Annotated in this window: 50 protein-coding genes (1 of these 50 running past the window's edge); 37 read left to right on the top strand and 13 right to left on the bottom strand. The window is 40.7% G+C overall.

Annotated features, from left to right (window positions below; genetic code table 11):
• Positions 1-135 carry the start of a tetratricopeptide repeat protein gene (locus tag NZ848_RS16880; RefSeq protein ID WP_259016491.1) on the bottom strand. 189 nt of this gene lie to the left of the window's left edge, so 135 of the gene's 324 nt are visible here — the first part of the coding sequence; the start codon lies at positions 133-135; the stop codon falls past the left edge of the window.
• A gap of 187 nt (positions 136-322) precedes the next feature.
• Between NZ848_RS16880 and NZ848_RS16875 the strand changes: the two genes are divergently transcribed.
• The 11 genes from NZ848_RS16875 (at position 323) to NZ848_RS16825 (ending at position 8,879) form a co-directional block, all read left to right on the top strand.
• Positions 323-1,057 (top strand): electron transfer flavoprotein subunit beta/FixA family protein, encoded by a 735-nt coding sequence (locus NZ848_RS16875; RefSeq protein ID WP_259016490.1) that lies wholly within the window; start codon positions 323-325, stop codon positions 1,055-1,057.
• A 32-nt stretch (positions 1,058-1,089) separates the two neighbouring features.
• The gene (locus NZ848_RS16870; protein WP_259016489.1) at positions 1,090-2,055 is read left to right on the top strand and encodes an electron transfer flavoprotein subunit alpha/FixB family protein; all 966 of its coding nucleotides are present in this window, start codon (positions 1,090-1,092) and stop codon (positions 2,053-2,055) included.
• A 193-nt stretch (positions 2,056-2,248) separates the two neighbouring features.
• Positions 2,249-2,842 carry a bifunctional nuclease family protein gene (locus NZ848_RS16865; RefSeq protein ID WP_253535182.1) on the top strand — a complete coding sequence of 198 codons (594 nt, stop codon included), beginning with the start codon at positions 2,249-2,251 and terminating at the stop codon, positions 2,840-2,842.
• A 227-nt stretch (positions 2,843-3,069) separates the two neighbouring features.
• Entirely contained in the window at positions 3,070-3,894 is an 825-nt protein-coding gene (locus NZ848_RS16860) for an FkbM family methyltransferase (RefSeq protein WP_259016488.1), read from the top strand.
• Between the two features lie 88 nt (positions 3,895-3,982).
• Positions 3,983-4,843 carry a lysophospholipid acyltransferase family protein gene (locus NZ848_RS16855; RefSeq protein WP_253535174.1) on the top strand — a complete coding sequence of 287 codons (861 nt, stop codon included), beginning with the start codon at positions 3,983-3,985 and terminating at the stop codon, positions 4,841-4,843.
• Positions 4,844-4,923: 80 nt separating this feature from the next.
• Positions 4,924-5,799: a cell division protein FtsX gene (locus NZ848_RS16850; protein WP_259016487.1), complete on the top strand. Its 876-nt coding sequence runs from the start codon at positions 4,924-4,926 to the stop codon at positions 5,797-5,799.
• A gap of 82 nt (positions 5,800-5,881) precedes the next feature.
• Positions 5,882-6,133, top strand: coding sequence for a DUF3098 domain-containing protein (locus tag NZ848_RS16845; RefSeq protein WP_253535172.1), 252 nt, complete (start codon positions 5,882-5,884; stop codon positions 6,131-6,133).
• 57 nt (positions 6,134-6,190) lie between these two features.
• Complete coding sequence (locus NZ848_RS16840) at positions 6,191-6,982, top strand: undecaprenyl-diphosphate phosphatase (protein WP_259016486.1); 792 nt, start codon at positions 6,191-6,193, stop codon at positions 6,980-6,982.
• A 3-nt stretch (positions 6,983-6,985) separates the two neighbouring features.
• On the top strand, positions 6,986-7,672 hold the full coding sequence (truB, locus tag NZ848_RS16835; protein WP_253535170.1) for a tRNA pseudouridine(55) synthase TruB: 687 nt from the start codon (positions 6,986-6,988) through the stop codon (positions 7,670-7,672).
• Between the two features lie 50 nt (positions 7,673-7,722).
• Positions 7,723-8,652: a bifunctional riboflavin kinase/FAD synthetase gene (locus NZ848_RS16830; protein WP_259016485.1), complete on the top strand. Its 930-nt coding sequence runs from the start codon at positions 7,723-7,725 to the stop codon at positions 8,650-8,652.
• On the top strand, positions 8,643-8,879 hold the full coding sequence (locus NZ848_RS16825; protein ID WP_101727118.1) for a CBU_0592 family membrane protein: 237 nt from the start codon (positions 8,643-8,645) through the stop codon (positions 8,877-8,879). The genes NZ848_RS16830 and NZ848_RS16825 overlap by 10 nt, the downstream gene beginning before the upstream one ends.
• 2 nt (positions 8,880-8,881) lie before the next feature.
• On the opposite strand, the gene pheA is transcribed toward NZ848_RS16825, so the two are convergent.
• Together pheA and NZ848_RS16815 are read right to left on the bottom strand one after the other, a co-directional pair.
• Entirely contained in the window at positions 8,882-9,955 is a 1,074-nt protein-coding gene (pheA, locus tag NZ848_RS16820) for a prephenate dehydratase (RefSeq protein WP_101727119.1), read from the bottom strand.
• A gap of 61 nt (positions 9,956-10,016) precedes the next feature.
• A complete protein-coding gene (locus tag NZ848_RS16815) occupies positions 10,017-11,936 on the bottom strand; it encodes a DNA topoisomerase IV subunit B (RefSeq protein ID WP_253535166.1) in 1,920 nt (639 codons plus the stop codon).
• 178 nt (positions 11,937-12,114) lie between these two features.
• On the opposite strand from NZ848_RS16815, the gene NZ848_RS16810 reads away from it, so the two are divergent.
• The 14 genes from NZ848_RS16810 (at position 12,115) to NZ848_RS16745 (ending at position 27,565) form a co-directional block, all read left to right on the top strand.
• Positions 12,115-14,616 (top strand): SLBB domain-containing protein, encoded by a 2,502-nt coding sequence (locus NZ848_RS16810; RefSeq protein WP_253535165.1) that lies wholly within the window; start codon positions 12,115-12,117, stop codon positions 14,614-14,616.
• Positions 14,617-14,651: 35 nt separating this feature from the next.
• Positions 14,652-15,749, top strand: a complete 1,098-nt coding sequence (locus tag NZ848_RS16805) for a hypothetical protein (protein WP_259016484.1) — start codon at positions 14,652-14,654, stop codon at positions 15,747-15,749.
• Positions 15,750-15,786: 37 nt separating this feature from the next.
• Entirely contained in the window at positions 15,787-16,623 is an 837-nt protein-coding gene (locus NZ848_RS16800) for an ABC transporter permease (RefSeq protein WP_253535163.1), read from the top strand.
• Positions 16,624-16,650: 27 nt separating this feature from the next.
• Positions 16,651-17,898 carry an ABC transporter ATP-binding protein gene (locus NZ848_RS16795; protein ID WP_253535162.1) on the top strand — a complete coding sequence of 416 codons (1,248 nt, stop codon included), beginning with the start codon at positions 16,651-16,653 and terminating at the stop codon, positions 17,896-17,898.
• A 199-nt stretch (positions 17,899-18,097) separates the two neighbouring features.
• A complete protein-coding gene (locus tag NZ848_RS16790; protein WP_259016483.1) occupies positions 18,098-19,174 on the top strand; it encodes a DegT/DnrJ/EryC1/StrS family aminotransferase in 1,077 nt (358 codons plus the stop codon).
• 29 nt (positions 19,175-19,203) lie between these two features.
• Positions 19,204-20,184: a glycosyltransferase family 2 protein gene (locus tag NZ848_RS16785; protein ID WP_259016482.1), complete on the top strand. Its 981-nt coding sequence runs from the start codon at positions 19,204-19,206 to the stop codon at positions 20,182-20,184.
• A complete protein-coding gene (locus NZ848_RS16780) occupies positions 20,181-21,293 on the top strand; it encodes a glycosyltransferase family 4 protein (protein ID WP_259016481.1) in 1,113 nt (370 codons plus the stop codon). The genes NZ848_RS16785 and NZ848_RS16780 overlap by 4 nt, the downstream gene beginning before the upstream one ends.
• Before the next feature lie 5 nt (positions 21,294-21,298).
• The gene (gene lpcA / locus NZ848_RS16775; RefSeq protein ID WP_259016480.1) at positions 21,299-21,889 is read left to right on the top strand and encodes a D-sedoheptulose 7-phosphate isomerase; all 591 of its coding nucleotides are present in this window, start codon (positions 21,299-21,301) and stop codon (positions 21,887-21,889) included.
• Between the two features lie 109 nt (positions 21,890-21,998).
• Positions 21,999-23,165: a glycosyltransferase family 4 protein gene (locus NZ848_RS16770; protein WP_259016479.1), complete on the top strand. Its 1,167-nt coding sequence runs from the start codon at positions 21,999-22,001 to the stop codon at positions 23,163-23,165.
• A 15-nt stretch (positions 23,166-23,180) separates the two neighbouring features.
• Positions 23,181-24,161: a glycosyltransferase gene (locus tag NZ848_RS16765; protein WP_259016478.1), complete on the top strand. Its 981-nt coding sequence runs from the start codon at positions 23,181-23,183 to the stop codon at positions 24,159-24,161.
• A gap of 5 nt (positions 24,162-24,166) precedes the next feature.
• Positions 24,167-25,195, top strand: coding sequence for a glycosyltransferase family 9 protein (locus NZ848_RS16760; RefSeq protein WP_259016477.1), 1,029 nt, complete (start codon positions 24,167-24,169; stop codon positions 25,193-25,195).
• Positions 25,196-25,224: 29 nt separating this feature from the next.
• Positions 25,225-26,100: a hypothetical protein gene (locus NZ848_RS16755; protein WP_259016476.1), complete on the top strand. Its 876-nt coding sequence runs from the start codon at positions 25,225-25,227 to the stop codon at positions 26,098-26,100.
• A gap of 57 nt (positions 26,101-26,157) precedes the next feature.
• A complete protein-coding gene (locus NZ848_RS16750) occupies positions 26,158-26,580 on the top strand; it encodes an STAS domain-containing protein (RefSeq protein WP_253535147.1) in 423 nt (140 codons plus the stop codon).
• Between the two features lie 70 nt (positions 26,581-26,650).
• Positions 26,651-27,565: a ribonuclease Z gene (locus NZ848_RS16745; protein WP_259016475.1), complete on the top strand. Its 915-nt coding sequence runs from the start codon at positions 26,651-26,653 to the stop codon at positions 27,563-27,565.
• On the opposite strand, the gene NZ848_RS16740 is transcribed toward NZ848_RS16745, so the two are convergent.
• Entirely contained in the window at positions 27,560-28,090 is a 531-nt protein-coding gene (locus NZ848_RS16740; protein ID WP_259016474.1) for an acyl-CoA thioesterase, read from the bottom strand. The genes NZ848_RS16745 and NZ848_RS16740 overlap by 6 nt on opposite strands.
• Positions 28,091-28,534: 444 nt before the next feature.
• On the opposite strand from NZ848_RS16740, the gene NZ848_RS16735 reads away from it, so the two are divergent.
• From NZ848_RS16735 to NZ848_RS16700, 8 genes are all read left to right on the top strand, one after another.
• Positions 28,535-30,625 (top strand): HEPN domain-containing protein, encoded by a 2,091-nt coding sequence (locus tag NZ848_RS16735; RefSeq protein ID WP_259016472.1) that lies wholly within the window; start codon positions 28,535-28,537, stop codon positions 30,623-30,625.
• Positions 30,622-31,440, top strand: coding sequence for a uroporphyrinogen-III C-methyltransferase (cobA, locus tag NZ848_RS16730; protein ID WP_259016471.1), 819 nt, complete (start codon positions 30,622-30,624; stop codon positions 31,438-31,440). Before NZ848_RS16735 ends, cobA begins: the two co-directional genes overlap by 4 nt.
• Positions 31,441-31,445: 5 nt before the next feature.
• A complete protein-coding gene (locus NZ848_RS16725) occupies positions 31,446-32,327 on the top strand; it encodes a sulfite exporter TauE/SafE family protein (protein ID WP_253535137.1) in 882 nt (293 codons plus the stop codon).
• A 12-nt stretch (positions 32,328-32,339) separates the two neighbouring features.
• Positions 32,340-33,041, top strand: coding sequence for a phosphoadenylyl-sulfate reductase (locus tag NZ848_RS16720; protein ID WP_259016470.1), 702 nt, complete (start codon positions 32,340-32,342; stop codon positions 33,039-33,041).
• A gap of 31 nt (positions 33,042-33,072) precedes the next feature.
• Positions 33,073-34,017, top strand: a complete 945-nt coding sequence (cysD, locus tag NZ848_RS16715; RefSeq protein ID WP_259016469.1) for a sulfate adenylyltransferase subunit CysD — start codon at positions 33,073-33,075, stop codon at positions 34,015-34,017.
• Positions 34,018-34,112: 95 nt separating this feature from the next.
• On the top strand, positions 34,113-35,372 hold the full coding sequence (locus tag NZ848_RS16710; RefSeq protein WP_101727141.1) for a sulfate adenylyltransferase subunit 1: 1,260 nt from the start codon (positions 34,113-34,115) through the stop codon (positions 35,370-35,372).
• A 671-nt stretch (positions 35,373-36,043) separates the two neighbouring features.
• Positions 36,044-37,909, top strand: a complete 1,866-nt coding sequence (locus tag NZ848_RS16705; RefSeq protein WP_259016468.1) for a sensor histidine kinase — start codon at positions 36,044-36,046, stop codon at positions 37,907-37,909.
• Positions 37,910-37,969: 60 nt separating this feature from the next.
• Entirely contained in the window at positions 37,970-38,365 is a 396-nt protein-coding gene (locus NZ848_RS16700) for a response regulator (protein ID WP_259016467.1), read from the top strand.
• 145 nt (positions 38,366-38,510) lie between these two features.
• On the opposite strand, the gene NZ848_RS16695 is transcribed toward NZ848_RS16700, so the two are convergent.
• A complete protein-coding gene (locus NZ848_RS16695; protein ID WP_259016466.1) occupies positions 38,511-39,125 on the bottom strand; it encodes a glycosyl hydrolase 108 family protein in 615 nt (204 codons plus the stop codon).
• A gap of 774 nt (positions 39,126-39,899) precedes the next feature.
• On the opposite strand from NZ848_RS16695, the gene gltB reads away from it, so the two are divergent.
• Positions 39,900-44,444 carry a glutamate synthase large subunit gene (gltB, locus tag NZ848_RS16690; RefSeq protein WP_390890894.1) on the top strand — a complete coding sequence of 1,515 codons (4,545 nt, stop codon included), beginning with the start codon at positions 39,900-39,902 and terminating at the stop codon, positions 44,442-44,444.
• 99 nt (positions 44,445-44,543) lie between these two features.
• Complete coding sequence (locus NZ848_RS16685) at positions 44,544-46,049, top strand: glutamate synthase subunit beta (protein ID WP_259016464.1); 1,506 nt, start codon at positions 44,544-44,546, stop codon at positions 46,047-46,049.
• A 76-nt stretch (positions 46,050-46,125) separates the two neighbouring features.
• Here NZ848_RS16685 and NZ848_RS16680 read toward each other — a convergent pair whose 3' ends face one another.
• The 5 genes from NZ848_RS16680 to NZ848_RS16660 all read right to left on the bottom strand — a co-directional run bounded on the left by NZ848_RS16680 (position 46,126) and on the right by NZ848_RS16660 (position 51,176).
• Entirely contained in the window at positions 46,126-47,073 is a 948-nt protein-coding gene (locus tag NZ848_RS16680; RefSeq protein WP_390890893.1) for a phosphoribosylaminoimidazolesuccinocarboxamide synthase, read from the bottom strand.
• A 34-nt stretch (positions 47,074-47,107) separates the two neighbouring features.
• The gene (locus tag NZ848_RS16675; protein WP_259016463.1) at positions 47,108-47,767 is read right to left on the bottom strand and encodes a hypothetical protein; all 660 of its coding nucleotides are present in this window, start codon (positions 47,765-47,767) and stop codon (positions 47,108-47,110) included.
• 21 nt (positions 47,768-47,788) lie between these two features.
• On the bottom strand, positions 47,789-48,751 hold the full coding sequence (locus NZ848_RS16670) for a vWA domain-containing protein (RefSeq protein ID WP_259016462.1): 963 nt from the start codon (positions 48,749-48,751) through the stop codon (positions 47,789-47,791).
• Positions 48,752-48,988: 237 nt separating this feature from the next.
• Positions 48,989-50,041 carry an acyltransferase family protein gene (locus tag NZ848_RS16665; protein WP_259016461.1) on the bottom strand — a complete coding sequence of 351 codons (1,053 nt, stop codon included), beginning with the start codon at positions 50,039-50,041 and terminating at the stop codon, positions 48,989-48,991.
• The gene (locus NZ848_RS16660; protein WP_259016460.1) at positions 50,028-51,176 is read right to left on the bottom strand and encodes a glycosyltransferase family 4 protein; all 1,149 of its coding nucleotides are present in this window, start codon (positions 51,174-51,176) and stop codon (positions 50,028-50,030) included. Before NZ848_RS16660 ends, NZ848_RS16665 begins: the two co-directional genes overlap by 14 nt.
• A gap of 127 nt (positions 51,177-51,303) precedes the next feature.
• Between NZ848_RS16660 and NZ848_RS16655 the strand changes: the two genes are divergently transcribed.
• Together NZ848_RS16655 and NZ848_RS16650 are read left to right on the top strand one after the other, a co-directional pair.
• Positions 51,304-52,662 carry a hypothetical protein gene (locus NZ848_RS16655; RefSeq protein ID WP_259016459.1) on the top strand — a complete coding sequence of 453 codons (1,359 nt, stop codon included), beginning with the start codon at positions 51,304-51,306 and terminating at the stop codon, positions 52,660-52,662.
• Positions 52,663-52,710: 48 nt separating this feature from the next.
• Positions 52,711-53,649: a formylglycine-generating enzyme family protein gene (locus NZ848_RS16650; RefSeq protein WP_259016458.1), complete on the top strand. Its 939-nt coding sequence runs from the start codon at positions 52,711-52,713 to the stop codon at positions 53,647-53,649.
• A gap of 467 nt (positions 53,650-54,116) precedes the next feature.
• Here the strand turns inward: NZ848_RS16650 and pgi are convergent, their stop codons facing one another.
• The 3 genes from pgi to NZ848_RS16635 form a co-directional block, all read right to left on the bottom strand.
• On the bottom strand, positions 54,117-55,760 hold the full coding sequence (gene pgi / locus NZ848_RS16645; RefSeq protein WP_259016457.1) for a glucose-6-phosphate isomerase: 1,644 nt from the start codon (positions 55,758-55,760) through the stop codon (positions 54,117-54,119).
• 76 nt (positions 55,761-55,836) lie between these two features.
• Positions 55,837-56,643 (bottom strand): glycoside hydrolase family 25 protein, encoded by an 807-nt coding sequence (locus NZ848_RS16640; protein WP_259016455.1) that lies wholly within the window; start codon positions 56,641-56,643, stop codon positions 55,837-55,839.
• Between the two features lie 125 nt (positions 56,644-56,768).
• Positions 56,769-57,404, bottom strand: coding sequence for a peroxiredoxin (locus NZ848_RS16635; RefSeq protein WP_253535102.1), 636 nt, complete (start codon positions 57,402-57,404; stop codon positions 56,769-56,771).
• Between the last annotated feature and the right edge of the window lie 267 nt (positions 57,405-57,671).

The raw sequence follows: 57,671 nt of genomic DNA, 5'->3' as shown, positions 1-57,671 counted from the left end.
TAATTTCTCAAGATACCCCAGCGCTTTGCCCGGGTTGGTATTCATGTACTCCATAGCCACGCTGTAAATATTAAAGGGCTCATTGGGCTCTTCTTCCAGATACTGCAACAAAATTTTTAATCGTTCCTCTTGCATACTATTGTTCTTTAATTTAGCTTTGTAATGTTATGCGTGCATAACAATTTATTGTCGGTACACCTTCTCTAAAGGCAAAAATAGGCAATAAATATTGTTCAATATTATAAATACAATGCTTTTTAGAAAACCCCTGAAAGCATCTATTCTATAATTATCTCCCTTTAGGGGTAAGGGGCAAAAAACTATGAAAATACTAGTCTGCATTTCGAATGTGCCTGATACAACTTCAAAAATCAGTTTTACTGATGGCGACACCAAGTTGAACAAGGCAGGAGTACAATACATCATCGGACCCTACGATGATTACGCACTGGCGAGAGCCGTAGAATTAAAAGAAAAATCGGGCGCAAGTATAACCGTACTGAATGTTGGTGAAGCAGATGCCGAGCCACAAATACGCAAAGCGTTAGCCATTGGCGCTGATGATGCCATCAGGGTTGATGCCGACCCTACCGACTCTTATTTTGTAGCTGAGCAAATAGCGGCTGTAGCTAAAGAAGGCAATTATGACCTGATACTGATGGGCCGCGAAACCAGTGACTATAACTCGGGTGTGGTACACGGTATTGTAGGCGAAATACTGGGCATCCCGTCGTTCTCGCCGGTTATGCAATTAGATATAGAAGCCGGCACCGCAAAAATGACCCGTGAGATAGAGGGCGGAAAAGAAAAACTGGAAGCCCCCCTACCACTAGTTTTGGGTTGCCAGGAACCCATAGCCGAATGGAAAATACCTAACATGAGAGGTATTATGACAGCCCGTACCAAGCCATTGAAAGTAATTCCGGCATCGGGCGAGGCGCTTACCTCTACAGATAAATACAGCTTGCCACCGGCCAAAGGAGCATGCAAGATGATACCTGCCGATGAAGCAGAAAAATTAATTGAGCTGCTTCATAAAGAAGCCAAAGTGCTTTAATACATTATTCAATTCAGAAAAGACTTTATAATATGGCTATATTAGTTTTTGCAGAGATTGCCGATGGAGCAATCAAAAAATCATCGCTTGAGGCTATTTATTATGGCGCTCAGGTGGCCGAAAAATCAGGCACAGCCGTTACAGCTTTGGTTATTGGCAAGGCAGATGCCAGCGCGCTGGCCATTGCAGGCCATTATGGCGCTGCCAAAGTTTTGCATGCCAACGACCCAAAACTGGAAACCGCCAACAGCATGGCCTATGCCAAAGTATTGGTAGAAGCCGTGCGGTCAATAGGCGCTAAGGTAATAATTACGGCGAAGTCTTCTCTTGCCGACGCCGTAACAGCACGCGCTGCAGGTACGTTAAAAGCCGCAGTAGTAGGAAACGTAGTAGAACTGCCAGATTTATCAGGTGGTTTTAAAGTAAAACGCAGCATTTTTACGGGTAAGGCATTTGCCGATGTAAACTTAACCAGCGATATTAAGGTTTTGGCAATCAAGAAAAACGTGGTAAATCCGGTAGAAGGTACAACAGCCGCAACGGTTGAAACCTTCTCCCCTGCCTTAGCTGATAATCTTTTTACTGCCAAAGTAACAGAAACCATCAAGGCGTCAGGCACGGTGTCATTACCGGAGGCAGACCTAGTGGTATCAGGTGGCAGAGGCATGAAAGGCCCTGAACACTGGCAACCATTGCTAGACCTGGCCGAAGCGCTGGGTGCAGCAACGGCCTGCTCAAAGCCTGTTTCTGACCTTGACTGGAGACCACACCACGAACACGTTGGACAAACAGGTGTGAAAGTTTCGCCGAATTTGTATATTGCCTGCGGTATTTCAGGGGCTATTCAGCACCTGGCCGGGGTTAATTCATCGAAAGTAATAGTGGTTATTAATAAAGACCCCGAGGCTCCGTTCTTCAAAGCAGCCGACTACGGTATTGTAGGCGATGTGTTTGATGTATTGCCTAAACTTACCAAAGCGGTTAAAGATTTGAACTAAAAAACTGATTATATTTAGCAAAGCCTCTGAAAGTCGATTTCAGAGGCTTTTTGTTTTTGCGCATACCCTGGATATAGCAAATTATGGAAACCAAAACGACAGAATGAAAGTTTACCAGATATAAGGATACACTGCTTCTTAATTTTTATGGTTGAAGTGAATGGGCAATTTAAGAAATCCTTATATTTGCAACGTGGAAAAAATAAAACTAGAAATACTTGGCCTTTCTCCAAGCCAATCACAAACCGGCTCATTTGCGCTGGTGTTGGCAGAGGAATTTGGTAATCGCCGATTACCGATTATTATCGGAATGTTTGAAGCCCAAGCCATTGCGATTGAAATGGAGCGTATAACGCCTAATCGACCAATGACGCACGACCTCTTCAAGTCATTTGCCCGTGCATTTGACTTTACAGTTGAAGAAATTCTTATTTCTGATTTAAAGGAGGGTATATTCTATGCCAAAATTATTTGTACTGATGGCATACGCCAGAAATCAATAGACGCCCGGCCGTCAGATGCGGTCGCTATTGGTTTGCGTTTTCAGGTACCTATTTATACAACCGACCAGATTCTTTCAGATGCAGGTATAACGGCACAAGATGCCACAACCGCCGACGAACCACAGGAACTGGTATCTTCTTCTTCCCGCCCGCAGAGAGTTAAGAAAGATTCTCTTAAAGACCTTAATCTGGAAGAACTGCACAACCTGCTTAATCAGGCGCTTGCAAATGAAGAATACGAAAAAGCCGCTAAAATAAGAGACGAAATCAGCAAACGCAATTAAGCTGTTTTCAGAATTTATATGCAATAAGCTATTTGATATCAGTCAGATAGCTTATTTTTTTTACCCAGGGGTTCAATTCTCACATCAATTTTCATAAAAAATTAATTTATATTAAAAAAGGCATTAAAACATTACATAGTTTTTCTAGATTTGGGTTTAATGATACGTGTCTGGCGTATTGTCTTGCTGTAGTCTGATTCTTTATTCATTTAAACCTATTATTTATTATGTTCTCCTACCTGAAAAGAAAATTTGAAAAACACAAAATAAAAACAACTTTTAAGGAATACGGCCATAAAGTTGACGAATATGATTTACCTCAGTTTGGTAAAGTAAACTTTGCCAAATGGGAAAACCCACTTGAAGCCGAAAAGCATATTACACAAAGCCAGGTAGATTTTTACAATGCTTTTCTAAAAAAGGGAGACTTTGTGATTGATATCGGTGCCCACATCGGCGATTCTACATTACCAATGGCATTGGCGGTTGGCAAAGAAGGCACTGTACTGGGTTTTGACCCCAACCCGTATATTTACAAGATACTTAAAAAAAACGCCTCTCTCAATAAAGAACTTACCAACATTATTCCGCTGCAACTAGCTATTGCAACACATGAAGGCGAATTTTTTTACAGTTCGTCAGAGGCAACCCATAATAATGGCGGCATAGCCGAAACACAGCAGAACAGGCACGGAAAATACGGATTGAATGAAAAAGTAAAAGGGGTGAATCTGGAGCATTTCCTGAACGAAAACTATCCGGAAGAACTAAAGAACCTGTCACTCATTAAAATTGATACCGAAGGCTATGATATAGAAATCATCAGGTCTATCGCCTCTTTATTGAAAAAACATAAACCTAATCTTATTTTTGAGTGTTTCCCGAAGTTATCAAAGGCAGAAAGGCAAAGTCTTTATGACTTGGTGGCCGATATGGGCTACCATTTAACCTATGTTGAAGCATTTGATGCCAAAGCTAAAAAAAAGGCGATAAAACGCGAAAATATGAGCGATTGGAAACATTTTGACATTTGGGCTGTTCCTGTAAAATAAGCCCTGGTGCAGTCAGGGTTGTGGAATTGTAAGTTTTTATTTTTAACTTACGCATTCAAAAACCCTGACTAAACAATATAAACCGATAATGATTCGAATACTGCGTAACTTTTTACCAATCCCCAACAAAGACCCTAATCTGTTTTTTAGGCTTGTTTCTTACATTGATATTCTGGGTATTTTTGAGCGTGATCCTTTCGGCAATTGGCTTATTTTAAAACGTATTATCATTCTTGTGGCTGGTTTCCCCACTTACTGGCGTATAGCAGTGGCTAATCAGTTAAAAGTAGAAGGCGCCGAAAAAATAGCCCGCCTGCCCAACCAGAATGTATTTTTTATATCCAATCATCAAACCTATTTTGCAGATGTAATCACCTTTTATCATGTGTTCTGTTCGGTTAAATGGGGCTTTGGTAACAGGGTAATACCGGTATCATTATTTGCACCCAGAGCGCGTACATTTTATGTAGCCGCCAGCGAAACAATGAAAGAAGGTCTTATACCGCGTATGTTCAGCCTGGCAGGCGCCATTCTGGTAGAACGTTCATGGAGAGCGAAAGGAGAAAACGTAAGAAGAGATCTGGACTCGTCGGCAGGTAATAACGTCTCGAAAGGATTACAATTTGGATGGGTAGTGAGTTTCCCGCAGGGTACAACCAGCCCCTATGCCCCTATCAGAAAAGGTACTGCACATATAATTAAAGAAAATAACCCTATTGTTGTGCCAGTGGTAATAGACGGCTTCCGCAGGGCATTTAATAAAACAGGCCTTGCCTACAAAAAACGCAATACCGAACTAAGGGTAAAATTCAAAGACCCTATTCACTTTTCACCAGATGCAACCGTAGATGAAATAACCGAGGTTGTAAAGAATATCATAGAACAAAACATGCCCGAACGCATTGCCCGCTGGCGTGGAGACACCGAAGGTTCTGTTAAAAATCATTAATTTAGTACGAATTTCTGCTACATTTCCTATCTTTGCCCAAAGTTACAAACAGGCAAAGTATTGTATTAAAGATATTCAAGATGTCGAAAAGAAAAATAGGCAGTTTTCCGAGTCTTTTAATTATTATCAGCTTAACCACTGCTTTATTTCTGATTGCCTTTGTTGGTTGGATAGCCATTACATCAAAACAACTGGTTGGTTATGTGCGCCAGAATGTTGAAGTGCAGGTATATCTCGACAAATCAACAACCCCGGCTCAGCAAGACTCTATCCATAACCTTATCATCAAGAAAAACTATGTGGCTTACCTTGAAAACACGCCGCAGATAAAGTTTATATCAAAAGAAAGCACTGCACAGAAAGTCCTGAAAGAACTGAAAGAAGATTACAAACCGGTTTTAGGTGAAAACCCATACCGCGATGCCTTCAACATTAAAATTCAGGAAGATTACCAGAGTGAAGCCAATCTGGTAACTATCAAAAAAGATTTGGAGCAAATAGCCGGGGTTTTTGAGGTTAATTATGCCAAAGATTTTATAGACAGCGTCAATAAAAATGCCTACAACGCTTTTCTGATTATCGCCTCTATTATTGTTATATTGCTTATTGCCATTATCTTGTTAATCAACAATACCATTCGTCTGGCGCTTTATTCGCAAAGGCTCATTATCAGAAGTATGCAGCTGGTTGGCGCTACCAACTGGTTTATTCAAAGGCCGTTTATTGGCCGTGGTTTACTTCATGGTTTGTTTTCTGGTTTAATTGCTATCGGTTTGTTTATGGGCGTTCAGCAGATTGCTATTAATAAAATACCAAGCCTGATTATTTTACAAGACTACCTTAAAATTGGTATTCTTTGCGGTGGGGTTATTGTTCTGGGCATTTTAATCAGTGTGCTCAGCACCTTTCAGTCGATGTACAGATACCTGAGAATGAACCTCGACGACTTATATTAAAATCATTTTTTCATGCGAAACATATCCCTGTTGCATGGCAAACCAATAAAATATTTATACGGGATACAGAACCTTTGTACTTATGAAAAATACAAATGCAAAAGCATCGGAAGTAACCGAAACAACAGGCGCTGAAACCAAAAGTGCGCTTCCGTTTACCAGAAAAAACTATATATTAATGCTGGCAGGCATAGCACTTATTCTTGTGGGCTTTTTTATTATGACCCAGGATAAAGAAGAATTCGGCTTTGGTTTTCTGGGCATAACTTTAGGGCCGGCTATTGTTTTTATTGGCTTCATATTTGAATTTTACGCCATTTTCAAAAAAAAATAAGCCTATTAAGGCTCGTACTAACTCACATATCCTAAACTTTTACAATTAATTTTATCAATGGATTTTTTTCAGGCCATTATACTTGCCATTATTGAAGGTATAACAGAATACCTGCCTATCAGTTCAACAGGGCACATGATTATCGGTTCTTCATTAATGGGAATCAGCGAGCTTGAGTTCACCAAGATTTTTGAAGTAAACATTCAGTTTGGCGCCATTTTATCTGTTCTGGTACTTTATTGGAAACGCTTCTTCCAGTCGGTTCAGTTTTATACAAAACTGCTTACAGCTTTTATACCGGCCATGATTATCGGCTTTTTACTGAATGATTTTATTGATTCATTATTAGAGAGCGTGCTGGTTGTGGCTATTTCAATGGTTTTGGGTGGGGTGATATTGATATTCATTGATAAATACTTTGAAAACAAAGCCACAAAAGAAAACATCAGTTACCCTGATGCCCTTAAAATTGGCTTGTTTCAGTGTATAGCCATGATCCCCGGCGTTTCGCGTTCTGCTGCCAGTATCATTGGTGGTATGTTTCAGGGTTTATCAAGAAAAGATTCTGCCGAGTTTTCTTTCTTTCTGGCAGTACCTACCATGTTTGCGGCATCTGCTTACAAGTTGTTAAAGAGCTACAAAGCAGGCTCGCTTACGTTCTCAACCGAAGAGCTGCAATTATTATTAGTGGGTAATGTGGTGGCTTTTATTGTGGCCATGCTGGCTATAAAGTTCTTTATTGGTTTTCTTCAAAAATACGGTTTCAAGGTTTTTGGTTATTATAGAATTATTGTCGGCCTGATTATTATTGGCCTGGTGGCAGCAGGATTTGACCTAAAGATTGTTTAATTGATGCAAACAGTAGCAGACGAGCGCAATGATGTACTGCTGATAGATAAACCTTTGAAATGGACATCGTTTGATGTTGTAAACAAGGTTAGGTACGCAGCTAAATATAAGAAGGTAGGCCACGCCGGTACGTTAGACCCTCTGGCCACCGGCTTGCTGATATTGTGTACCAATAAAAAAACCAAAGAGATTGAGACCTACCAGGCTCAGGAAAAAGAATATACCGGAACCCTGGTGCTTGGCAAAACTACGCCATCGGTTGACCTGGAAACTGATTTTGATGCCGAATATCCTACCGGCCATATTACACCTGATGCCATTCAGCAGGCAGTTACACAACTAACTGGGTTAATTGACCAGATACCCCCGGCACACTCTGCTATAAAAGTAGATGGCAAAAGGGCGTACGAGTCAGCAAGAAAAGGACAGGAAGTGGTCATTAAATCGCGTCAGGTTGAAATAAAAGCCTTTGAGGTTGATGCAGGCAACTTCCCGGAGCTATCGTTCAGAATAGTTTGCTCTAAAGGTACGTATATCAGAAGCCTGGTCAGAGATTTAGGCAAATTACTGCATTCGGGCGCTTACATGAGTTCTTTGCGACGCACACGTATTGGTGAATTCCGCATTGAAAATGCACTCAGCCTCGACCAGTATTTAGAGAATATTCGTAATTTCGCACCCAATAATTGAGTGGTGATACACAAATACTGCGCCCGGGTGCCTTTTAAAACGTCTTAACATTGAAAGTATATTATAATCTATCTGACTTTTCCCCTCTTGCTAATGCTGTGGTAACTAGCGGCACTTTCGACGGGGTTCATTTAGGACATCAGAAAATTCTACAGATTTTACGCGAAAGCACAGCGGCCTCAGGTGGCGAATCGGTTGTTCTTACTTTCTGGCCTCACCCTCGTATGGTGGTTTCGCAAGACAGCCAGGGATTAAAGTTGCTTTCTACCATTGATGAAAAAATTGAGTTGCTTGAGCAACAAGGTGTAAATCATCTATTGATTGTGCCTTTTACCAGAGAGTTCTCAGAGCTGTCTTCAGAAGAATATGTACAGAATATATTGCTTGATACCATTGGCACCAAAAAACTGGTAATAGGCTACGACCACCGCTTTGGCAGAAACCGTGAAGGTGGTTTTGAGTATCTGGAAGCCCATGCGAACCGTTTCGGATTAGAACTGGAAGAAATTCCGCGGCAGGAAATAGACAACCTGGTTATCAGCTCTACACAAATACGGGAGTCGTTACAGAATGGCCAGATTAAAGCGGCCAACGAATTGCTTGGCAGGCCATATACTTTTTCGGGCATAGTTGTTAAAGGCCGTCAGTTGGGCCGAACCATTGGCTTCCCTACCGCTAATGTTCAGGTAGCTGAGTCTTACAAATTAATACCAGCCAATGGCGTATATGCCGTTAAGGCACTTGTACGTGGGCAGTGGCTCAATGGCATTATGAATATAGGTAACCGCCCTACTGTTGACGGCATAGGCCGAACACAGGAAGTGTACATACTAGATTTCAGCGATGATATTTACGGTGAGAACATTACCGTTGAGTTGGTTGATTACATACGGCCTGAACGGAAATTCAACGGACTGGATGAGCTGAAAGGCCAGATAACAAAAGATAAAGAAACGGGTATTCAGATTTTATGCAACTAAACCTGGTAGAAATAATAGGCTGGATTGGGGCGGTATTGGTTACAGGCTCTTATTTCCTGAATATTCAAGGCAAAATGGATGCCAAAGATGCGCGTTACATCTGGGCCAATGCCATTGGTGGAATATGTTTTGTAATCAATACATATTTCCACCAGGCATATCCGTCAATGTTTGTTAATATCGTATGGGTACTTATTGCAGCCGCTGCTGTTTTCAGAAAAAAATAGCATCAGGCATTTTTTACATAACTACCCAGCCATTTTATGGCGTTTCTGTGTTTCTTAAACACTTTCTCCAGATTTTCATCTTTAAAGAAACCCTCTAACTCAATAAAAAACCAGAAATTGAAATCTTCACTGCCTTTGTATGGCCGGCTTTCAATTTTTGTAAGGTTCACACCCGCCTTTTTGAAATCCTGAAGAAAATTGGCCAGAATACCCGGCTTATCGGTATCGGGTAAACGAGCAATAATCGTGGTTTTGTCATTACCGCTTTTCTCATTTACAAAATCTTTGGCCAATATATAAAAGCGGGTACGGTTTTGTCCGTTATCTTCAATGTTGTTGAAAAGCACAGGAAGGCTAAAAAGTTTTGCGGCAATTTCAGAGCAGATGGCTGCACTTTCAGGGTCTTCTGCGGCCAGTTTTGCCGCCTTTGAGGTCGACTCCACCTGAATTTCTTCCGGTTGTGTCTGTTCAAAATACTTGTTCAGAAACCCGCGGCATTGCCTGAAGGCAATGTCTTTAGAATATATCCTTTTGATTTTCGATGGATTCTCAGCTTCTGTAGCCAGCGCAAAATGAACCGGAATCTTTAATTCAGCCGCTACATTTACACTCATCTCATTCAGCAGGTCTACAGTTTCATAAACTATCCCCTCTTGATTATTCTCGATAGGAATCACTCCATATTTAGCTCTGCCGGTATCAACTGCCTCAAAAACCGACTTAATGGTGGGCAGTGTCATGTACTCGCTCATAGCGCCAAACCGGCTTTCTGCCGCCTGATGCGTAAAGCTCCCTTCCGGCCCCAGAAAAGCGATTCTTTCGGGCAATTCAATGTTCCGGGCAGCGGCAAATATTTCCAGAAAAATGGCATCAATGGCATCTTCTGTCAAAGGCCCCTGGCTTTGCGCCTTCATCCTGTCAAGGATGTGCTTTTCGCGCTCGGGTCTGTAAATAATAGCTTTGGTAGAACGTTTTATTTCACCTACCCGCTGCACCAATTGCATGCGTTTATTGAGCAATACTAATAGCTGGTCGTCAATTGAATCAATATCTTTTCTTACTTCGTCTAGTGTCACTGTTAAGATAGGTGTTTAAATGTCTATAATATATTAGGGTAAAACCATTTCAGGCTCATAATCAGGCAACTTCTTTCAAATCGGGGGTTCCTTCTTTCAGGTCAAGAATTTCTTCAAGTTTTTCATCAATTTCATCTTTCTCAACTCTCAGGTTTTCAATAATGAATCGCTGGCGTTCAGGTGTATTTTTGCCCATGTAATAACTCAGAATTTTGGTAATTGATGATTCCTTCTCAAGAATTACGGGGTCCAGTTTAATATCTTCACCTATAAAACCTTCAAACTCATCGGGCGAAATCTCCCCAAGACCTTTAAAACGGGTAATTTCAGGTTTTGGCGAAAGCTTTTTAATTGCCGCCTCTTTTTCTTCATCTGAGTAGCAATATATAGTTTCTTTTTTATTGCGCACCCTGAATAGCGGCGTGTCCAGAATATACAAATGTCCTTCACGCACCAGGTCCGGGAAAAACTGCAGAAAGAATGTAAGCAATAGCAGCCGGATATGCATGCCGTCTACGTCGGCATCGGTAGCTACAATGATCTTCTGGTATCTGAGGCCTTCCAGACCATCTTCAATGTTCAGCGCATGTTGCAGCAGGTTAAATTCTTCGTTTTCGTAAACAATTTTCTTAGTGAGACCAAAACTGTTTAAAGGCTTACCTCTTAAACTGAATACGGCCTGTAATTCGGGGTTTCGCGCTTTGGTTATTGAGCCGCTGGCAGAGTCTCCTTCAGTAATAAACATCACAGTTTCATGACGTTTCTCGTTCTTTTCATCATCCAGATGAAAACGGCAGTCTCTAAGTTTACGGTTATGCAGGTTTGCTTTTTTGGCTCTTTCGTTGGCCAGTTTTTTAATACCAGCCAATTCTTTCCTTTCTCTTTCAGACTGTTCAATGCGCTTTTTAAGGGCATCTTTAACCGCCTGATTCATGTGCAGGTAATTGTCTAGCTGCTCTTTCAGAAAATCGCTTATAAATGTTCTTACCGTTGGTGAATGTGGCTCGGGCGACATATTCTGAGACCCCAGCTTGGTTTTGGTCTGTGACTCAAAAACCGGCTCCTGTACCCGAATAGATATAGCGCCAATGATTGACTGACGGATATCTTCCGGAGCATAGTCTTTACCAAAATGCTCTCTGACAGTTCTTACAATTGCTTCTCTGAAACCCGAAAGGTGCGTACCACCCTGCGTAGTATTTTGTCCGTTTACAAATGAATAATACTCTTCTCCGTACTGGTTACCGTGCGACAACGCCACCTCTATGTCTTCGCCTTTCAGGTGAATAATAGGGTACCTCAACAGGTCTTCATCTGTTTTGCGTCGCAGCAGGTCAAGTAATCCATTCTGAGAAATGTACTTCTGTTTATTAAAGAATATAGCAAGCCCTGCGTTCAGGTAGCAGTAATTCCAGATCATTGACTCCACAAATTGCGGTATATAATGATAGTGCTTAAACACTGTGTCGTCAGGTGTAAAAGTAACCCAGGTACCATTCTTCTGGTCTGTATCTATAATTTCCGATTCGCTCACCAATTCACCTTTAGAAAACTCAGCCCATTTGGTTTTACCATCTCGGTAAGCCTGTACTTTAAACCTTGACGAAAGCGCATTTACAGCCTTTGTACCTACCCCGTTAAGCCCCACTGCTTTCTGAAAAGCCTTGCTATCATATTTGGCGCCCGTGTTTATTTTAGATACCACATCAACTACTTTACCCAGGGGTATTCCGCGTCCGTAATCTCTTACCTCCAAACTACCTTCGTCCAGTTTTATCTCAATAGACCTGCCATAACCCATGGCATATTCATCAATACAATTATCCAGTACCTCTTTTAATAAAACATAGATTCCATCATCAGCAGCCGATCCGTCTCCTAATTTTCCGATATACATACCCGGCCGTAATCTTATGTGTTCCTTCCAGTCAAGCGAACGAATACTGTCTTCGTTATAAGTTACTTCCTTGTTTTCAGCCATTTTTGAAAAATATTTTGTTTTATTTGATTTTATAACTTACTTTGCAATTCAAAGTTCTTTTTATCACATACTTAATACCAAAGCGCAAAAAAATAAAAAAACTTCACTTACTTTGCATTGTATTAAGTTGTGGCACACATAAATTCCTAATTGTAATTTGGCAAATAACGTTATAGATATGAAATTTAACAAAAATAATTTCTTACAAAGTTTTCTCAAAATTACGGTTTTTACGCTAATAATTAGCAATACTTTTGCACAAAATGCCCCCACAGGTAACGGAGGCGGCCCAGCCACCGGGCCAATATCACCTGCAAACACAACCGGAGCCCCCATTGGTACGAAGGGCAATCCGGGAAATACACCGCAAACTTCAAATACCCAGCAAAACGGCACTCAACAAACAGGTAGTAATAACAGAAATGTAAGTAATGACCCCAATTCATCCAGAAATCTGCAATTAAGTGCAGCAGACCTTGCTTCAATGGCACGAGAAGACTCGTTGAAGTCAGTTCGTGAGTCTGAATTGGAAAAAGACGCTTCAAGAGCAGCCCTACGAAAAAGAATTTTTGGCTACAATTTATTCAATACCACCAGGTTTGACCCAACGCCGGCACTAAATATTGCTACACCCAGCAATTATGTACTAGGCCCAAACGACCAGTTGGTTATTGATATTTATGGATACTCACAGGCTAACTATAAGACGGTTATATCGCCAGACGGCTATATAACATTAGACCGTGTCGGGCTTATTTATCTGGCTGGTTCGTCTATGGAGCAGGCAAGAGAGAAAATTATGGCCCGAATGGCCAAAGTTTATACAGGTTTAAAGTCTTATGAAGGTTTTCCGCCTAACACGCATCTGATTGTTTCTCTGGGCAATATCAGAAGCATAAAAGTAACGGTTACAGGCGAAGTGGTAGCACCTGGCACGTACACACTTTCTTCGCTGTCATCCATACTTAATGCCTTGTATGCCTGCGGTGGCCCTAACGAGTTGGGTACGTTCAGAAAGATTAATTTGATACGGAATAACCGAATTGTTGCTTCGCTTGATTTGTACGAAGTACTCATTAAAGGTTTTGCCAAAGATAACATTATTCTACAAGATCAGGACATCATCCAGATTTCGCCATTTATTTCAAGGATAGCAGTTAGCGGTAATACCAAAAGAAATGGATTATTTGAACTAACCGAAAATGAAAAACTATCAGATTTAATTAGCTATGCCGGAGGTTTTAACCCTTATGCCTACCGTCACCGCATAAAAGTGCATAGAAACACCAGCCGTGAACGTAAAATACTGGATGTACTGGAAGCAGATTTTAATACCTTCAGTATAATGTCTGGCGACTCTGTAATCACTGAAAGACTCCTTGAAAGATACGAAAACATGGTCAAAATTCAGGGTTCGGTTTTCCGCCCGGGTGAGTATTCACTAGACAGCAACCCTACCCTTATGCAATTGGTTAAGTCGGCAGAAGGATTACGCGGCGAAGCCCTGACGGGAAGAATTGCCATATCCAGAACCAGAGAAGATATGATTATTGAAAACATATCGCTCAATCTGGATGATATAATAAAAGGTAAATCGGCGGATGTGGTTCTTAAGAGAGAAGATGTAGTAACTATTCCATCGGTATTTGACCTAACAGAACCAGCTTATATACGTATTCAGGGCGCTATTAATAACCCGGACGGGCAAGGTGGCATTGAAATTCCGTATGTAAGAAACCTTACAATTGAAGACGTACTGGTAAAAGTAGGCGGTTTGTCAGAATCTGCCTCTTTATCAAGAGTAGAAGTAGTAAGACGCAAGCGCAATGTAGACCCAACATCAACCAGTGCGCAGATATCAGATACTTTTCAGTTCAATATCCGCCCTGACCTGAGTGTGGAAACGGCCGGTACTAGCTTTATTCTTTATCCGTTCGACGAAATTTTCATCAGAAAATCACCCAACTACGTAAGCCAGTCTTTTGTAAGTGTTGAGGGCGAAGTTTTGTTTCCGGCCAGATATGGAATTAAAAACAAAGACGAGAAAATATCTGACGCCATTGCACGTGCAGGCGGGCTTACGCCGCAATCTTACATTGAAGGGGCAACGCTTATCAGAACCATTCAGTTGAGCGATGTAGAGCTGGAACAAAGAAGAAAAACGATCAGCGAAATTGCCAATAGCGCCGGCAATAACCAGAGAATTGAAATTGAAGCAGATAGTAGCACCAAAAAATCATCAATAGGTATTGACCTCAAGAAAATCATAGAAAACCCGGGTTCAAATGCGGATATGATTCTTCAGGATGGTGACATCATCCGTATTCCTAAACGCCTGGAAACTGTCCGTATTCAGGGCGAGGTACTCTATCCAACTACGATTAAGTACATTAACCGAGAAACCTTCATGAATTACGTTTCAAAGGCTGGTGGTTTTACAAAAAAATCGCTTAAAAGTAAATCATATATTTTATATGCTAACGGCTCGGTTGACCGGACCAGACGCTTTTTCTTCGTAAATATTTATCCAAAGGTTGAACCTGGTTCAGAGATTATTATTCCTCAAAGAAACCTTACTGCCCAACAGCAGCTATCGCAGCTTCAGGGATTCTTAACTGCCATTGGCGCAACCATGACCACAGTAGTTACCATTCTCGGAATCATTTCGCTTTCAAAATAATTAGTGGTAAAAAAAACACTATTTTTAATAAAACAATGGCTGAAACACAAATCATACAAGAAGAGCAGATCAGTACAAAAGAGTTATTTCAGAAGATTGTTAAGTTTTTTAAACTGATAGGTAGTGAGTGGAGATTGCTTTTGATAAGTATTGCTATAGGTACATTAGGCAGTATTATCTTTGACATCAAGAACTTCAAGGAGTCGCAGTATTACGGAGAGCTTCATTTCAATCTGGAGTCTGGTTCGTCTAACCAGAATGCCATGGGTAGTTTTGCCGGCATTGCCAGTGCCTTTGGAGTTGGTAATATGGGTGGCTCACAGTCGAATGATTTATTCAGTGGTGGCAACTTTACGTCAGTAATTTCATCAAAGGCATTGTACGAAAGAGCCCTCATGAAAGAGGTAGTAGTTAATAACCGGAAGGTATTGTTTATTAATTATTATAAAGACAGTAGCGATATAAGCCGTAAAGAATGGGCTGGCGACTGGTTTAAGGCCGCCAATACGGCAGCAATTAAATTCAGATTTAAACCCAAAAGCCCTGACCAGTTCAGTAAACCTGAAAACGAAATTGTTACAGCCATTTATGAAAAACTGGTAAAACAGACCACCATGGCTCCTTTAGACAAGAATGGTTCAATAATGGTGCTGTCGGCCAATACAAATAGCGAAATGCTTACAAAAATTTGGCTTGAAACCCTGTTAAAAACCCTGGAAGAGTTTTACATTGAAGTGCGCACCAAAAAAACAAAAGAAATATACGATATTCAGGTAGGCCGTCTGAGAGAATTGGAAGGCAAGTTAAGCTCTGCAGACAGACAACTGGCTATTACCACCTACCAGAACCTGAACGCTGTTGACCCCACAGCGCCTATGCGCCAGCAACAGCAAAACCGTAACAACAATTTTATATCAAATCAGTATTATACGCAAATGGCGTCTGTAGAAAACCTCAGAATGCTTTTGATTCATCAGACTCCCCTCTTTACTATGCTTCAGCCGGTGCGCCTGCCATTAATCAGAAAAGATTACATTATTGGTGGCAGCTCAAAATTGGGGGCATTTTTAGGCTTTTTTATTTGCGTAGTGTTTATCATTTTCAGAAGAACCTATCAGGAGCTGGTTAGCTAAATGTAAGTTTTTATTATTGATTGAATTTGAATTGTGCATGAAAAAATCGGATAACGAAATAGTAATAAAAGCGGGTAAATCGGCACTTCATTATTGGAAAGACATCTGGCTGCAGAGAGAACTATTCTGGATACTGGGTAAGCGAGATATCATGGTGCGCTACAAACAAACAGTGTTAGGTATTGCCTGGGCGGTTTTCAGGCCATTACTAACGGCAGTTGTAATGACCTTTGCCTTTGGTAAAATTGCCAGAATGGAGACTGACTCAACTTTGCCCTATATGATTATTGTTATACCGGGCGTAATTATATGGCTTTTCTTTTCGCAGTGTCTTTCACAAATCAGTAATAGTATTGTAGGCAATGGCAATCTGGTGTCGAAGGTGTATTTTCCACGGATAATCATCCCATTCAGTTCGTTGCTGGTAGGGCTTCTGGATGCCCTCATAGCTTTTGCCATGTTTTTTGTCTTTTGCCTCTATTACCAGTTTATGCCCAACTGGCAGATACTCATGGCACCGCTTTTTATGTTGCTGGCTTATCTCAATGCTTTTGGGCTGGGTCTTATTGCCGCCGTTTTAAATGTTAAATACCGCGATATTGCCCAGATTATTCCATTCATTGTTCAGTTTGGTTTCTTTATTTCTCCGGTCGGTTACACAAGCGAACAACAAAAAACTGCTTGGTGGTATACTTATTATAATCTAAACCCGATTGTTGGAACCATAGACGGTATGCGCTGGTCTTTATTGGCCGACCACTCTCCACTAAACTGGCAGAGCCTGTTGCCAAGCATTATATTTGCTATAATATCGGTGATTTTTTCCATTTGGTTTTTCCGTAAAAACGAAAATTCTTTTGTGGATTACATTTAATTTTTGGACTACTGAAAGGCACTTTGCATGAAAGCAATATCAATAAAAAATATTTCAAAGAAGTACATACTTAGCCATAAGAAAAAGAAATATCTGAATCTGAAAGAAACCCTTTCGGGCTTTGTGCAAGAGATGTTTGCCAATAAAGAAGAGCAGGAAACCAAAGAGGTTTTCTGGGCTTTAAGGGGTGTGAGCTTTGATATTGAACAGGGAGACAGAGTAGGAATTGTGGGTTCTAATGGTGCAGGTAAGTCAACCCTTTTAAAAATACTAAGCCGTATAACCGAGCCTACACATGGCGAAGTACGTGTAAAAGGCAGAATGGCCAGCCTGCTTGAGGTGGGTACGGGGTTTCATCCTGAATTAACCGGAAGAGAGAATATTTTTCTGAATGGTGCGATTCTGGGAATGCGGCAGGACGAAATAAGAAAACAATTTGATGAAATTGTTGATTTTGCCGGTATAGAAAAATTTCTTGATACACCTGTAAAACGTTATTCATCAGGCATGTATGTGCGTCTGGGATTTGCCATTGCCGCGCATCTTGAACCTGAAATATTGATTGTAGACGAAGTGCTTGCCGTAGGCGACTCTGAGTTTCAGAAAAAGTGTCTGGGCAAAATGAAAGATGTGTCCAGCCATGGCCGTACGGTATTGTTTGTAAGCCACAATGCCACCGCTATTCAGGGGCTTTGTAATAAGGCTGCGTTCTTGCAAAAGGGAGGCCTTGTTAAATATGGTGAAGTGGGTGAAGTGCTACACGATTACATGACAAGCATTTCAAAATTTAAACTGACACAAAGCTGGGATACCCCAGACGACGCACCGGGTAATGACATGGTACGTATTAAGCACGTTGAGTTATCGCCCGACTTTGTTAACGGCAGCAAAAATATAGATGTGCGCACGCCGCTTAAAGTGATATTTGAGTTCTGGAATATGGTTGAAAACGCAGAGCTTAACCTGAGTGTTTTTTTATATAGCATGACAGGCGAATGCGTTTTTAACGTAGGCAGTACAGCCAGGAATTTTACCAAAGGGTTGGTAAAAGGTGTGTTGGAGATACCGGGTAATTTCCTTAACGATGGTTCATATTATATATCGGTTATGATTGTAAAAGACACCTCAGACCCGGTATTTTTTATAGAAGATGCCATCAGTTTTGATGTGGCCGACTACCGCGAAGGCACCAGCTGGTATGGCAAATGGCCAGGTGCCGTGCGCCCGATACATATTCCGGTGAAAACGTGGAAAGTTGACGGGCTTATTTCATAACCCGCCGAAACCCCATAGTGTAATACCTTTGAAAGGATTCTGAAATTCATCTTCCTTATATTCAAATATTAATTACATTTGCAAACTGCATTTTGAATAGGCTCAGAAACCTGTGTATCACGCGACTATAACGTTACAGCCATAAAATCTGAGTAGATTCTGAATCTTCATCAGTTTTCAAACCTAGTAATAGCACATTGTGATAAACGTAACAAAATCATTTTTACCCCCTTTTGAAGAATACCAGGATAAAATAAAGGGTATCTGGGAAAGTACATGGCTTACTAATAATGGCCCACTGGTGCAGGAATTAGAAGCCCGCCTTAAAGAATACCTGGGCGTTAAAAACCTTTTGTTTGTAACCAATGGTACAATTGCCCTGCAATTAGCCATTAAGGCGCTGCATCTGCAAGGCGAAATTATAACTACTCCTTTTTCTTACTGTGCCACTACTACATCAATTCTTTGGGAAAACGTAAAGCCTGTTTTTGTAGATATTGAGGCAGATACCTATAATATTGATGCTGATTTAATTGAGCAGGCCATTACCGACAAAACCACTGCCATAATGGCTACGCATGTGTATGGCAGGCCATGCAATGTTGAAAAAATTGAGCAGATTGCCCGTAAATATAACCTGAAAGTAATTTATGATGGCGCCCATAGTTTTGGCGCAACTTATAAAGGCAATTCGGTTCTTTCTTATGGCGATGTGGCCACCTGTAGTTTTCATGCTACAAAGGTTTTTCATACAGTAGAGGGAGGGTGTGTGATATGTAAAGACGACGAACTATTAAAAGTATTGGCGCATTACAGAAGTTTCGGGCATAAAAACGATGACTATTACATGATGGGTATCAATGCCAAAAACTCAGAGTTCCATGCAGCTATGGGTCTGGTTAACCTGCCACATGTAGCCGATATCATAGAAAAAAGAAAAATTGTTTCTGAAAAATATAATGAGCTGCTTAACTGGGATAAACTGAAACAACCCCGGCAAAATATAGAAGGCTTTGTTTATAACTATGCCTACTACCCTATTATGTTACCCTCTGAACAAAAACTGCTTGAGGTAACCGCAGCCCTAAAGAAAGAAGACATTGTTCCCCGGCGGTATTTTTATCCGTCTCTCAATCAGCTGCCTTATTTAGATTTCTACACACCATGCCCGGTTTCTGAGCGGTTGTCAGTAGCGGCATTATCATTACCTTTGTATTATGATTTGGCGCTTGAAGATGCAGAACGAATTGCCAAGATAGTAAATAGTACACTTTAATCTATTGTTTAAGAAAACGAATTGCTTCTGTGGTTGATGTATCCATAATTATTGTCAATTATCGTACACCTGAGTTAATTGTTGAGTGTCTGAAAACAGTGCAGCAGTTTACACAGAAGGTTAGTTATGAGGTAATTGTGGTAGACAACCAGTCGAAAGGCGATGATGAAGGCTATGTAAAGGCGGTTTTTCCGGAGGTAAACTGGCTACCTACAGGTTATAATGCAGGCTTTGGCAGAGCCAATAATCTGGGTATGAAGCAGGCTAAAGGCAGATATTTTTTATTACTGAACTCAGATACCAAGTTGTTTGAAGATGTAATAGACCGCTGTGTCAGTAACCTTGATAATCGCCCGGATGCCATTGCCGGTGGTGCATATCAGGTATATCCGGATCTGACACCCCGTGCGTTTTATCATACATTTACGTTCAGACGCGATTTCTGGATTACCCCACCCCCACTCAGAAAATACCTCGATACGCTTATACCCTACACAAAATATGACGACCCTGAGCAGGTAGACTACATTGCCGCTGCATTTCTTATGGTGCGGCGCGAAGGCTTTGAAAAAACCGGGGGCTTCGATGAAGAGTTTTTTCTGTATGGTGAAGATACCGAATGGGGAAACAGACTTGGAAAAATTGGCAGGCAACTGGTTTTTAAAAACTGTCGTATCATTCATGAAGAATGGGGCAGTAAACCAGAACGCTACGAAGATGCCCGTAACTATACTTATTTTAACCGGTTTGATGAACAGATTCAGCTTTCTAATCTGGTTTGGATTCGGAAACAGTATGGAGCATTGCATTATTTTTTACTCATGCTACATTACTGGATTTGGGTTCCTGTATTTTTTATGATGAAAATGGTATCCAATATTCTTCATCTGAAAAACCCTTTCGGAGAGCTACATAACCAGAAAAGATTTGCCCGTACGATAGGCCTTTTTTCAGGCTATTTCTGGAGCATTCTATTGAAAAAACCAACTTTCTATAAAATTAGTAAATGAAAGATAAAACCATTCTTTTTCTGACACCAACCGGCGGCCGGACAGGCTCTGAGATGATGATATGGTATCTGCTGAAGCATTTATCAGGCAAAATCAGATCGGTGGTGTACAGTTGCAGCAATGGTGAGTTATTTGCAAAACACTCAACCGCCGACCAGACCTTTATCAATACCAGTAAAAATGGCTTTTTATCTAAAATTTATGAAGGCATTTACTTTCAGCTATTCAGAAAAACGCCGGAAGAAAACCGGATTCTGAAAATACAGGCACAGGTAAAAGCAGACAAATGGTACCTGAATACCCTTACCATGCCTCGTTTTGCAAGGCTGGCGCATAGCCTTCATATCCCCTATTTTGTTCATGTACATGAGTTGGTAGGGATTTATGACGAAATTGTGTATGACGATTTCCGGTTTCAGTTTGACCACGCAGAAAAAATAATCTGCTGCTCGGCCATTGTCGAAAAAAGAATCCGGCAGATGGGCTATAACAATACCATTCTTCTGCATGAATTTGTAGATACAGAAAAAATAGTAGTTAAACAAAAGGCAGAAGCGTTAAGAAAACAATTGGGAATACCAGCCAACGCGTTTGTATGGTTGATGTCTGGCTCTATGAACCACCGAAAAGGATATGACCTGGTACCGGATGTGGTTGAAAACCTTCCTGAAAATACATACCTGATTTGGCTGGGTAACATCAAGAAAACAGGGGTTTTACACTATCTTCAACAAAGGGCGGCAACTGAAAAACTGAATTTTTTAATGATTGGTGAACAATCTGATGCCTATTATGATTATTTTAATATGGCAGATGGTTTTGTTTTGCTGGCCCGCGAAGACCCCTTCCCTTTGGTAATGATAGAGGCTGCTTATCTTCAAAAGCCCATTGCAGGTTTTAATTCAGGCGGAATATCTGAATTTATGCAGCCGGGCATGGGTCTGGTAGTTGATAGCTTTAACCCCGCAGATTTAGCCGGCGCAATGGTACAGATTCAGAATAAGCAAATTGAAATAAATAAAGAAACACTAAAAAACAGGGCGATAAACTTTGATATCAGAAACCAGATTGAGAAGTGGGTTAGTTTTTTTAATGAAAACCAGGAATAAAAGATATGAGCGCAATAAATGATATACTTGTTGAATTAAAAGAAGCACAAAAAGTGCTGGATGATTTTATTTCTTCAGAACAAAACCTTAAAAATATAGAGGCAATTGCTAATCTGATGGCAGATGCTTTACTAGATGGCAAAAAAATTATTTCTTGTGGCAACGGCGGTTCTCATTGCGACGCCATGCATTTTGCCGAAGAACTTTCTGGCAGGTACAGAGAAAACCGCCGCTCGCTGGCAGCAATAGCTATATCAGACCCAAGCCACATTTCCTGCACGGGCAACGATTACGGTTTCGACTTCGTTTTCTCGCGCTTTATAGAAGGCCTGGGTAATGCCGGTGATATGTTGTTGGGCATTAGCACCAGTGGCAACTCTAAAAACATAATAAATGCTGTAAATGCCGCCCGCGAAAAAGGCATGAAGGTTGTCATCTTCTCGGGTAAAGACGGTGGCCAATTGAGAGGAAAAGCCGATGCCGAAATAATTGTACCGCACTTTGGGTATGCAGACCGCATTCAGGAGATTCATATCAAGGTGATTCATATTCTGATGCTGCTGATTGAAAAAAAAGTATTAAGCACTGAAAAGTAATGTGTTACATTTCGGGTTTTAGTTATTACCCGTTGAATAAAGCATCTTGTTTTTAAAAAACTGTTTATCATTATTTTCTGAATACCTTTAGGTTAATACATCCCTATTCATGAAGATTCTCTTTGTCAGTCATGACGCAAACAGAGCCGGAGCTCAGCTTTTTTTGTTAAATATTATGCGGTATTTTCAAAAAAAGAAGGTTTCAGTTCATTTGCTATTGCTTGATGGGGGTGTTCTGGAAAAAGACTTTGAGCAAATTGCTCAATTATATCATTATCCTAAAGATACCCACCATGCTCCTGAAACTTTAAGCAAGCGATGGCTGGGTAAAATTGGTATGAAGCAAGCCACTTATTACCAGAAAAATAAAGTGGACCTTAAAAACAAATTGGCTAATGAACATTTCGACTTTATTTATGCCAATACCATAGCCTCTGCCCCGGTTATAACAGAACTTCTGTCAATTCTGAATGCCCCGCTCATTACGCATATTCATGAGCTTGAGTTTTCAATCCAACTTTATTCAGAGCAAAGCGATAGAATTACTTTGTTTCAGAAAAGTGCCTGTATAATTGCCTGCTCAATGGCTGTGGCAGATAATCTGATAAAAAATCACGGTGTTGACAGCCATCAAGTAAAAATAATTCATTCGTTTGTTGATAATGATGCGGTGCTTCAAAGGTCGGCTCAGGTAAATAAACAAGCCATCAGAAAGCAATACAATATTCCGGAAGGCTCATTTCTGATTGGCGGATGTGGCAATGCTGAATGGCGAAAAGGTGTTGATGTGTTTGTTTCTCTGGCAAAGAGGTTACTTACCGCTAATACAGCTGAAATACATTTTGTGTGGGTGGGTATCAGGAAATCTGGTGAGTATTATGAACAAATAGCCTTTGATGTGGAAAGGATGGGTATCGGCGAACATATTACCTTTATTGAACCCACCCCCGAAGCCATTGAACTAATAAATTGTTTTGATGTTTTCACGGTAGTTTCACGCGAAGACCCATTCCCTCTGGTAATGCTTGAAGCCGCGCTTGCCGAACGAACTATTTTCGGATTTGAAAAAACCGGTGGCTGCTCTGAATTTATTGAACAAGACGCCGGAAAACTTTTTGACTATCTGGATATTGAAAATATGGCCCTTGCAATTCTGGCTCTGAAGGATACCCCTAACCATGTTTTTGGTAAAAGAGCCAAAGAAAAAGTTTTGCAGCAATACAGTTTTGAAAACTCTATTGTTAAAATTGAAAAGTTATTTGAGAATCTGGCATAAAAGACTGGCGCATACATGACACTCGCTTTCACACTTTGCTCTGTTAACTATCTGGCACAGGCACATACATTAGGCGACTCGCTTAAAAAACATAATCCGGATTTCCGGTTTGTAATCGGGCTGGTAGATAAACTGGATACCAAAGATATTGATACATCTAAACTGCCTGATTACCCGCTGCTTGAGCTGGATAAGATACAGATAGCAGACCTGCCCGGTATGTGCGAACGTTATGATATAACAGAACTAAATACAGCAGTTAAGCCCTATTATCTTGATTATTTTCTTAGAAACAACCCGGAGGCGACCAATATAATCTACTTTGACCCAGATATTATTGTTTTTGATAAGCTCACGCATCTGGAAGAAAGCCTACAAAAATACGATATTGTTGTTACCCCGCATACCACAACCCCTTACAACGACACCAAATGGCAAAATGAAGAAGATATTGTAAATACAGGCGTTTTTAACTTTGGTTTTGTGGCCATCAGAAGGTCAGATTCAGCCAGAAAAATGGTTGACTGGTGGTGCCAAAAACTGGAAAAAGAATGCCTTATTGACCTATGCAATGGCTTGTTTGTAGACCAGCACTGGGCAGATTTTTTTCCGGTTTATTTTGACAACGTGTTAATCAACAAGCATCTGGGCTACAATGTAGCCTACTGGAATCTGCATGAGAGAATATGCACCGAGAAAGACGGCAAATGGTTTATTAACAATTCAACGGCTTTACAGTTTTTTCATTACAGCGGTTACCTGATAGCAAAACCCAATGAGGTGTCTAAATACCAGAACAGAATAAACTTTGAAGACAGGCCTGATATAGTAGCATTATTTGAGCTTTATAGAAATGAATTGCTTAAGAACAACGAGCTTTACTGGAAACATTTTAAGTGCGATTATATTAAACCTCCTAAAATAAAACGATATTTGCGGGTAAGAAAATATTTAAAACTCCCGCTTGAAAAATTAGCTCAGCTGGTTGAGTCATAATCTTTATGCAGAAATTTATTGCGCTCTGGCAACATCGTTATAGAAAATATACCCATCTGTTTCTGGTTTATTGGCATTTTTTCAGGGTTTGGTTCAGACTGATACTTTTAAGAGCAGGGTTTTCTGGCAAAAGAAAAGTTGTAGCCATTATACTAACCCAACAGTTTGGTGATATAGTAGCCGGAGAACCCATCAGCAGGCAGGTAAGGCAGAAGCATCCCGACGACTACCTTATCTGGATTGTAAAACCGGTTTTCAGAGAGTTGCTGGAAAATAATCCGAATCTGGATGAAATACTGGAAGAATTCTGCGCTAATCAACGTCGCTTGTTAATTAACTCAGGCATTTTTGATACTATTTATAATTTACAGTTCAGAAACAACAGCTATTGCCCGGTTTGCCAGGTGTATGTCGAGAATCCGGAAGCCGACGCGAGAGATATAACCATACATAATTACTATTTTCAGGGTAATTTATTATCGGTTCAACAAAAAATGGCTGGTCTTGTTGTTGAAGATATGCAACCGCACTTGTTTTTAACCGACAAGCACAAAGTCAGGGTTGACCAGCTTCAATTACCCCATAAGTTTCTGGTTATTCATGCGCAATCAGCCCAAAACAGCCGTAACTGGAACAATACCAAATGGGAAGCTCTGATAACCCATTTACTTGAAAGCACTGATTTTCATGTTATTGAAATTGGTCTGAGCAGCGATTTAAAAATATCTAACCCCCGTTTTGTTAATTTATGCGGCAGGCTTTCTATACTTGAAACAGCAGAGGTTATCAGAAGAGCCGTTTTTTTTATAGGCATAGACAGCGGCCCGGCGCATCTGGCCAATGCCGTAGGTACAGCAGGCCTGATTATGATTGGCAAACTGGAGAACTTTGTGAATCATATACCGTATTCAGGCAGATATAAAACGGGTGAAAATGCTATAATTGTTAGAAATACCAGCGGCCCAAGTGCAGACATTGAAGTTGAAACAGTGATAAAGGCCATTAATGAAAATAAATTGTTAATTTTAGCCTGAAACCAACCACGGTTTGTGGCAGTTATGTTATGCTTTTTTTTACACTTTGTCATATAAACCAGTTGCCCAATGCTATTCTGCTGGGCGACACCATCAGGGAAAACCACCCCAGTGCCATTTATTTTATAGGGCTTATTGACAAAGCCGAAAGGATTCCGTCCGCTTTTCAATCACCGTATAGGATTGTGAGTGTTGATGAATTAGTAATTCCGGATTTTGAAACCATGGCTGCTACCTACAACACCTTAGAGCTGCTAAATAATACCAAACCTTTTTTTGCAAAATATGCCTTGCAGCAGTCAGATAAGGTCTTGTATCTTGATTGCACCAGTGTGCTTTTCAATCCTGTCGATTTCATCAGCCAGGATCTCAACCATTACTCAATTATACTGGTACCTCAATTGCTGCATGCGGGAGTTCATCCGGACGAAAAACAGATTCTCAACACTGGCATCTATCATTCAGGATTTATCGGATTTAAAAAATCTGATGAAACCATTCGTTTTCTTGACTGGTGGGGTAAAAATACAACTCAGAAAGGTAGTACCAATTTATGCATCGGGCTCAACTCAGACCAACTCTGGCTTGAGCATGTTCCGAATTTTTATGATAACGTATTACTATCTAAGCATAATGGTATTAATATTGGGCCTTGGAATTTACCCGAACGTAAAATTGACGCTTCAACAAATACGGTCAACGGGCAACCGCTGATATCGGTAAATTTTAAAGGAATGCCCTATTGGCCGGCTTTGAACAGAAAGTTAAAAACGTACACTTTAGCGCCCATAGAGCCTGTATATGGCTTATCTTTACCAAAAGAAAACAAAACCGGCAAGATAATTGCCAGAAATTTAAGGAAAATCAATAGTTTGACAGATAAAATAATCGATTTGCTTCAATAGTTTGATTAGAAGCTTTTTTTTAACTTAATTTTGCAAAATTACCAGACATAGTTCTATATGAATTACAAAATTGAAAAAACAGAGCAGTACGCTCTTATTTCTCTTGACGAAACTACTTTTGGAGCTGAAATAACTGCGCCTTTTGAAAAACTGGTGGTTCAGCTTTATCGTGAAGGCTACACCAATATGGTAACCGATTTTACGAAAATTACTGAAATTGATGAAGATGGTTTGTCATTAATCAGAAAAGCCAACAAAGTTTGCCGAACAGAACAAGGGCTTTTTGTGATATGCACAAAAGATGATGATTTAATTGATGCCATTGATGAGGCAAAGATACCTGAACTTGTTATTTTGCCAACAGTTGATGAAGCCATTGATGCCGTGTTTATGAATGACCTTGAAAACGATTTCCGTGAAGAAAGCGATGACGAGTTCGACCTCGGTGAAGAAAACGGATTTCAGGAAGAAAAATACTGATTTCATTGGCGCATAACTACTATTCAACCATCAGACTTATTACATACCCCTTTCGGGGCAAGGGGTTATTATGAATTTTGAACTTTTAATACTTGGCACGGGCTCTGCTACTCCCACACTTGAACACAACCCATCGGCTTATTTATTGACGCTGGATAACGAGCACTTTCTGATTGATTGTGGAGAGGGTACGCAGTTCCGCTTGCTGGAACACAAAGTGCGCTCGCATCGTATCCGTCATATCTTTATCAGTCACCTGCACGGCGACCATTATTTTGGTTTAATCGGGCTGATATCCAGCTGGAATCTGAATCAGCGCAAAGAAGATTTAACCATCTACGGGCCAAAAGAGTTAGCAGAGATACTCACCATTCAGTTCAAGCATTCGCAAACCTACCTTCATTTTAAGGTTAATTTTGTTGCAACAGATACGACCATCGCCAGCCGGATTGTTGAAACCCCGCTTATTACTGTAGAGACCATTCCTTTAGTACACCGAATTGACTGCTGCGGGTTTTTGTTTCGTACCAAAGAAAATAAAAGGAAATTACTGGCTGATAAACTACCCGAAAATTTTCCGGTTCCGTTTTTGAAGATGCTGAAAGACGGGCATGACGTACAAGACCCACTGACGGGCCAGGTGTACAGGAATGAAGAATACACAGTTTCTGGCGGGCAGTCTAAATCATTTGCTTATTGCTCAGATACGGCCTTTCATGAAGCTATCATACCGCAATTACGAAATGTAGGCAGCATTTTTCATGAAGCCACCTTTACTGATTCAGAACTGAAACGGGCCATTACCACTAATCATTCTACCGCCAGGCAGGCCGCAACTATTGCCCAAAAGGCACAGGCAGGCCAACTCATTATCGGCCATTATTCCTCTCGCTACAAAACACTTGATAACCACCTGAGCGAAGCCAAAGAGGTTTTTGAAAACACTTTTCTGGCCACAGAGGGCGCCACTTTCAAACTTTTATAAAAAAGACTGTTTTAAAAGCAACTCTTGTTTTACCAACTTTATGCGGTCGTTGAAACTGATTTGGTTAAAGTTAACGTCTTTCTCGCAGGTGGCAGCCAGGTAGTGCATAATGTCTTTCTGGTGGGGTACTCTCCTGCCTGTTTCTACACTTACATACTTACTGGTGGTCCACATAAAGTTTTTCAACTCGGTTTTGTTTTCATCCGTCATAAAATACTCTGTTACCAAGGTATCAGTATCAAAATAAATGGCTCTTGAAAAAATCTTCACCCATTCACTCACTACAGCCGGACGAATATAGGCTATCTGGTGCTGATAAACCACCCAGCTTGTGCGGTAATTTTTAAAAACTTCAGAAAACTTAAAGCCATATAACTTGGCCACCTGGTCTTCGCGGGCATTGAAGTAATAATCGAAATACTTTGAGTTATTGAGATGTTGAAGCGGATCGCAGTCCTGAAATCTGATAATAGCTTTAGACTCGGTAATGGTGGGGTACTCACCGTCATTTATTTTTTCATACATACACTTATGCAATAAATTTTTATCAAAAATAAGAATAGTTTTTTAAATACTTAAACCAAAGCCATTAAAGAGCAGTTATTCATGAATTTTAAGAAACTGCCTCAGCAAATTCAAATAAAACATCCTCAAACCAGTGCTGAAAGCTGTCGCTCAGACACTTTTACGCTGGCTATATCAGGTACATTTATCTATTTACAGAAACCGTGAATTTTAGCCCTAAATAGCAAACACAAACTGCGGATAAGCATTTTAATCTCTTTAAAGGAAACTAAAACTTCAAGATAAAAGTTTGTATTTTAGCTTTTCCTTCCTGTATAATCTCATCAACAAAACACCAAGCACTTAACTATCAGTCAATTATAAAAAAATTATAAGAATTACACCCATATAGTCTATAATAATTATAGGATTTATGTATATTTGCAAAGTTAAAAAAAGGAAGTCATGCAAAGTTTTCGTACAGAACTAGAGAATCCATTAGTTGAAAAAGATATCATTGATTTAGAGCGTAAAATCAGACTTTTCCGCGAAGGTAAAATCCATGAAGAAAAATTTCGTAGTCTGCGTCTGGCTCGCGGTGTTTACGGACAACGCCAGCAGGGCGTGCAGATGGTAAGAATCAAATTGCCTTATGGCAAAATGACACTTAACCAATGGAAGCGCATTGCAGATATTTCAGACGAGTACTCAACCGGTAACTTGCACCTTACCACTCGCCAGGATGTTCAGATTCACTTTGTGAGCCTTGACAAGACCCCGGAATTATGGGCAAAACTGGAGCAGGACAACATTACCCTTCGTGAAGCCTGTGGTAATACCGTAAGAAATATTACGGCCTCTCCTACTGCCGGTATTGACCCGAAAGAACCTTTCGATGTAACACCTTATACGCATGCGGCGTTTGAGTACTTCCTGCGCAATCCTGTTTGCCAGGAAATGGGTCGTAAATTCAAAATGGCTTTCTCAAATACTGACGACGATACTGCACTTACCTTCATGCACGACCTCGGATTTATCCCTAAAATTAAGGATGGCAAAAGAGGTTTTAAAGTAATGCTGGGTGGCGGATTAGGCGCACAACCACAATTGGCCCATGTGGCGTATGATTTTTTGGAAGCAGACCATTTGATTCCGTTTACAGAGGCGGTTATCAGGGTATTTGACAGACACGGCGAAAGAAATTCAAGACATAAAGCCCGTATGAAATTCCTGATAGCCAAAATTGGCTTTGAAGAATTTATGAAACTGGTTGAAGGCGAAAAAACAGCATTGAAGGTAAAAACGTATCCTATTGATACCCAAAAACTTGAGTTTCAATATAACTATGCTACCCTGGAAGTGCTGGATTTACCTGCAAACGATTCGGAAGCCTATCAAAACTGGTATAAAACCAATGTATTTGCCCAAAAACAAGAAGGCTATTATGGTGTTTTTGTGCGTGTGCCATTGGGAGATATTTCAAGCGTGGTTTCAAGAAGCCTGATTGAAAAATTAAGACCTTATATTGCAGACGATGTACGCGTAACGGTTAATCAGGGTTTGTTGCTGCGCTTTGTACTGGCTAAAGATTTACCCTATATTTTCAGCGTTTTAAGCGACCATAAGCTGGCGGCGCCTGGTGCAAACAGTATTGCTAACATTACTGCCTGCCCTGGTACTGACACCTGTAACCTGGCCATATCTGACAGTACAAAAATTACCCTTGAATTTGAAAAAGTATTGCGTGAGGATTTCCCCGAACTGATTGAGGAAACCAACATGCAGATAAAAATATCAGGCTGTATGAATGCCTGTGGCCAACATAGCATGGCGCACATTGGTTTCCATGGCAGCTCTCTGAAATCAGCAGGAAAAGTACTGCCTGCGGTTCAGGTGTTACTGGGTGGTGGCATCAAAGGAAACGGCGAAGGCCGTATTGCCGATAAGGTAATAAAAATACCAAGCAAAAGAGGCCCGCAGGTATTAAGAATTGTATTGAATGACTACGAAACCAACGGTTTGGAAGGCGAGTATTTCAATGATTACTACGACCGCCAGGGTGAAAAATATTTTTATACCCTGCTAAAACCGCTGGCAGACCTTACTACCCTGGTTGATACCGACTTTGTTGACTGGGGCCGTGATGAGTTGTTCCAGACCGAAATTGGTGTGGGCGAATGTGCCAGCGTAATTATTGACCTGGTGGCAACTTTGTTTTACGAGTCGGAAGAGAAAATTGACTGGGCAAGAACTGCATTTGATGAAGGCCGATGGGCAGATGCCATTTATTACGCTTATCAGTCGCAGATTAATACAGCTAAAGCATTGTTGCTTGATAAAAACATTAACAGCAGCACCCAACACGGTGTAATGAACGAATTTGATAAAAACTTTGCCGACGACTTCGGAGGTAACTTTAAAGCGCAGGTTTTGCAGATTAATCAGAACGAGCCAAGCCAGGTTTTTGCTATTGATTATATATCTGAAGCAGAAAACTTTTTGAAAGAAGCCATTACATGGAGAGAAACCAACAAAAATGCCACTGTTGAAGCATGAGTTCTACCCAAAATATAACACCCGGTTTTTTGAACCCTGTTCCGAAGCTCACAGTAGTGGGTGCAGGCATGGGCGACCCTGAGCTGATTACTATTAAAGCCATCAATGCGCTGCGACAAGCCGATGTAGTGCTTTATGATGCCCTGATAGATGAAGAGCTGTTGGAATACTGCCACCCTGAATGCGAACGAATATATGTTGGCAAACGCGGTTTTGAAAAAAGCGTAGGCCAGGACAGCATCAATTTTATGATCGCCGAAAAAGCCTTTGAAAAAGGGCATGTGGTACGTCTGAAAGGCGGCGACCCGTTTATATTTGGTCGTGGAAATGAAGAAATTGCTTATGCCAAAGAAAGAGGAATAGAAACCGCCTACATACCTGGTGTGTCAAGCATCATGTCAGGCGGTTTTTATGAAATTCCGCTTACTGCCAGAGGTGTTGCAGACGGGTTCTGGGTTATTACAGGTACCAAAGCAGACCAGAGTTTGTCTGCAGATGTACGTTTAGCAGCGCACTCAAAGTCGACAGTAGTTATTCTAATGGGCATGAAAAAACTGGCTTCTATTGCCCGAATTTTTGAAGAAGAAGGATTTGGTAACACTCCGGTAGCAATTATACAAAACGCAGCCACCGCCGAACAAAAAATCGGAATTGGAGATGTGAAAAATCTGCCTGAAATTGCAGAGAAAAATCAGTTGGGCAGCCCGGCTGTAATCTTAATCGGAAACGTGGTTAAGCAAAACAGCATTCAGCATTTATGTTACATAGGGCATCAGTACTCCGGTAAAACAAAACTAAACAAGTCAAGTAAGTAAAGTATATGGAAAGAATAGCCAATACCCTTAGTGCGCACGTTCGACTAAAATATATTGCTGTGGCAATACTTGCCTTAAAAGTTTTACTGATTGGTGTATTGGCTTATCGTATTTTTGCCAGTATTCACTCATTCCAGTGGGGTATAGACAATCTGTTTTTATATTATGTAGGTGTGGGTTTTCTGGCGCAGCTGGTTGACGGCGCACTTGGAATGGCCTACGGAGCCACCTGTACTTCCATGCTGCTGGGTGTAGGCGTGCCCCCTGCTTATGCTACGGCCAGTGTGCATACGGCAGAGGTATTTACAACCGGGGTCTCCGGGCTGTCGCACTTATATTTTGGCAACATTGATAAAAAGCTCTTTTTCAGAATCGTTATCACAGGCGTGATTGGCGCAATGATAGGAGCTTATCTTATTTCTGAGATTATAGACGGTAAAGTCATTCGCCCATACATTTCGCTTTATCTGGTTGGTTTGGGTGTGGTAATTATAGTAAAAGCCTTCAAAAAAAGACCAGCAACCCCCACCAACAAAAACCTGGGTTTATTGGGTTTAATTGGCGGTTTTTTTGATTCAATAGGCGGTGGCGGATGGGGCCCACTGGTAACTTCAAACCTAATCAATAAAGGTAATGCCCCCAAAGAAACCATTGGAACTGTTAATACAGCCGAGTTTTTTGTAGCATTTTTCAGCACAGGCATATTTATGCTTTTTATAGATATTCAGGCATGGCAACCCATTGCAGGTCTTATTCTGGGGGGTGTGCTGGCTGCTCCGCTAGGTGCATTTCTTGTAAAGTTGTTTCCGCCCAAAACCATCATGCTCATTGTAGGCACACTAGTGGTGGGTCTAAGCGTTTATAACATTATTAAAGTCTGGTTTTAATTGCATTTTATTATGGTTGACATAGAAAAATTAGAACAATTTTCCTTAGAAGAGAGCCTCAACTTTATAGCCGGTCAGTTTCCGGGTAAAGTTGTGTTTTCAACATCATTCGGGCAGGAAGATCAGGTAATCACCCATGCCATTTTCAAGAACAGTGTAGCAGGTGGTGCATTAAATATAAAAGTATTTACTTTAGATACCGGCAGGCTGTTTCAGGAAACTTACGAGTTGATGGACAGAACACGTGCACGCTATCAACAATCTATTGAAACCTATTTCCCAAATACTGAAAAAGTACAGCAACTGGTAACACATAAGGGCTTTAACAGCTTTTATGAGTCGGTTGAAAACCGCAAAGAATGTTGTGCCATCAGAAAAATTGAGCCTTTAAAAAGAGCCTTGGCCGGAGCAGAGGTATGGATAACGGGTTTGAGAGCCGAACAATCAGAAAACCGGAACGACATGAAGATTTGGGAATGGGATGGCGGAAACAATGTCTGGAAGTTTAATCCGCTCATTCATTGGTCTTACGAAGAAGTGCTGGAGTATATCGCAGTCAATCGGGTTCCCGACAACCCATTACATAAAAAAGGTTTTGTAAGCATTGGCTGTTTGCCTTGCACACGCGCCATAGAGTCCGGCGAACACCCAAGAGCAGGCCGCTGGTGGTGGGAAGAATCTAAAAAAGAGTGTGGATTACACCAAGTTTCTTAAATTTGCATTTGGTGAGCATAAACAACGAATTATGAGTAATTTTTTAAACAATTCAGAAATCATTAATTCAAATTCAGGTATCAACGGGGTTTTCCCACGTGAACTGGAAGACGAAGCAATTTATATTCTCAGAGAAGTGGCCTCTCAGTTCGAGAAACCAGCCATCCTTTTCTCTGGCGGTAAAGACTCTATTACAGTAGTAAGGCTGGCCGAAAAAGCTTTCTATCCTGGCAAAATACCTTTTAAATTGCTTCATGTAGATACCGGCCACAATTTCCCTGAAACGATTGAATACCGCGACTGGCTCGTGAATAAACTGGGTCTTGAATTACACGTTCGTTATGTTGAGGATTCAATCAAACAAGGCAAGGTAAAAGAAGAAACCGGTAAATATGCCAGCCGTAATGCAGCGCAAACCGTTACCCTGCTTGATGCCATTGAAGAATTTAAATTTGATGCCTGTATTGGAGGTGCCCGCCGCGACGAAGAAAAAGCCAGAGCCAAAGAAAGAATTTTCTCGGTACGCGATGATTTCGGTCAGTGGGATGCCAAAAAGCAAAGACCTGAATTGTTTGATATGCTGAACGGAAAAATTGAACTGGGTGAAAACGTTCGTGTGTTTCCGATTTCTAACTGGACAGAGCTGGATGTATGGAATTACATAAAAGAAGAAAAACTTCGGATTCCGAGTATCTATTTTACCCATGAACGGAAAGTTTTTGACCGCGATGGTCTCATCTGGGCTGATTCTGATTTCATTAATAAATCTGAAGACGAAGTACCTTATACAACCAAGGTGCGTTTCCGTACCGTGGGCGACATGACCTGTACAGCCGCAGTTGCCTCTGAAGCTGATAATCTGGACGATGTGATTTCTGAGATTTTGTCGGCCAAAATTTCTGAGCGGGGCGCACGTATTGACGACAAACGCTCTGAAGCTGCAATGGAAAAGCGCAAACAGGCAGGCTACTTCTAATTAGCGATTTAGTGATTGAGTAAATGAGTGATTAATTCCGGTTTGCTGGGTTCACTTCTAATTCTTTAAGATTTAATTTTCAGAATAGCATTACAATGGATATACTAAGAATAGCAACGGCAGGATCGGTAGATGACGGCAAAAGTACCCTTATCGGCCGTTTGCTTTATGAAACCAACTCTATAACCGGCGATAAAATTGAAGCGCTTGAAGCGGCTTCTAAACGAAAAGGTCTTGATTTCCTTGATTTATCTCTTTTAACGGATGGCTTAATTGCCGAACGTGAACAAGGCATTACCATAGATGTGGCTCACATCTATTTTAGTACACCTAAGCGCAAATACATCATCGCAGACACACCCGGGCACTTTGAGTACACACGAAACATGGTTACGGGGGCTTCAAACACCTCCGTTTCTATTATTCTTATTGATGCCCGCAATGGCGTGGTTGAACAAACCAAGCGCCATTTTTATATCTCGTCGATGTTGCGTATCAAAAACATAATAGTTGCTGTTAATAAAATGGACCTGGTTAATTATAGCCAGGAACGTTTCGAAGAAATAAAAAGTGATTTCTCAAAACTAGCCGAGCAGGTAAGTTTTGAAGGCCAGGTTGTTACATTTATACCTATTTCATCGTTATTTGGCGAGAATCTGGTAAAAAAATCAACCGAAACGCCATGGTATGAGGGTAGCGCCTTGCTTGAAACACTCGAAAATCTCGACAATCAGATAAACCCTATTTCGCATTTGCCTGCGCGTTTCCCGGTTCAGCTGGTAGTAAGACCTAAAACCGAAGCTTTTCATGATTACCGGGGCTATGCAGGTAAAGTAGCCAGCGGAAGTTTTCTGGTTGGCGATTTGGTGGAAGCCCTACCAAGTGGCCAAATCAGCAAAATAAAAACGATTGAGAAATTTGGCAACAAGTTGGAAATTGCCCACGCCCGTGAGTCGGTTGTAATTACACTTGAAGACGACATCGATATCAGCCGGGGCAACATGCTGGTAAAAGTAGGCGGGCAACCGGAGGCTAAAAAAGAAATTGATGCCAGAATTTGCTGGCTTGACGGGCAAGCCCTGAAAGTTGGTAAAGCCTATTTGCTACAGCATGGTATCAACCGTGTGAAAGCAAAAATTACGGGTATCAACTCAATGATTGATATAAAAAATATGACTTTAAATACCGAACCATCGCATGAAGGCGGTATTAAGCTAAACGAAATCGGTTGGGTATCTATCAAAACTGCAAGCCCTGTATATGCAGACAGATACGTAGACAACCCTACCAATGGCGCATTTATTCTGATTGACGAAATCACTAACAGTACAGTAGGTGTAGGCTTTGTAGAATAATACAGTTACAAAATATTCATCAACCAAACTTGCGACTTTGAAATAGTTTAGGGTTCGGTAAAAACTGACAGCAATTTTTGCTGTCTTTTTTTTTGTCAGAATTCTGCTTTAATTGTGGCATAGTTTAACTTCAAATTAGCTTGTTTTCGCTTCGGCAGCGTTTAGGTCATTAATGTTAAATGCCTGCCGTAACAATGAAGAAAATCAGTCTGATATTTGAAACATGGTAAAACCTAGGTTAATTTTGCCCAAAACGGCATTATTTACAGGCTCTTGTAGGTAAGTAATAAGTATAATTGTATTGACGCTTTTGAATAAATCAGAACAACCGCATTTCAAGGCAAATGCCTGAAATTCAAGCAGGCATTGCTGCTGGTTAATCAGAGTAAGAATAAAAAAAGATGAATACTAATAAGGCATAAAGATGCCATATTTGCTAAATTGTAAAGTTTTTAAGAACGGCATCATTTAAACTACATTTCATAAATGTAATACCATTTTTTTGAGATAAATGTTAATACATTTATATTGCGTTCGCGAACAGAATTGAACATTTTTAGAACAACCATGCTTCTGAAAGATTTATTTGCGCATTGCCCCAAATTATTTAACAATTAAATTCTTCCAAACTTAATTATCTGATTGAAAATTATTTTCAGTTATTATTACTAATGAAGTACAATAGGGCAAACATACTACCTAAGGTCGGAACGTGGGAATATAATGTAATGACAGGCATTTTGGATTGGGATCACGTAGTGAAAAATATCTACGAGTTAAATGATGATTTTGAACCAACGATTGAACTGGCAATCGGTTTTTTCAAAACTACCGCAATTAAAGAACGAGTAAGTGAATTAACCAGAAACCTGATACAAACCGGAGACCCTTATGTTGAACAATTTGAAATATTAACCGCAAAGGGGAATACAAAATGGGTAGAAGCCAGCGGCTACGCCGACTTCAATAATGACCAGTGTGTGTTAGTATATGGCACATTGAAAGATATTTCTTATGAAAGAGACCTGGACTCTACGCTTCAGTTAACAGAAGAAAAGTTTTCAAAGGTTTTTGAATCCGCTGCCATTGGTATGGCATTGGTGTCGCCGATGGGGTATTTCATTAAAGTAAATAAAGAACTACCAAGAATATTAGGCTACACGGAAGAAGAGTTAATAAAACTAACCTTTCAGAATATAACTCACCCTGACGACCTCAGCAAAGACCTTTCTTATTTTAAGCAAGTGCTTAACAAAGAAATAGAAAGCTACAGAATGGAAAAACGGTATATCCATAAACGGGGGCATATTGTGTGGGCTGAATTATCGGTTTCTATTATCTGGAGCAGCCAGTTTACCCCTCTTTATTTTATATCGCAGATAACAGACATAACCGAGCAAAAAAAAGCGTCAGAAGAACTCCAGCGCGAACAGCAGCGGCTTTACCAAACCATAGAGGGAGCAAATATTGGTACCTGGGAATGGAATATCAAAGACAATACGGTAATTTATAATAACAGATGGGCCGAAATTGTTGGATATACCTTAGACGAATTGCAGCCTATCAGCAAAAGTACCTGGAGTAGCCTGGTACACCCTGACGACAAACACATTCCGGATAAAAATATCGAGAAGTGTTTTAGCAGAGAAATTGAATTTTATGAATGCGAATACCGCATGCGGCATAAAAATGGTAGTTGGGTATGGATAAATGACAGAGGGAAAATTGTAGAGTGGTCGGGCAAAGACCAGCCTTTGCTCATGCTGGGTACGCACGCTGATATAACCCAGACCAAAAGCAAAGAACAGGAGCTCAGAAACACCCTTGACCTGGTGAGCGAGCAAAACAAAAGACTGCTTAACTTTACGCATATTACCTCACATAATCTCAGGTCACATATCGGTAATTTTCAGATGCTGCTCAACTTGTTGCCTGACGAGCCGGATGAAAACAAAAAACGAGAATTAATTGATTTTCTGATTACCATTGCCAATAACCTGCAAGAAACCGTTCATTACCTGAACGAAGTATTACAGATACAGACCAACCTTAACCTGCAGATAAAAAAAATAAACCTGTACAACGAAGTAGAAAAAGTGCTAACAAATCTGAAAGGCCTGATATCAGAGTCGCTGGCTATTGTTTATAATCTTGTACCTCCTAATCTTGAAATTTCTTACAGTGCCGAATACATTGAAAGTGTGCTCATTAACCTCATAACCAATGCCATTAAATATCAGCATCCAGACCGCGTGCCGGTCATTCATATCAGTGTCAGAGAAAATTTAAAATATATTATTCTTGAAATTGCAGATAATGGCATGGGAATTGATTTAAATAAACATGGGCAAAAACTCTTTGGCATGTATAAGACTTTCCACCAGAATAAAGATGCCAGAGGTTTAGGACTGTTTATTACCAAAAACCAGGTTGAAGCACTTGGTGGCAAAATAGAAGTTGAAAGTACCGTTGATATAGGAAGCACCTTTAAAGTTTGTATCCTGCACCCACACAACCTGGCTTCAGCGTCGGGCTAATGTCTGTAAATTATATAGACAAAATTATTATTAACCGTTTTGATGCAAGCAAAATCTGATATGAAAATAAACAATGTCTGGATAATAGATGACGACAAAATACTTACGTATGTTCTGAAGCGAATGTTGGCATCCATCAACGTATTTGAAAACATTGAGATTTTTCAGAATGGTAAAGAGGCTTTTAATCAACTAACTAAAGCTTTAACAGAGAGAGAATTATTACCAGATATTATTCTTCTGGACCTGAACATGCCGGTAATGGACGGCTGGCAGTTTTTAGATGAATTTGAAAGATTAGATTTTAATAAGAAAATAACACTATATATTGTAAGTTCGTCTATCGATACACAAGACCACGAAAAAGCCGCTAATTACACCGTTGTTTCAGATTTTCTTGTTAAACCTATCGGAAAAAAACAGATTGAACAATTGGTGGCCGATTATACTGCTTAAAATCTTTCGTTTTCTTTAACTGAGCAAAGACACTAATTAAATATATAGAATATAAACGCTTGCTGGCTTTGTTTGACCTGCCGGAGACCTTTGTTTTAAACGCAAAAAAAAATCCTTTAATATTAACATTAAAGGATTTTTTTTATCAATTCAACTTAGAAGCCAGTTTATCGGTCTTATCATCCAGACTTACCTCTGGATCTTTAGCCATCAGAATATCCGGAAGAATCAGGAAATCTGCCAGCATGTTCTTCTCCTCATCCAAAATTCCAAAAGCCTTTGCTCTTTTTGTCCAGCCGGGGTATCTGCTGGCATTTTTTCTTGAGCCATAATAATGTAGGCGGTAATTCATGTAGGGGTTCACAATGTACTCGCACTGAAAAAACGAATTAGCCAGTTCTACATCTTCAATTGACAATCTACCGTCTTGCGGAGCACCGATAATTGCCTCAAAGGCTCTAATATTCACTCTTTTTACACCTTCTCCGGCGGTAATAATCTGGTCTATAAGTATTTCGGCAACCTCCTGGCTCTTAAACAAATTTCCGTGGTACTTATTCCAGTAATGTTTTCTGTGAATTTTAAAGGCTTCTGCCTTTGTAAACGTCTTTTTTCCCCATACTCTTTTGTTAATTCCATAACCTTTTCCTTCAAATCTGATAAGTTTCTGGAAGTACTTTTCAAAGGATGCAGCTTCTGTAGTAATAATTGTCATACTGACCATAAAACCAGTCAGCAGCATTAATTTAATTTGCTTCATTCGGGATATCAAATTTGTTGACGGCACAAAGATAAACATTAATATCCTGACTATCAAGCAATTATTGATTTTAGTGACTTTTAAGCCCAATTTTAGTTCCATATAACAAACGTTTTTGCAACTATTTTGCAAAAAATAGCTCGTTTACAAATATTAGAATAAGTCAATGAATAGGCCGATAAATAGACGTTTTACATAGAATAATTCAATTACCGTAATTTTAACTGTTTGTGCCAGCCTGACACGCCACAAATTGTTAAAAAAAATACACCTGGCCTGCCCTAACCCATGGCAGATAAGGAAAAACACAGACCAATTTTTACGTATATACAAAAAGTACTGAAAACAACCAGCCGGAAAGTGGAATTAAGAAAAATGAAGGAAATTTGGCAGAAAAATTAACTTTTTGTAAATTAGCTAACAATAGTTTGAAATCTTCGCAAAAAGCCGAGTTTAGTAGCGAATATTCGCTAAAAATTGCCAATTTTATTCAGAAATCAGAGCTTTAAAAATAATTGTTTTTGCATTATTCTCATAACAACTATTGTAAAAACAAGTATTTTATATTGGATAAATAAAATTTGGTTTCAAAGTTGTTATGCCAAATAATTTTAGTATTATATTGCAATTCAATTGCTGTATATACTATATATATATAACAATTCAGAAGATTATTGGGCTTAATGCTTCACGATTAAATTACAAAATATATAACCAGAGTACAATTTAAAACCCTATAAATTTTATCGCACGATGACTGAATCAGAGCAAACAATGGAACAAGGTCTATATCGTTCGGAATTCGAGCATGATGCCTGTGGTATTGGCTTCAGAGCACATCTGAAAGGCCGCAGGTCTCACGGAATTGTTGCCGATGCCATAAAAATGCTTGAGCGCATGGACCACCGTGGTGCGTGCGGTTGTGACCCTAACACGGGTGACGGTGCCGGTATTTTATTACAAATACCGCATGAATTTTTACTGGATGAGTGTAACAAACTTAATTTCCAGTTGCCTTCAAGTGGTGAGTATGGTGTAGGAATGATTTTCTTTCCTATGAATGAAACAGAGAGAGAGGAATGCAGAGAAATACTTAACCGAAAGATTGAGAGAATCGGGCTTGAATTATTGGGTTACAGAGTTGTACCTACCAAGGGCGATTGCCTTGGCGACGGCTCGGGTTCAGTTGAGCCACATGTGGAGCAGGTGTTTATCAAACGACCGTCAGACATTACAGAAGAAATAGATTTTGAAAGAAAACTATATATTTTGCGTCAATACGCCTCTCGTATCATCCGTGAGTCGGTAGCCGGCGCTAAAGAGCATTTTTATTTTTCATCACTCTCGTGCCGTACTATCTCTTACAAGGGGCAGTTAACCACCGAGCAGTTGAAATACTACTTCCCTGATTTATCTAATAAATCAGTTACTTCTGCCTTTGCAGTTATTCATTCGCGTTTCTCAACCAACACATTCCCGTCCTGGAAACTGGCACAGCCTTTCCGTTTTATTGCCCACAACGGTGAGATTAACACCGTAAAAGGTAACGTAAACTGGATTAGAGCCGGAGAGAAATCGTTCTTGTCTGAGTATTTCACTAAGGAAGAAATGGATATGATTCTTCCTATTTGTGATGCAGGCAACTCAGATTCAGCACAGCTGGATAACGTAATTGAATTGCTGTACCTATCGGGCCGCTCGCTTCCGCATGTAATGATGATGCTGATACCCGAAGCATGGGACGGCAACGAGCAGATGGACCCCGTTAGAAAGGCTTTCTATGAATACCACGCAGCCATTATGGAACCCTGGGATGGCCCGGCTTCCATTTCGTTTACAGACGGCAAAATGGTAGGTGCAACACTTGACAGAAACGGATTGCGCCCATCGCGCTACTGGGTTTTAGATGACGACACCGTTATAATGGCCTCAGAAGCAGGGGTATTAGATATTGACCAGGAGAAAGTAATTTCGAAAGGCCGTCTTCAACCGGGCAAAATGTTTATTGTTGACATGGAGCAGGGAAGAATCATACCGGATGAAGAAGTTAAAGCAGATATTTGTTCGCGACAACCCTATCAGGAATGGCTTGATGAATACAAAATCAAAACTTCTGTGCTGCCAAAGTCGATTCGTCCTTATCAGAACTACAGCGAAGATGTGCTTCTGAAAAGACAAATCACTTTTGGTTTTACATCAGAAGATTTAAGAATGATACTGGCTCCTATGTCACAAACCGGGCAGGAAGCTATCGGCTCAATGGGTGTTGATACACCTCTGGCCATACTTTCAGACCAAAGCCAGCATTTATCGTATTACTTCAAGCAATTATTTGCACAGGTTACCAACCCGCCTATTGACTCTATCAGAGAAAGAGCCATCATGTCTTTGATTTCGTTTGTGGGTTCAAACGAAAACATTCTGGCAGAATCACCGCTTCATTGCCGAATGGTGGAACTGGAACAACCTGTATTAACTGTTGAAGAATTTGACAAACTACGCTTTGTAGATTACAAGGGTTTTCAGGCCAAAACCATCAACACTTATTTTAATGCCAAAGTACCTGACTACGGTAAAGCATTAGAATTTGCCCTTGACAGAATCTGCCGTTATGCAGAAGATGCCATTGAAGACGGTTTCGAGATTCTGATTCTGTCAGACAGGGCTATTGATTCAGACCACGCCCCTATTCCGTCTTTATTGGCTACGGCGGCGGTTCATCACCACTTAATTAAGAAAGGAATCAGAGGGAAAGCAGGCATTGTAGTTGAAGCAGGCGATATCTGGGAAACCCACCACGTGGCTACATTGATAGGCTATGGCTGCTCGGCTATTTGTCCTTACATGGCTTTTGAGACCATCTCCTGGATGAACAAAAAAGGTTTAATTGAGGGCGAAAATCAGGATTACGTTCTTTACAAAAATTATATCAAGGCGGTTAATAAAGAGTTGCTGAAAATATTCTCAAAAATGGGCATCTCAACACTTCAATCATACCAGGGCGCGCAGATTTTTGAGTGTATTGGGCTAAACAAACCGGTAATTGACAAGTACTTTACAGGTACCATCTCCCGCATTGGCGGTATGGGTATTGCAGATATAGCCAAAGAAGCCATTGTACGCCATAAAGTGGCGTATCCGGACGTACCACAGGTATCGGTACAAAGATTAGAAGTTGGTGGGGTTTACCAGTGGAAGCAACGCGGCGAACGCCACATGTTCAATCCTCAAAGTATCCACCTATTGCAGCAATCCGGCAGAGTCGGTGAAAAAGATTTAGAAAAAGGCTATCAGATTTTCAAACAATACTCGAAACTGATTAACGACCAAAGCAAAGATGCTTTAACAATCAGAGGCCTGTTGCGTTTCAGAAAAGGAAATCCTATTCCTATTGAAGAAGTAGAGCCGGTTGAAAACATCTTTAAACGCTTTGCTACCGGAGCTATGTCTTTCGGTTCAATATCATGGGAAGCCCATACAACGCTTGCTATTGCCATGAACCGTATCGGCGGCCGCTCTAACTCTGGCGAAGGTGGTGAGGATGAAATCCGTTATCAGCCTGATGCCAATGGTGATAATCTGAGCTCAAGCATCAAGCAGGTGGCGTCTGGCAGATTTGGTGTAACCAGTTATTATCTGACCAACGCCAAAGAATTACAAATAAAAATGGCACAGGGTGCCAAGCCCGGAGAAGGCGGCCAGTTACCCGGCCATAAAGTAGACGACTGGATTGGCCGTGTTCGCCACAGTACGCCGGGTGTAGGTTTGATATCTCCTCCGCCTCACCATGATATTTATTCAATTGAGGATTTGGCACAGCTGATATATGACCTCAAAAATTCAAACCGCGATGCCCGTATTTCAGTAAAACTGGTTTCGGAAGCAGGTGTGGGAACCGTAGCAACAGGTGTTGCCAAAGCCCACTCAGACGTAATACTTATTGCTGGCCATGACGGTGGAACCGGAGCCTCTCCGCTTTCTTCTATCCGCCATGCAGGTTTGCCCTGGGAACTTGGTTTGGCTGAAACCCATCAGACACTGGTTAAAAATAAATTGCGTGGCAGAGTGGTAGTGCAGGCTGACGGACAGATCCGCACAGGTAGAGACTTAGTGATTGCGGCTCTGTTGGGTGCAGAAGAATTTGGTGTAGCCACTGCGGCGCTTGTTTCGGTTGGTTGTATTATGATGCGTAAATGCCACCTTAATACCTGCCCTGTGGGTGTTGCCACTCAGAATAAGGAATTACGCGCCATGTTTAGCGGAAAACCTGAACACGTGGTAAATATGTTTACTTATCTTGCCCGTGAAATGCGTGAAATAATGGCCGAATTGGGCTTCCGTACTGTAAACGAAATGGTTGGTCAGGTTCAGTTACTTGAAAAACGTGATGACCTGTCGCATTGGAAATACAAGAAAATTGATTTAAGCGGTATTCTTTTTAAAGAACCAACTGCGCTTGATGTAGCTCAATACAAACAAGAAGAACAAGACCACGGCATTGACCACGTGCTTGACTGGCAGATGATAAAAGATGCCAGGCCTGCATTAGAAAGCAAACAGGAAGTAACTGCCGAATATACCGTTAACAACCTGAACCGTAGTATCGGAGCGATGCTTTCAAACGAGGTTTCAAAAGTATTTAAAGGCGACGGTTTACCTTATGGCACTATTCATTATAAATACCGTGGTACATCAGGGCAGTCTTTCGGGGCGTTCTCTACCAAAGGTTTGAAACTGGAGCTGGAAGGTGATTCAAACGACTATTTCGGTAAAGGTTTATGTGGTGCCGAACTGATTGTGTACCCTGATAGAAAAGCCACCTTTGCCGCAGAAGAAAACATGATAATTGGTAACGTTGCGTTTTATGGCGCTACATCTGGCGAGGCCTACATCAGAGGTATGGCAGGAGAACGTTTCTGCGTAAGAAACTCAGGCGCCAAAGTAGTGGTTGAGGGTGTGGGTGACCACGGCTGCGAATATATGACAGGCGGATTGGCTATCATATTAGGCAAAACCGGTCGTAACTTTGCTGCAGGTATGAGTGGTGGCATGGCTTACATTTATGATACCGATGGCGACTTTGAGTCGAAATGTAATAAAGAAATGGTAGGTCTTGAAAAACCGGATGCAGAAGACGCCGAAATGCTGAAAGCCTTTATTGAAAAACACCTGGCTGTTACGAACAGTAGCATGGCAAAATCAATTCTGGATAATTTCAGTGAGGCACTTAATAGCTTTGTAAAAGTAATACCTACCGATTACAAACGCGTTTTGCTTGAAAGAAAGAAAAAAGCAGAAACCGAAAACGTTCTGGCATAACACCGCCGTCTCTGAAAGATGAAACTCTTGCAAATCAGTGGTTTTATCTTTCAGAGGCAATAATTAACCTATAGACATACACAAAATCATAATAAAGAAATGGGAAAACCAACCGGTTTTTTGGAGTTCGAACGCCAGCCATCCCTCAAAAGAGATGTTCTGGAAAGAAAAAAAGATTATAATGAGGTAGAAACCAATTATGATACCCAACAAACACTACAACAGGCAGCCCGCTGTATGGACTGCGGTGTTCCGTTTTGCCATAATGGTTGCCCTCTGGGAAACATCATCCCTGAGTTTAATGATGCCGTTTATGAACAAAACTGGGAGTATGCCTACCAGATTCTGAGTTCTACCAACAATTTCCCTGAGTTTACCGGTCGTATCTGCCCTGCCCCGTGTGAGGCATCTTGTGTATTGGGCATTAACAAACCACCGGTGGCCATTGAGTACATTGAGAAATCAATTATTGAAAAAGCCTATGAAAACGGATGGGTACAGCCTAACATTCCAAGTAAAAGAACAGGCAAAAAAGTGGCGGTTATCGGCTCAGGCCCTGCGGGTCTTGCGGCAGCTGCCCAACTAAATAAAGCTGGCCACTGGGTAACAGTTTTTGAAAGAGCCGATGAAGTGGGTGGCTTGTTAAGATACGGTATTCCGGATTTTAAACTTGATAAATCGGTAGTAAAACGCAGAGTGGCGGTAATGGAAGCAGAAGGGGTTGTATTTAAAACCAACGCCAATGTAGGTGCAAATGTAAAAGCCAATGATTTATTACGCGATTTTGACGCCATAGTACTGGCTGGTGGTTCTACCGTGCCAAGAATGATTGATATTAAAGGCAAAGAACTGAAAGGCATTTACCCGGCTATGGAGTTTCTGAGCCAGCAAAATAAAAGAGTAGCAGGTATTGAGCGTGTAGCCGACCACCGAGGTGAGGCCTACGCAAGCGGCGAAATTTTTGCAACAGGCAAAAATGTATTGGTTATTGGCGGTGGCGATACGGGTTCTGACTGTGTGGGTACTTCTAACCGCCACGGAGCAAAGAGCATTACGCAAGTAGAGGTTATGCCTGAACCAAGTTTGGACGACAAGAAACAGCCGTACTATAAATTCAGAGCAGAAACTACGCCTTGGCCAAACTGGCCTTTGACCAAACGGACGTCAACATCGCACGAAGAAGGTTGTGAGCGTTTGTTCAGCATTAACGTAAAAGAATATGTGGGCGACGAAAATGGCAATCTGAAAGGGGTGATTATTTCTGAATCTGCTATATTTAATGGCCAGAGGATAGAAATGAATGAACGTGAAATTCCTTGCGAATTGGCATTGATTGCTGCCGGGTTTCTTAATCCGCAACAGGATTTGCTTGAACAACTGGAAATAGAAGTAGACGAACGCAAAAACGTGAAAGCGCTGGAATATCAGACGAATAATGCTAAAGTGTTTGCAGCTGGCGATATGCGTCGCGGACAATCGCTGGTAGTTTGGGCTATCTCGGAAGGACGTGAGTGTGCCAGAAAAGTTGACGAATATCTGATGGGTGAGTCATTACTGGAGGCAAAATCGGTTTCTATGATTTCGCCGGCTTATATTGGTATTTGATTTTTGCTTTATAAATAAAAATGAGCCGCACGTAAGGTGTGGCTCATTTTGTTTAAGGAGGATTTTATAAGAAAAATCAGCCTTTCAGATAATTATTGATATTATCTTCAATTCTTTTCAGAATGTCGCCGATTGCTGCAGGTTCAAAGGTCTCCCCTGTTACTTTTTCGTAAAGTTCAACATAGCGTTGCGATATTTCTGCCACTTTCTCATCTGTCATTTCAGGCACCGTTTGTCCTTCTTTTCCCTGAAACCCATTAGCTATCAACCACTCTCTCACAAACTCTTTCGAAAGCTGTCTTTGTGGGAAGCCTTTAGCCAGATTCTCTTCGTATGTATCGGCATAAAAGTATCTGGATGAATCAGGCGTATGAATTTCGTCTATCAAATAAATCACCCCATCTCTTTCACCAAACTCATATTTGGTGTCTGCCAGTATCAAACCCTTTTCAGCAGCCATTTGGGTACCTCTTTCAAACAATGCCAGTGCATATTTTTCAAGTTGCGTATATTTTTCTTCAGATACCAGCCCACGGCTAATAATTTCTTCGCGAGAAATGTCTTCATCATGCCCCTCATGGGCTTTGGTAGTTGGAGTTATGATGGGTGTAGGAAATTTCTGATTCTCCACCATGCCTTCCGGCAAGGTTACACCGCAAAGCGTTCTTAACCCACTTTTAAAAGTACGCCACCCATGCCCTACCAGATAACCCCGCACTACCATTTCTACCGGGAAGGTCTGGCACTTAATACCTATCGATACATTAGGGTCTGGTGTTGCTACCAGCCAGTTAGGAACAATATCTTTGGTTGCAAAAAGAAATTTTGAGGCAATCTGATTCAGCACCTGACCCTTTGACGGAATTGGTCTGGGAAGAATTACATCAAAGGCAGAGATACGATCGGAGGCTATCATAGCCACTTTATCATCAAAATCATATACGTCACGCACTTTGCCTCTATAAAATCCTGTCTGGCCTTCAAACTTGAAATTTGTTTCTTTTACTACAGAAATGTTTGTCATACTAAAATCATTAAATTTATATTGCTGCCTGGCGCTACCAGTCTTTTTCGTTTTTGCTGTCTTTCTTTTTATTGGTCTGCCTTGAGGGGGCATATTGTAACTCGTTGGTTTTCATGGCCTCTAATATCTGCAATGCTTTTTCGCGACTCATTTTTTCGGGCATGGTAGACTGCAACTCATCTTTTTTTACATCAGATTGCTTTGTTTCTGCTGACTCTGGCTGATTCTCCAAAGCCTGTGGTGGAGGCGGAGGCTGATTGTTATCAGGCATTCGCTTCTTCATCAGTTCATAATTATAGCGGGCAATCTGGTTATCAGGATTCTTTTTGAGCGCCTCTTTGAACAACTGAAGGGCAGTTGCGCTATCTTTCTGCATAGCGTTTATAACGCCAATCTGAATAATGGCCCCCGTGAAAATCATCTCATCACTTACCCTTAAAAGCCGTTTGTATTCAAGTAAGGCGCGGGCTGTATCTTGCGTATAAAAATAGGCGTGCGCCATATTCAGACGCGCTTCAGGCTCCAGATTAAATGAAATATTAGCCAGATTCTGATATTTTTCACGCGCTAACGCATAGTTCTTTTTATTAAAGGCTGTACCTGCCTCAATTTTTAACCTGTTCCGTTCAGATACATTCGTTAACGAACGAATATTCAGAAACAACAACAATATGTAAAAAAACCAGGTGTTCATTGAGTTTATTTGTATTCGGCCTTAAAGCTTTATAGTTCTTATTGTAACCAGAATATCAATTATCATTAAAACCAGTGCCAGAAAAACGAAATAAAAGTACTTATTATTAGCCACGGTCATTTTCCGGGTATCTACCCAGTTATTGTTTAACTGCGACACCTCCTTTAATAAAGCAGGCACATCGTTTACCCGGTTCGATAACTGAAAATACTTTCCCCCAAATGCTCTGGCCAGCCTTTTAAGGTAGTCGGCATTTAATTTTGACACCACAACGTTTCCTTCTTTATCTTTTTTATAGTCGAAGCCGGTTTTTATTTTTCCGCCTTGCGGCGTACCAACACCCAGTGCAAGGAAACTGACCCTGTTTCTTTTTAAATCCTGTATCACAGAGGGGTCAAGCTCACCAAAATCTTCACCATCACTTATCAGTATAACAACCTTTGCTTTTCTGGCAGGTGCACTTACAGAATGGTACTTGGTCTGAATCAGTTTAAAGGCAGAATTAAGGTCAGTGCCGGAGTCAGTAAACAAGTCGCTATTGAGTTTTTGAATATATAGCTTAAGTAAATCTTTATCAAAAGTAAGAGGTACCTGAACGTATGCATCTGATGAAAAAACTACTATCCCTACCCTGTCTGATTTAAGGGCCGCCAGGTTTTTCACAAGTTCAAATTTCACTTTTTCAAGGCGGGTAGGTTCAATATCCACCGCGTCCATCGAGCGCGAAACATCAAAAGCAAAATACACATCTTTACCGGCTGCCTGTGTTTCTATTTCGCTTACACCAAAACTAGGGCCAAGCAAACCCAATATACAAAGGCTTAGGTAGGCTGTTCTGATAAAAAACTTGATAGCCACCGACCTTGCCGATGTACCCAGCCGGGTTGCAATAATATAACTCCTAATAAAGTAGACCACATATACCAACAAGAATATGCCAATAAAAACGTATTCAACAATGGTGAGTGGTTTTATCCAATTCATACTGAGTTATCTAATCCGGCTATCTAAAATGATATAATAAACGGCTTGTTTTACACAAAATTGCCAAAAAAATATCAGATTAAACCTCTGGCTTTGTTAAAAGTTTTTGTTAATCAAAAATAATCCTGCTAACACAGTATCAGCGCTTTTCAATTGTCTGCCCTCAAAAACATTTTACTTGTACCTACTTTTTGCTGCTCAAACATTGAAGGGCTTAGCACGGCACATAAAAAGTAGCTAAAACTTAGCTTTCAGGGCTGGTTTCTCAACCCATATCCAACTAAAGTATGATATCAGGCATACAATTGCCGACATCGCAATTAAATTCCATATACTACCGGTAAACCCTAAGCTCAGCATTACGTTAATAACCGGCAGGTGATAAATATAGATTCCATAAGACAAATCATTCTCATGCAATAATCGTTTGCTCAGATGTATGTATGAAAAAGCAAAAGACAAACTAAGCATAGATAGCAGCGTATTGGCTATAATGCCCCATACAGAAACATCGTAAGGGTTTACGTATAATTTAAGCCAATTGCAGGCTATTAATACATAAGCGGCATAAATGATAAGCCAAATCAGAACTTTGTTTTTCACCAGTTTTTCAATCCAGGTAAAGTTCTTATAAATGGCAATGCCGGTTAAAAAAAAGTGCAGATAATAAAGCACAGTGTTGCCAAAAAGCTTATGCACCTGCTCATGTGCTAAAACCCAGCTATTGGTATTAATAACCAGCTTTAGTATAACAGAAACAACAAAAATAGCTGCCAGTAGTAAATTTGTCTGCCATAGTTTTCTGGGCAGATTAATGACATACAGCAACACCGGCAAAACCAGATAAAACTGTAGCTCAACGGCTACACTCCAAAGGCTGCCGTTCGGGTGACCCGCCCCCCACGTTTTTAAGGAAGGGCTTGCATAAAATTGCAAAAAAGACACCTGTGCAGCCAGCCATAAAAGCAGGTCTTTTAGTATTATTGGCTTTACAAAGTAAATGAGCAGCAAGGCTGTAATGGCTGTACAAACCCAAAGGGCCGGATAAATTCTTAATGCCCGGTTTTTGAAATATTTCTTGAGATTAAACTGATTGCGCTCGAGAGAATGGCTGATTAAAAATCCGCTAATGGTAAAAAAAATAGGAACACCCGGTATATGAAACAGCAAAGACAGAAAACCCCACATGTTATCGAAAACCTTGAACTGCACAGCCCCGTGCCATATTAGCACCTGAAAAGCTGCAATGAGCCGGAGCAAATCGAAATTATTAGTTCTATTGATAGTCATTCATTACCTTTTTAAAGCCATCATACATTTGATGAGCTACCTGCCCGGGCGAATAGTCTCTGATTATTTCTTGAGAAACACTTCCAAACTGCTTTAATTTTTCTGGTTCAGCAATAAAACCGGCCATTAATTCTGCCAGTTGGGCAGTATCATAGGGGTTAAAAGTATAGCCATTCAGGCCATTTTTAACGAGATCGAATGCCGAACCGCACTTTTCAGAAACTATAACTGGCAGCCCGCAAACCATCGCTTCATTCACAACCAATCCCCAGGGTTCAGAGTAGCTCGGCAAAACAAAGACGTCGGCCATTGCCATATATTTTGGCACATTATACCATGCCTGGCCTTCTATAAACGTTACGCCATCTATCTGATTAGAAGCAACATAAGCTTGTAGGCTTTCTTTTTCCGCGCCGTCACCCAGAATAATCAGACCCCATTCTTTTGACTTTAACTGCGAATAGGCCTTAACAAGCCCGGCTACATTCTTGATGGTCATCAACCTGCCTGTATAAATAAAATTATAAGTCCGAAGCCCATACTTTTGCTTCCAAACATTACGTTCTGCCAGCGCTTCTGTAAAAACAGACAAAACCTTTGCGTTATCGACAGCATTATTTTTCAGCAGAATCTGATGTGGCTTTATACCAAACTTAAGCATATATTCGGCTGCCTTAGAGCCATAACAAAAAAAGCCTTGTGCTTTATTAACAACAAAACGCTTGAATGCTTCTTTCCACCATACTTTTGGATTGTCGTTTTCGGTAGAATCAACCGAAATAATTACTTTTATACCAACCATCCGGCAGTAAAAAAGTACGGTATTCATGCCGCCTTCATAATAGCCGGAAATATTTACCACATCTGGCTTGAACTTCCGAACCCAATATAGCATTTTTTTTGCTCTGGTAAGATTCGGAATGTTCTCATAATAGTCATCTACCAGTACCTGGTAATTGTATTGATGGATACTTCTGTCGACTGGCCCAAGATTAGCGCGGGTTATTTCATTTAATGAGGTTTGAAGTACTAATAATTCATCTCCTTTATTACTATCGACAACTTTCTGGAGCTCTGTATAAATTTTACCTTTGTAATGCGACCAAAGGTATTGATGAATAATAAGTATCCTCATTCTACGCCGGTTTATCTTTATTATTGACGGCGCCAAAATTAAGAAAAAATGCGCCTAAAACAGAAAATTTAGGGATAATAAATAACATTTATAAACACGGAGAGTATATTTGTAAAAATATTAACGGATGATAAAGTTTATAGATTTAATACTCAATAAATTATTTAAGTATCGCCAGAGCGTAGGTTTGAGCCTGTTCTTTTTTGGCGGGCCGTTAATATATTTTTTAAGAGACGGCATTAAACTAGCCCCGGGCAGTACAGCCTTTACAGGCGCCTTTACTATGGGCAGCCTTTTAATAGCCATACCGTTCAATCTTAAAAAAGTGTATCAAACCAATACGATTGGGTATCTGATGTGCATTGGTTATACCATACTGGCAGTTTTTTATCTGGCTGTTTATACCCCTAACAGGGGTTGGTTTACCAATACTACGGTTGAGGCTGTTTATCAGGGCATCATCATTTTATCGATGTTTATATTTGCGGGTACGTCTATTAATAGCCTGAAAGACAACTTTCTTCAAATTACACTTATTATATGCGTTATAGGCGGGCTTGGCTTGCTTTATTATATTTTCAAGAACCCCATGTATGTAATAGGTATGCGTGCGTCTATCAGCTTTAGCGGCGACGACGCCATGTCTTCAATGGGTAACCCGCATATTTATGCCAAAAGCGCTTATTGCGGTTTAGTGGCCGGGGTTATACTGCTGCGAGAAGAGAAGCGTATTCTGTATCGGTTAATCTATCTGGGCTGTGTATTTTTATTATTGGTTGTATTGGCGCTTTGCCAGGCAATGGCCATGATTCTGGTTACGGGTATTTTCTTCTTTTTATATTACATTTCCAGCTTCAATTCAAATAACATTTATAAATCGCTTAAATGGTTAACAGGCTTGAAAGGCTTTGCCTTACTGGCATTAACGGCTTTATTGGTATATTATGTGGTTGAGCATACACGTTTCAGCGAGTTTTTTGGTCATATTTCAGGTCTGATAACTGAGCGTGTTGAGAAAATTTTTATGACCCTAACCGGTACAGAACCTTCTACGCCTACTATTGTGGCTGGCGATGATTCTGCCTCTACTCGCGTAACCAATATCACTGCCATGTTTAAAGACATGAATGAAAGAATTGAAGACGGCGACTGGCTAAGTGTAATATTAGGACAAGGGTATCAGCATAAATATATTGATTCTCCTTTTTTTCAAACACTTAATGACCTGGGTATAATAGGTTTTTCTTTTTTTGCCATTATTCATCTGGTTTTACTGGCCTGGGTGGGCAGGCAGGTTATTAACCCAACCTGTGGTTTTACTTTGTTTGTTGCTTATACTTTTCTGGCAACGGTTATTCAGAACTTTACTTTCGGAATGCCCTACGACTACCAGCGGTGGACAGTCATGCTCTTTGTGGCGCGCTTTGCCTTAGATTACAAAAAGGTGGTGGTTACCAAGCCTGCCGGTTCAACTGTTTCTGCCTGATTGAAAGTTAAAATTACCCTTTTACACACCACGCTGCTTTATGACACTATGAAATACACTGCTCTATTAATAATCTCAGTACTCTATTTATCCTGCAGGAATGAACCAGAGGGGTATTCATTTAATTCAAATATTACTATTTATAGTGTTGAGCCTTCTAAAAAGACGGTGGTTAATACACCCCCGCCTGATATTCCAGCAGATATGGTGTATGTGCCGGGTGGATTTACCCTGATTGGCTCTGAAGAAGGTGTTGAATGGGAAAAGCCGACCTTCTGGGCACAAGTAAGGCCTTTCTTAATGGATGCGCACGAAGTTACCGTTGGGCAGTTCAGGAAATTTATAGACGCTACGCATTATAAGACAGAGGCTGAAAAATTTGGTGATGCCGGCATACTGAACGAAGAAACCAAACAGTGGATTTTAGCCAAAGGTGCAAACTGGGAATACCCCTTTGGAAAAAACAAACCAAAAGCAGCAGATAATTATCCTGTAACGCAGGTATCGTGGAATGATGCCAGCGCCTATGCTAAATGGGCCGGAAAAAGGCTGCCTTATGAAATTGAATGGGAACACGCAGCCCGTAATGGCAGCAATTCAAGAATGGATTATCCGTTTGGAAATGAAATAGTAGCCAACGGTAGTTATCTTGCCAATACCTGGAATGGCTCATTCCCTGAATTTGATAAAACGCTTGATGGTTTTCATTATGCTGCGCCGGTTGGTTCTTTTGCCAAGTCACCTCTCGGATTGTTCGATCTTAGCGGTAATGTATGGGAATGGTGCGAAGATTGGAGGACCGATTACCGTACAATCATTGCTAACAAAGTGGACACAGTTGCTGAGAAAAAAGAAAAAGTACAAAGAGGCGGCTCTTTTCTTTGTGAACCCTCGTGGTGTCATGGCTACCGGGTGTCAGGCAGGTCATTCACCAGCCCGGAAACAAGCCTCATGCACGTGGGTTTCAGATGCGTGAAGGATATCTGAATCAGCCACTCAATTACAGTTGACAGACTTATCAAACTGTTTGCTTACACTTCTACTTATATTTTAAGCTACCAGCAAAAAACTTGTAGCATTTAAAAAGGGGAACTCAACATTTTATTTGAGGAGATGACTATTTCGGCAGAGGGCTGTTGAATAGCGCGTTTTGTGAAGTTTATCTGTTAAAGGGAGACACCTGGGCATCTCCCATAACAGCATGATAACTTTACGCGGATTTGCGGTTGAACTTGCGTTCTCGCAACGACTGGCTACTATTGAGGCATCCAACGTTTTTATTTAATTAGGAAAGCATATTTGTAATTCTGAGTCTAAAGTAAAACACAGTTTTTGCATTTCCAAATGTAAACTTATTTTTTTTATAAATTCTAATAAAATTGTTTTTTCAATAAAAAATGAAAAACCACAATAAAACATAACCCGCTTGCTTTTAGCGGGTTATGTTCATCATTTTATTTACGCCATTTTTTATATTGGTTTATCAAACCATTGGTTGAGCTATCATGGGTTAATATGGCTGCTTCGTCCTGCAATTCAGGATAAATTTTGTTGGCCAACTGTTTACCAAGTTCAACACCCCATTGGTCGAAACTAAAGATGTTCCAGATAACCCCCTGCACAAAAATCTTGTGTTCGTACATGGCAATCAGGCTACCCAGTGTTTTGGGAGTTATTTTCTTAACCAATATTGAGTTGGTTGGTCTGTTACCCTGAAAAACCTTATATGGGGCTATTTTATCTATTTCTTCCTGAGACTTCCCTTTCAGTTCACCCAAAACCTCATCCAGAGTCTTGCCGTTCATTAAGGCTTCGGTTTGCGCAAAGAAATTAGAAAGTAACATTTTATGGTGTTCGCCCAGTTGATTATGCGAAATGGCCGGTGCGATGAAATCGGCAGGTATTAATTTAGTACCCTGGTGTATTAACTGATAAAAGGCATGCTGTCCGTTTGTACCTGGCTCACCCCAGATGATAGGTCCTGTCTGGTAATTAACCTGATTACCATTTCTATCGACATATTTACCGTTCGATTCCATATCTCCTTGTTGGAAATACGCAGCAAAGCGGTGCATATATTGGTCATAAGGCAAAATGGCATGAGACTCAGCCCCATAAAAGTTATTGTACCAAACCCCAAGCAGTGCCAATACCACAGGTATATTTTTCTGAAATGGTGTGGTTCTGAAGTGGTTGTCCATGTCATGCGCACCAGATAACAGCGCTTCAAAGTTTTCAAACCCAATGTAGCAGGCAATTGAAAGCCCGATGGCCGACCAAAGAGAGTAGCGCCCTCCTACCCAATCCCAGAACCCAAACATATTGGCAGGGTCAATACCAAATTTTTCTACTTCGGTGCGGTTAGTTGAAATTGCCACAAAGTGTTTCTTTACAAAGGCTTCATCAGAGGCTGTTTTCAGAAACCAGGCACGTGCTGAATGCGCATTAGCCATTGTCTCCTGGGTTGTAAAAGTCTTGGAAGCTATCATGAAGAGTGTTGTTTCAGGCGACACCCCCTTTAAAGTTTCAGCAATATGAGTGCCATCAACGTTAGACACAAAATGCACTTTCAGATTTTTGGCATAAGGTTTAAGCGCCTCAGTTGCCATTACCGGGCCCAGGTCTGAGCCACCAATACCAATATTTACAATGTCGGTAATTGATTTACCGGTATACCCTTTCCAGGCGCCAGCGTTTACTTTTTCTGAAAAATCTTTCATCTTGGCCAATACCTCATTTACATCAGGCATTACGTCCGCCCCATCAACCAGTATCGGTGTGTTGCTTCTGTTGCGCAAAGCCACATGAAGCACCGCGCGGTTTTCTGTCTGGTTAATTTTTGCGCCTGTGAACATCTGCTCAATGGCTTCCTGCAGGTTACATTCGCGGGCAAGGTCGGTAAGATACGAAAGTGTACGACCGTTGATGTTGTTCTTGGAGAAATCGACCAGTAAATCGTTGAATCTGATTGAATATTTCTTGAATCGGTTCTGATCTTCAGCAAAAAGTTCTTTTAATTGCTTTTTACTAATGGTTTTATGATGACTTTTAAGTTTCTTAAATGCAGGCGTTTGCGTAAAATTTGTAGTAGGTAGCATAGTATGAATACCTCAGCCCCCTGAAATGAGGCTTAATTTGATTAGTTAATTGTTCCTCAGGGGATAGGAATAATCTTTATTTAATACAAATATCGTCTAATTGGCTTTCAGAAGCCACAAAAACATTAAAATCTACATCGCCGCTTATACCTGCCACACGCCCATTGGTGCTGTGCTGCCAGAGAATCAGACTTGCTTCGTTATAACCTTCAAGCCTGCGGCTGTCATAATCTGAAATCCAGAGTGGGTGGTTATCAAAATTACCTTTTACATACTGCCGGTAAATATGTCGGTTGGTATAAATAATGGGCGTAACACCATAGTGGCTTTTGAGGTACTCGCTAAAGCTGGTAACGTTTGCCACCAGGTTTTTCCTGACTTTACGACTCGTGCCGTGCACCTCAAAATCAATAACGGGTACAAAATCGCCTTTTTCTAAATTAACTGTGCTGATAAAGTTCTGAGCCTGCGCCACGGGGTCAGCCCAAGGAACATAAAAATGATAGGCACCTCTTATGAAACCTGCCTTTTTGGCTTCTTTCCAGTTTTTATTAAAGTCTTTATCTTTCAGCTTTGCGCCTTCGGTTGCTTTTATGAAACAAAAACTGATTTCAACTTCACTATTGCCTTTATTCAGCTTTTGCCAGTTTATTTTACTATTATGGTGCGACACATCAATACCATGTATGCTATACCGCATCGGAACTTTAATACCAAAATCCTTAACGTATGTCCATTGCTCAGCGTCTCTTACATAAAAATAGTACGCCGCCACAATCAATATACCCGTTAGTATGTAAAGACTCTTTAAACCCAGAACCTGCCTTGCTACCGACTGCTTTTGTTTGGGTGTCCGGGCGGAGTTTTTTTTCTGGGTCTTCATTCAAAGCAGCAACGCAAATATTAATTCTGGTGAAGCGATATTATAAACATTGCGCAAATGTAATCAAAAAATAAAAACCGGAGGTTTACACCACCGGTTTTCTGTTAAAATATAACAATATAATATTATTTATTTGGTTGAGGCGTGTAGCGCAGGTAAGGTTTTACCACATTTACACCCTTCGGAAACTTGGCAATGGCATCTTCTGTAGAAACCGCCGGAACAATAATGGTGTCGTCGCCATCTTTCCAATCAGCCGGAGTAGCCACCTGATAATTAGCAGTTAACTGCAAAGAATCTATCACACGGAGAATCTCCTGAAAATTACGACCCGTTGAAGCCGGATAAGTAAGCGTTAATTTTATTTTTTTGTCAGGTCCAATTACAAAAACAGACCGAACGGTAGCTTTTTCAGAAGCATTCGGGTGAATCATATCATACAATGTAGCTACGTTGCGGCCCTGGTCTGCAATAATAGGGAAATTAACCACTACGTTATTTACTTCCTGAATATCCGGCACCCATTTGTTATGAGAATCAAGGTCATCAACCGAAACAGCAATTACCTTAACATTTCTTTTCTCAAAATCGCCTTTTAAAAGTGCGGTTTTGCCTAGTTCGGTTGTACAAACCGGAGTAAAATCGGCAGGGTGAGAAAATAAAAGACCCCAAGAATTACCAAGCCATTCATGAAAATTAATGGTTCCCTGGGTAGTTTCTGCTGTAAAGTCTGGTGCGATATCTCCTAATCTGAGTGACATAAGCTTTTATATTTAAAAGATGAATAATATTTAATAGCAATAATCTACTAGTTTAGTAGATAATGAATTTAAATGCTATTTAGTTCCAAATGTACTCAAAAATTGTGCAGAAAATATTGGGTACCTATACATTATCTTATCAACAAAAAGAGGCTGTCTAAAAAGGTCTAAAAAATAGGAATCCCCGGTCAAAAAAGACGCGGGGATTTTTCTTTGTTCCTCTAAAAAGTGTTATCTTAGAGGTGCAACACAAAGAGAAGATGAAGA

The organism is Emticicia fluvialis, assembly GCF_024793945.1.
Taxonomy (GTDB): Bacteria; Bacteroidota; Bacteroidia; order Cytophagales; family Spirosomataceae; genus Emticicia; species Emticicia fluvialis.
This window is presented reverse-complemented; position numbering and strand designations above follow the sequence as displayed.

Coding starts and splice junctions, on each gene's coding strand:
- NZ848_RS16650 (WP_259016458.1), top strand. CDS start 52,711: ATGAAATACACTGCTCTATTAATAATCTCAGTACTCTATTTATCCTGC.
- NZ848_RS16850 (WP_259016487.1), top strand. CDS start 4,924: ATGTCGAAAAGAAAAATAGGCAGTTTTCCGAGTCTTTTAATTATTATC.
- NZ848_RS16755 (WP_259016476.1), top strand. CDS start 25,225: ATGCTTTTTTTTACACTTTGTCATATAAACCAGTTGCCCAATGCTATT.
- NZ848_RS16680 (WP_390890893.1), bottom strand. CDS start 47,073: ATGACAAACATTTCTGTAGTAAAAGAAACAAATTTCAAGTTTGAAGGC.
- NZ848_RS16795 (WP_253535162.1), top strand. CDS start 16,651: ATGAAAGCAATATCAATAAAAAATATTTCAAAGAAGTACATACTTAGC.
- gltB (WP_390890894.1), top strand. CDS start 39,900: ATGGAACAAGGTCTATATCGTTCGGAATTCGAGCATGATGCCTGTGGT.
- NZ848_RS16860 (WP_259016488.1), top strand. CDS start 3,070: ATGTTCTCCTACCTGAAAAGAAAATTTGAAAAACACAAAATAAAAACA.
- NZ848_RS16700 (WP_259016467.1), top strand. CDS start 37,970: ATGAAAATAAACAATGTCTGGATAATAGATGACGACAAAATACTTACG.
- pgi (WP_259016457.1), bottom strand. CDS start 55,760: ATGCTACCTACTACAAATTTTACGCAAACGCCTGCATTTAAGAAACTT.
- NZ848_RS16640 (WP_259016455.1), bottom strand. CDS start 56,643: ATGAAGACCCAGAAAAAAAACTCCGCCCGGACACCCAAACAAAAGCAG.
- NZ848_RS16765 (WP_259016478.1), top strand. CDS start 23,181: ATGACACTCGCTTTCACACTTTGCTCTGTTAACTATCTGGCACAGGCA.
- NZ848_RS16780 (WP_259016481.1), top strand. CDS start 20,181: ATGAAAGATAAAACCATTCTTTTTCTGACACCAACCGGCGGCCGGACA.
- NZ848_RS16870 (WP_259016489.1), top strand. CDS start 1,090: ATGGCTATATTAGTTTTTGCAGAGATTGCCGATGGAGCAATCAAAAAA.
- NZ848_RS16675 (WP_259016463.1), bottom strand. CDS start 47,767: ATGAACACCTGGTTTTTTTACATATTGTTGTTGTTTCTGAATATTCGT.
- NZ848_RS16635 (WP_253535102.1), bottom strand. CDS start 57,404: ATGTCACTCAGATTAGGAGATATCGCACCAGACTTTACAGCAGAAACT.
- NZ848_RS16740 (WP_259016474.1), bottom strand. CDS start 28,090: ATGTATGAAAAAATAAATGACGGTGAGTACCCCACCATTACCGAGTCT.
- NZ848_RS16685 (WP_259016464.1), top strand. CDS start 44,544: ATGGGAAAACCAACCGGTTTTTTGGAGTTCGAACGCCAGCCATCCCTC.
- NZ848_RS16725 (WP_253535137.1), top strand. CDS start 31,446: ATGGAAAGAATAGCCAATACCCTTAGTGCGCACGTTCGACTAAAATAT.
- NZ848_RS16815 (WP_253535166.1), bottom strand. CDS start 11,936: ATGGCTGAAAACAAGGAAGTAACTTATAACGAAGACAGTATTCGTTCG.
- NZ848_RS16665 (WP_259016461.1), bottom strand. CDS start 50,041: ATGACTATCAATAGAACTAATAATTTCGATTTGCTCCGGCTCATTGCA.
- NZ848_RS16875 (WP_259016490.1), top strand. CDS start 323: ATGAAAATACTAGTCTGCATTTCGAATGTGCCTGATACAACTTCAAAA.
- NZ848_RS16735 (WP_259016472.1), top strand. CDS start 28,535: ATGCAAAGTTTTCGTACAGAACTAGAGAATCCATTAGTTGAAAAAGAT.
- NZ848_RS16810 (WP_253535165.1), top strand. CDS start 12,115: ATGAAATTTAACAAAAATAATTTCTTACAAAGTTTTCTCAAAATTACG.
- NZ848_RS16670 (WP_259016462.1), bottom strand. CDS start 48,751: ATGAATTGGATAAAACCACTCACCATTGTTGAATACGTTTTTATTGGC.
- NZ848_RS16710 (WP_101727141.1), top strand. CDS start 34,113: ATGGATATACTAAGAATAGCAACGGCAGGATCGGTAGATGACGGCAAA.
- cobA (WP_259016471.1), top strand. CDS start 30,622: ATGAGTTCTACCCAAAATATAACACCCGGTTTTTTGAACCCTGTTCCG.
- NZ848_RS16660 (WP_259016460.1), bottom strand. CDS start 51,176: ATGAGGATACTTATTATTCATCAATACCTTTGGTCGCATTACAAAGGT.
- NZ848_RS16760 (WP_259016477.1), top strand. CDS start 24,167: ATGCAGAAATTTATTGCGCTCTGGCAACATCGTTATAGAAAATATACC.
- NZ848_RS16750 (WP_253535147.1), top strand. CDS start 26,158: ATGAATTACAAAATTGAAAAAACAGAGCAGTACGCTCTTATTTCTCTT.
- NZ848_RS16800 (WP_253535163.1), top strand. CDS start 15,787: ATGAAAAAATCGGATAACGAAATAGTAATAAAAGCGGGTAAATCGGCA.
- NZ848_RS16745 (WP_259016475.1), top strand. CDS start 26,651: ATGAATTTTGAACTTTTAATACTTGGCACGGGCTCTGCTACTCCCACA.
- NZ848_RS16805 (WP_259016484.1), top strand. CDS start 14,652: ATGGCTGAAACACAAATCATACAAGAAGAGCAGATCAGTACAAAAGAG.
- NZ848_RS16655 (WP_259016459.1), top strand. CDS start 51,304: ATGATAAAGTTTATAGATTTAATACTCAATAAATTATTTAAGTATCGC.
- NZ848_RS16770 (WP_259016479.1), top strand. CDS start 21,999: ATGAAGATTCTCTTTGTCAGTCATGACGCAAACAGAGCCGGAGCTCAG.
- NZ848_RS16855 (WP_253535174.1), top strand. CDS start 3,983: ATGATTCGAATACTGCGTAACTTTTTACCAATCCCCAACAAAGACCCT.
- NZ848_RS16695 (WP_259016466.1), bottom strand. CDS start 39,125: ATGAAGCAAATTAAATTAATGCTGCTGACTGGTTTTATGGTCAGTATG.
- NZ848_RS16845 (WP_253535172.1), top strand. CDS start 5,882: ATGAAAAATACAAATGCAAAAGCATCGGAAGTAACCGAAACAACAGGC.
- cysD (WP_259016469.1), top strand. CDS start 33,073: ATGAGTAATTTTTTAAACAATTCAGAAATCATTAATTCAAATTCAGGT.
- truB (WP_253535170.1), top strand. CDS start 6,986: ATGCAAACAGTAGCAGACGAGCGCAATGATGTACTGCTGATAGATAAA.
- lpcA (WP_259016480.1), top strand. CDS start 21,299: ATGAGCGCAATAAATGATATACTTGTTGAATTAAAAGAAGCACAAAAA.
- NZ848_RS16705 (WP_259016468.1), top strand. CDS start 36,044: ATGAAGTACAATAGGGCAAACATACTACCTAAGGTCGGAACGTGGGAA.
- NZ848_RS16840 (WP_259016486.1), top strand. CDS start 6,191: ATGGATTTTTTTCAGGCCATTATACTTGCCATTATTGAAGGTATAACA.
- NZ848_RS16825 (WP_101727118.1), top strand. CDS start 8,643: ATGCAACTAAACCTGGTAGAAATAATAGGCTGGATTGGGGCGGTATTG.
- NZ848_RS16720 (WP_259016470.1), top strand. CDS start 32,340: ATGGTTGACATAGAAAAATTAGAACAATTTTCCTTAGAAGAGAGCCTC.